The organism is Acidovorax sp. KNOB132 (assembly GCF_057541515.1).
In genome coordinates, this window is sequence record NZ_BAAJYT010000019.1 from 1 (window position 1) to 44,464 (window position 44,464).

Here is a 44,464-nt window from a genome sequence, read left to right on the forward strand (position 1 = left end):
CCTTGGCCAGCGCCACCGTGTCGTAGGCGTAGTGCACGGTGTAGGGGCTGCACTGCTCGTTGGTGAGCGCCGAGGAGCCCGCGCCATTGACGATGAACACGCGCTTCTTCTCCTGCGCCACCTTCGCCATCGCCAGGCCCGTGCCCGAATTGGTGCCGCCGAACAGCATCGTCAGGCCCTGCGTGTCGATCCACTCGCGCGCCTTCGATGCGGCGATGTCGGCCTTGTTCTGGTGGTCCGCGCTCAGCAGTTCGATGGGCTGGCCCAGTACCTTGCCGCCGAAGTCGTCGATGGCCATCTGGATCGCCACCGCGCCGTTCTTGCCTTCCACGTCGGCGTACAGGCTGGACATGTCGGTGATGAAGCCGATCTTCACCTTGTCCTGCGCCTGCGCGGAGAAGGTCGCGAGGCCCGCGGCCCCCAGCAGCACGGCGAGCGCCTTGAGGTTCATCTTTTTCATGTCGTTGTCTCCTTGGGTCTTCGATGGAAAGGGGGATCGGGGTGCTCTGGGCGAAGGCGGTGGTCGAAGCCGTCCCGCGCCGGGTCAGACGCCCAGCAGCTCGTTGAGCACGGGCATCTTGGCTTGCAGCTCGGCGGCGCCGAACTGCTCCACGATGCGGCCGTGCTCCATCACGTAGAAGCGGTCGGCCAGCGGCGCGGCGAAGTGGAAGTTCTGCTCCACCATCACCACGGTGTAGCCCTTCTGGCGCAGCGTGGTGATCATGCGGGCCAGGGCCTGCACGATCACCGGCGCCAGGCCTTCGGAGATTTCGTCGAGCAGCAGCAGCTTGGCCCCGGTGCGCAGGATGCGCGCCACCGCCAGCATCTGCTGCTCGCCGCCCGACAGGCGCGTGCCCTGGCTGTGGCGGCGCTCGGCCAGGTTGGGGAACATGGCGTAGATCTCATCGACCGACATGCCCTGCGTGCCGGTCTTGAGCACCGGGGGCAGCAGCAGGTTCTCTTCGCACGACAGGCTGGAAAAGATGCCGCGCTCTTCCGGGCAATAGCCCACGCCCAGGTGGGCGATGCGGTGCGTGGGCATCTGGATCGTCTCCTGCCCGTGGATGCGCACGGAGCCTTTGCGGGCGCCCGTCAGCCCCATCACGGCGCGCATGGTGGACGTGCGGCCGGCGCCGTTGCGGCCCAGCAGGGTCACCACCTCGCCGGGCTGCACCGTGATGTCCACGCCGTGCAGCACGTGCGACTCGCCGTACCAAGCCTGCAGGCCACTGATTTCGAGGGCCGGCGCGCTCATGCGTGGGCCCCCTGCAGCTGGCCATCGGTGGTGCCCATGTAGGCCTCCATCACCTGCGGGTTGCGCGAGACCTCTTCGTACGGCCCCTCGGCCAGCACGGCGCCGCGCTGCAGCACGGTGATGCGGTCGGCGATCGTGGAGATCACCTTCATGTTGTGCTCCACCATGAGGATGGTGCGGCCGGCCGAAACCTTCTTGATGAGCTGCGTGACGCGGTCCACGTCCTCGTGGCCCATGCCCTGCGTGGGCTCGTCCAGCAGCATCAGCTCGGGCTCCATGGCCAGCGTGGTGGCGATCTCCAGCGCGCGCTTGCGGCCGTAGGGCAGGTTCACGGTGGTCTCGTCGGCCAGGTCCTGCAGGCCCACTTCGGCCAGCAGCTCCATCGCGCGGCCGTCGAGCTGCTGCAGGCTGCGTTCGCTGCGCCAGAAGTGGAACGCCGTGCCCAGCTTGCGCTGCAGGCCGATGCGCACGTTCTCCAGCAGCGTGAGGTGGGGGAACACCGCGGAGATCTGGAACGAGCGGATCACGCCGCGCCGCGCGATCAGCGCGGGCCGCTCGCGGGTGATGTCCTCGCCGTTGAAGCGGATCACGCCGGAGGTGGGCTCCAGGAACTTGGTCAGCAGGTTGAAGCAGGTGGTCTTGCCAGCGCCGTTGGGGCCGATCAGCGCATGGATGGAGCCCCGGCGGACCGCGAGATTGACATCGCTGACCGCGGTGAAGCCTCTGAACTCTTTGGTCAGGCTGTGGGTTTCGAGAATGACGTCGCTCATTGCGCCTTGGCCGCTCCGTGGTGGTGCTGGGCGGGGCGCTTCGCCCGGGGGAGCGAGGCACCCTGGCCTGCGTTAGGTTGCACCGCATCCTAAGGCGCGCCCCCGCTGCGCAGATACTGGGACAAATGCCTATGTATAAACGCCTACCCGGCCGGCGGCCGGCACCGCCCCCTCTGGGACGCCCGGGCGCGGTCCGGCGCACGCCTTCCGCCCCAGGCATGGCTTTGGATGAAAACCGCTCCATGCCCTAGATTCGATTGCCCGGATAGCTATTAAATTAATAGCAAACCTGTGTCGTGACGGGCTTCACGGCAAGGCGCATGCCGATCCGGGCGCGGGCTCCTACACTGCCCCCATGCCCTCCTCCTCCCCCACCTCCGGCGCCCCGCGCTCGCTCGGCGGCCTGCTGCCGTTTCTCCGGCCCTACGCCGGGCGCATTGCGCTCGCGCTGGTCTTCCTGGTGCTGGCGGCGCTGGCCACACTGGCGTTTCCCCTGGCACTGCGCGAACTCATCGACGGCGGGCTCGTGGGCGCCACGCGCGGCGAGCAGGCCATGGCGCTGCGCGAGCATTTCGGGCTGCTGTTCGCCGTGGCCGTGGCGCTGGGGCTGTTCTCCGCCGCGCGTTTCTACACCGTGAGCTGGCTGGGCGAGCGGGTGACGGCCGACCTGCGCAACGCCGTCTATGCGCACGTGCTGGAACAAAGCCCGCAGTTCTACGAAACCACGCAGACCGGCGAAGTGCTGTCGCGCCTGACCGTGGACACCACGCTGGTGCAGACCGTGGTGGGCTCGTCGCTGTCGATGGGCCTGCGCAACGCGGTGATGGGCGTGGGGGCGCTGGGAATGCTGGTGTGGACCAACCCGTACATCATGTCGGTGGTGTTCGCCGCCATCGTGGTCGTGGTGCTGCCCACGCTGTGGATCGGCCGCTGGGTGCGACGCCTCTCCCGGGCCAGCCAGGACCGGGTGGCCGATTCCAGCGCCATCGCGGCCGAGGTGCTCAATGCCGTGCCCGCCGTGCAAAGCTACACGGCCGAATCGCGCGAGGCCCGCCGGTTCGAAGCCTCCACCGAGAACGTCTTCCAGACCGCCGTGCGCCGCAGCCGGGCCCGCGCGGCGCTGGTGGCCTTCATCGTGATCGCCAACGCGGCGTTGCTGCTGTGGGGCCTGTACCGAGGCACGCAGGCGGTGCTGGCGGGCGAGATGTCGGCCGGCCACCTGGGGCAGACGGTCATCTATGTCATGTTCCTCGCGGGGGCCGTGGCCGTGCTGGGCGAGGTGTACGGCGACCTGCTGCGCGCCGCCGGGGCCACCGAACGGCTCATGGAACTGCTCGCCAGCCGATCGCCCATCGCCAGCCCCGCGCAGCCCGCGGCGCTGCCGGACACCGGCGGCGGGCTGCGCGTGGACTTCGACCGGGTGGCTTTCCACTACCCCTCGCGGCCGCAGGCACCCGCCCTGCGCGGCTTCGACCTGCACCTGTCGGCCGGCGAAACCGTCGCGCTGGTGGGCGCCAGCGGCGCGGGCAAGACCACGGTGTTCCAGCTGCTGCAGCGCTTCTACGACGTGGATGCCGCAGGCGGCGGCATCGCGCTGAACGGCGTGGACATCCGCCGCCTGGCGCTCGGCGACCTGCGTGCCCACGTGGGCATCGTGCCGCAGGACGCGGTGATCTTCTCCGCCTCGGCCCTGGACAACATCCGCTACGGCCGCCCCGGCGCCACCGAGCAGGAAGTGCAGGAGGCCGCGCGCGCGGCCTTCGCACACGAGTTCATCGCGGCCTTGCCCGAAGGCTACGGCACCTTCCTGGGCGAGCGTGGCGTGCGCCTGTCCGGCGGGCAGCGCCAGCGCATCGCCATCGCCCGTGCCTTGCTCAAGAACCCACCGCTGCTGTTGCTGGACGAGGCCACGAGCGCGCTCGATGCGGAAAGTGAACGCATGGTGCAGGCCGCGCTGGACGCCGCCATGCAGCGCCACAGCGGCCAGCGGACCACGCTGGTCATCGCGCACCGGCTCGCCACGGTGCAGAACGCCGACCGCATCGTGGTGATGGACCAGGGGCAGATCGTGGAGGAAGGCCGCCATGCGGACCTGGTCCGGCAGGGCGGCGTGTACGCCCGGCTGGCGGCGCTGCAGTTCACGCAGTGAAGGCTGGCGGGCCAAGGCCTGCCATCCGGTCGGCGATGCCGACGCACCGGCAGGCGGCTACTGCAAGGTTTCCTTGGCCGCGTCCGGAAGCACCAGGGGCAGCACGGCGATCCCCTCTTCCAGCAGTTCGGCCGCTTCCTGGGCACTGGCCTGGCCGCGGATACCACGCTCTTCGGTTTCGCCGTGGTGCATGCGGCGCGCTTCCTGCGCGAAGCGCGGCCCCACGTCCTCGGTGTGGGCCACGATGTGCCGGGCCACCCGCAGCCACGCGGCCTGCAGGGCGGAATCGACCGGGGGCATGGAAGGGGATGGGTGGGCCACCGCAGTGCGGCCAGCACCGTCCTCGCGGGCGCGCGGGGCAGCCGGGTTGGGCATTGCGCCCAGGTTCAGGCGCGGGGCACTCAGGCCCTTGCGGATCTCGCTGCTGCCGCACAGGGGGCATTGAACGAGATCGCGCGCCAGCTGGCTCTGGAAATCGGCCTCGGACCCGAACCAGCCTTCGAAGGCATGGCCCTGTGCGCAATGGAGATCGAGCACTTTCATGGCAATGGGAATGGAGCAGGCAACGGAGGCAGCCAGCCGGTGATGCGCAGGGCCTCAGCCCTTGTTGCGCCGCAGCAGGTAGCGGTAGATGAACCCGGGAAACGCCAGCGTGATGAACAGCGTGGCGGTGATCGCGTAGAACTCCCACTGCTGGGGCGCGATCTGCCCCACGCGGCGCTCCAGCAGCAGCGCGACGCCACCGACCAGAAAGTACAGCAGGGCCATCTCACCCAGGCGCATCGCCATGGGCTTGGTGGGCGCCGCCTTCGGGCCCACCAGCAGCCAGCGCTGGCTGAAGAACGGCAGGTTGGCCCCGACGGCCGCCAGCACGATCACCAACCAGATGGACGCGGTGGCGGACACAGGAGGGGCAACGGCCTTGGAGAGAGAAACCCGGGCGCGCTCAGGTCGCCAGCGCGCGCACGACGGCGTCGGCACACAGCGCCATCAGGCCGCCGGGCAGCAGGCCCAGCACCAGCACCAGCGCGCCGTTGAGCGTGAGCACCATGCGCACGTCCAGCGGGGCCGACACGTTCGCGGCGGTGAGCGGCGCATCGAAGTACATCACCTTCACGACGCGCAGGTAGTAGAAGGCGCCGATCAGCGACATCACCACCGCGAAGACGGCCAGGGCGATGTACAGCGTCTGGCCCGAAGCCACCAGGGCCTGCAGCACCGACAGCTTGGCGTAGAAGCCCACCAGCGGCGGCAGACCGGCCAGCGAGAACAGGCACACGGCCATCACGCCGGCATACAGCGGGCTGCGCTGGTTCAGGCCCGCCAGGTCGGAGATCTCTTCGCTCTCGAAGCCTTCGCGGGCCAGCAGCAGGATCACGCCGAAGCTCGCCAGCGTGGTCAGCACATAGCTCACCACGTAGAACATGGAGGAGCTGTAGGCGTTCTCGACCGCGTTGGCATCCACGTTGCCGTTGACCACGCCCGACAGCAGGCCCAGCAGCACGAAGCCCATCTGCGAGATCGTGGAGTACGCCAGCATGCGCTTGAGGTTGGTCTGGGCGATGGCGGCCAGATTGCCCACCAGCAGCGAGCCGATGGCCAGCACCGCGAGCATCTGCTGCCAGTCGATGGCCAGCGGCAGCAGCCCGTCCACCAGCAGGCGGATGGTGATGGCGAAGGCCGCCAGCTTGGGCGCGCCGCCGATGATCAGCGTCACGGCCGTGGGAGCGCCCTGGTACACATCGGGAATCCACATGTGGAACGGCACCACGCCCAGCTTGAAGGCGAGGCCGGCCACCACGAACACCAGGCCGAACACCAGCACCTGGTGGCGGATCTGGCCAGAGTTGACCGCCTTGAACACCTGGCCGATGTCGAGCGAACCGGTCGCGCCGTAGATCATCGACAGGCCGTACAGCAGGAAGCCGCTGGCCATCGCGCCCAGCACGAAATACTTCATCGCGGCCTCGGTCGAGGTCGCATGGTCGCGGCGCAGGGCCACCAGCGCATAGCTGGACAGCGTGAGCAATTCCAGGCCCAGGTAGATCACCAGGAAGTTGTTGCCCGAGATCATGATGAACATGCCCAGCAGCGCGAACATCGACAGCGTGAAGAACTCGCCGCCGCGCAGCATGTCGCGGTCGCCGGCATAGGGGCGGCCATAGACCAGCGTGACCATCATGGCCACGGTGGCGAAGCACTTGAGCCAGTTGCCCATGGCATCGCTCACCACCATGTTGCCGAAGCCATAGAACGTGTTGCCGGTGTTGGCGTACAGGGCCTGCAGCACGGCCACCACGGTCAGGGTGAGCATGGTGAGCACGTAGGTGCCCGTGCGCCGTGGGCTGGTCACGCCCAGGTCCACGAGCGCGATCACGCAGGCCATGACCAGGAGCACGATCTCCGGATACACCGCCAGCCAGCTGATGTTGTCAATCATCTCGAGTCTCTCGTTTCAGTCTGGTCAGTTGAGCTTGGACAGCGCCACGTGCTTGAGCAGCTGCGCCACCGAAGCATCCATCACGTCGGTGAAGGGACGGGGGTACAGCCCCATGTACAGCACGGCAATCGCGAGCACGGCCATCACCAGGAACTCGCGGGCGCCGATGTCCTTGAGGTCCCTCACGTGGTCGTTGGCCACGGGGCCGAGGTAGACGCGCTTGTACATCCACAGCGTGTAGGCCGCGCCGAAGATCAGCGCCGTGGCCGCGGCCAGGCCGATCCAGAAGTTGGCCTTGACGGCACCCAGGATCACCATCCACTCGCCCACGAAACCGGCCGTGCCCGGCAGGCCGCAGTTGGCCATGGCGAACAGCAGGGCGAAAGCCGCAAACTTTGGCATGGTGTTGACCACGCCGCCGTAGGCCGCGATCTCACGGGAATGCACCCGGTCGTACAGCACGCCGATCGACAGGAACATCGCGCCCGACACGAAGCCGTGGGCGATCATCTGCACCAGCCCGCCCGACACGCCGAGGTCGTTGAAGATGAAGAAGCCCAGCGTCACGAAGCCCATGTGCGCCACCGACGAATACGCCACGAGCTTCTTCATGTCCTTTTGCACCATCGCCACCAGGCCCACGTAGATCACGGCCACCAGCGACAGCGCGATCATCAGCCAGGCCCATTCGCGCGCGGCGTCGGGGGCGATGGGCATGGAAAAGCGCAGGAAACCATAGGCACCCAGCTTCAGCATGATGGCGGCCAGCACGGCGGAGCCGCCGGTGGGGGCCTCCACGTGCACGTCGGGCAGCCAGGTGTGCACCGGCCACATCGGCACCTTCACCGCGAACGCGGCGAAGAAGGCGAAGAACAGCAGGGTCTGCGCACGGGCCGACAACGGCAGCTGGTGCCACGTGGCGATGTCGAAGCTGCCACCAGACTGGTTGTACAGGTAGATCAGCGCGATCAGCATCAGCAGCGAGCCGAGCAGCGTGTACAGGAAGAACTTGAACGCCGCGTAGATCTTGTTGGGGCCGCCCCAGATGCCGATGATCAGATACATCGGGATCAGCGTGGCTTCGAAGAACACGTAGAACAGCAGGCCATCGAGCGCGCTGAACACGCCGATCATCAGGCCCGAGAGGATCAGGAACGCGCCCATATACTGGTTCACGCGCTCGGTGATCGACTCCCACGACGCGATCACCACGATCACCGTGATGAACGCCGTGAGCGGTACGAACCAGAACGAGATGCCGTCCACACCCAGGTGGTAGTGGACGTTGAAGCGCTCGATCCACTGCACCTTCTCGACGAACTGCGCTGCGGCGGACGTGGCCTCGAAGCCGCCGTACAGCGGCAGCGTGACGGCCAGACCCACCAGCGACCCGATCAGGGCCAGCCAGCGCACGGCGCGTGCGTGCTCATCGCGGCCAAAGGCCAGCAGCAGGGCGCCAAACGCGATCGGCACCCAGATGGCAAGACTCAACAAACCCATTTTTGTTTTCCCTCTACTTGTTGAGCCACACGAAGTACGTCATGAGCGCGAAGATGCCCAGGATCATGACCAGCGCGTAGTGGTAGATGTAGCCCGTCTGGAACCAGCGCACTACCCCCGCCACGCGGCCCACCAGCTTCCACGAGCCGTTGACCAGCGCCCCGTCGATCACGGCCTGGTCGCCGCCCTTCCACAGGCCGGTACCCAGCGCCCGAGCGCCCCGCGCGATGATGTTTTCGTTGATCCAGTCGAGGTAGTACTTGTTCTCGAACAGCACGTAGATCGGATGGAAGATGCGCTTGATCGCGGCCGGCAGGGCCGGGTTGACCATGTACATGTAGTAGGACGCCGCCACGCCCGCCAGGGCCAGCCAGAACGGTGCGGTCTGCAGGCCGTGCAGCGCCATGCCTACGGGACCGTGGAAGATTTCCGCCAGTTCCGCCATCGCGGGGTGCTTGGCGGCGTCGACGAAGATCACGTCCTTGAAGAAGTCGCCGAACAGCATGGGCTGGATGAACAGGAAGCCGATGACCACCGAAGGAATGGCCAGCAGGATCAGCGGCACGGTGACGACCCAGGGCGACTCGTGCGGCTTGGCATCGTGGCCATGGCCGTGGTGGTCGTCATGGGCATGGTGGTCGTCGTGGTGCGCATCCGGGTTCTGGTCGTAGCGTTCCTTGCCGTGGAAGACCAGGAAGTACATGCGGAACGAATAGAACGCGGTGACGAACACGCCCGCCAGCACGGCGAAGTGGGCGAAGCCGGCGGCCGGCAGCGTGCTGGCATGCACGGCCTCAATGATGCTGTCCTTGGAATAGAAGCCCGAGAACAGCGGCGTGCCGATCAGTGCCAGCGAACCCAGCAGCGACGTGATCCAGGTGATGGGCATGTACTTGCGCACAGCGCCCATCCAGCGGATGTCCTGGTTGTGGTGCATGCCCATGATGACCGAGCCCGCGCCGAGGAACAGCAGCGCCTTGAAGAACGCGTGCGTCATCAGGTGGAACACTGCCACCGAGTAGGCGGAGGCACCGAGCGCCACCGTCATGTAGCCCAGCTGCGACAGCGTGGAATAGGCCACCACGCGCTTGATGTCGTTCTGGATGATGCCCAGAAAGCCCATGAACAGCGCCGTGATCGCACCGATCACGAGGATGAAGTTGAGCGCGGCGTCCGACAGTTCGAACAGCGGCGACATCCGCGACACCATGAAGATGCCGGCCGTCACCATGGTGGCGGCGTGGATCAGCGCGGAGATGGGCGTCGGGCCTTCCATCGAGTCCGGCAGCCAGACGTGCAGCGGAAACTGCGCGCTCTTGCCCATGGCACCGATGAACAGGCAGATGCAGATGACCGTGATCAGCATCCAGCTGGTCCCCGGGAACGACAGTGCGCCCAGCTCACCCGCCTTGCCGAAGATCTCGCTGTAGTTCAGCGTGTTGGTGTACGCCGCGATCAGGCCGATGCCCAGGATGAAACCGAAGTCGCCCACGCGGTTCACCAGGAACGCCTTCATGTTGGCGAAGATGGCGGTCGGCTTGTTGAACCAGAAGCCGATCAGCAGGTACGACACCAGGCCCACCGCTTCCCAGCCGAAGAACAGCTGCAGCAGGTTGTTGCTCATGACGAGCATCAGCATCGAGAAGGTGAACAGCGAGATGTAGGCGAAGAAACGGTTGTAGCCGTCGTCTTCTTCCATGTAGCCGATCGTGTAGATGTGCACCATCAGCGACACGAAGGTCACCACGCACATCATCATGGCCGTGAGGCTGTCCACGAGGAAGCCGACCTCCATCTTGAGGCCGCCGACCACCATCCAGGTGTAGAGCGTTTCGTTGAAGCGCGCGCCGTCCATGGCCACGCTCTTGAGCGTCATGGCGGACAGGACGAAGGCCGCCAGCACGCCGAGAATGGTCAGCGTGTGGCTCAGCCGCCGGCCGATCCGGTTGCCGCCGAAGGCGGTGCCGAAGATACCCGCCAGGGCGGATCCCACCAGCGGTGCCATGGGCACCGCCAGCAGTGTCGAAGCAGAAAGGGTTTGGCTCATTCTTGAAGACCTTGGCTAGTACCGGCGACTCAACCCTTGAGGGTGTTGAGGTCTTCCGCGTTGATGCTGGATTTGTTGCGGAACAGCAGCACCAGGATCGCGAGGCCGATGGCCGACTCTGCCGCGGCGACCGTCAGGATGAAGAACACGAACACCTGGCCGTGCATGTCGCCCAGGTAGTGCGAGAACGCGACGAAGTTCATGTTCACGGCCAACAGCATCAACTCGATCGCCATCAGCAGCACGATCAGGTTCTTGCGGTTCAGGAAGATGCCGATGACGGCGAGCGCGAACAGCATCGCGCCCAGCGACAGGAAATGGCCCAGGGTCAATGTCATGCCTTCTTCTCCTCGGCAGTGGGCGTCGCCGCTGCTTCCTCTGCAGGCTTTTGCGTCGCGGCGACCTTCACCAGCTCCACACGGTCGCTGGCGCGCACACGGATCTGCTGCGATGGGTTGATCGCCTTGCTGTCCTTGCGCTGGCGCAGGGTGAGCGCGATGGCCGCGATCATCGCCACCAGCAGGATGACCGCTGCGATCTCGACGGGGTACAGGTACTCGGTGTAGAGCAGCTTGCCCAGCGCCTTGGTGTTCGAATAAGGCAGCACATGGCCCGCCGCATCGACCACGGCCGCCACCGCCTTGGGCTCATCCATGCCGCGGAAGCCCCCCATCAGCACGGCCGCCATTTCCAGGGCGATCAGCGCGCCGATGAAAGCCGCCAGCGGAAAGTGCCGCCAGAAGCCCTGCCGGATGGAGTCGATGTGGATGTCCAGCATCATCACCACGAAGAGGAAGAGCACCATCACCGCGCCGAGGTACACCAGCACCAGGGCGATGGCGAGGAACTCCGCCTTCAGCAGCAGCCAGATGGCGGCCGCCTGCGAAAACGCGAGGATGAGATACAGCACCGCATGCACGGGGTTGCGCGCGGTGATGACCCGGAAGGCTGCAAAGAGCAGCACGACCGAGAACAGATAGAAGAAACCAGTCTTGGCGTCCATGAATCGGGTCTTTGTAGGGGTTCTGGAGCCGCGCTCAGCGGTACTTGGCGTCGGCCGCCTTGGCTGCAGCGATCTCGGCCTCGTAGCGGTCCCCCACGGCCAGGAGCATGTCCTTGGTGAAGTACAGGTCGCCGCGCTTTTCGCCGTGGTATTCCAGGATCTGCGTCTCGACGATGGAGTCCACCGGGCAGCTCTCTTCGCAAAAACCGCAGAAGATGCACTTGGTCAGGTCGATGTCATAGCGCGTGGTGCGGCGCGAACCGTCCGCACGCACATCGGACTCGATGGTGATCGCCAGTGCCGGGCACACGGCTTCGCAGAGCTTGCAGGCGATGCAGCGCTCTTCGCCGTTGTCGTAGCGACGCAGCGCGTGCAGGCCGCGGAACCGGGGCGACAGGGGCGTCTTCTCTTCGGGGAACTGAACGGTCACCTTGCGCCGAAACGCGTAGCGACCCGTCAGGGCCATGCCCTTGACCAGCTCCACCAGCATGAAGCTCTTGAAAAAATCCTTGATCGAAAAGGATGCAGTAGCAGCAACAGCAGTCATCGGTGTCCCCGCTCAATTCCAGATGTTCCATGGCGAGTGCAGCCACGCGCCAACGATAAGCAGCCACACCAGCGTGACCGGAATGAAGATCTTCCAGCCCAGCCGCATGATCTGGTCATAGCGAAAGCGCGGGAAGGTCGCGCGGATCCAGATGAACATGGACACCACGAGGAAGGTCTTGAGGCCCAGCCAGATCCATCCGGGGATGAAGTCCAGCGCCGCCACTGGCGACAGCCAGCCTCCCAGGAACATGAGCACGGCCAGGATGGACACGAGCCACATGCTGGCGTATTCGGCCAGGAAGAAGATGGCGAAGCCCATGCCCGAGTACTCGACCATGTGGCCAGCCACGATCTCGGCCTCGCCTTCGACCACATCGAAGGGGTGGCGGTTGGTTTCGGCCACGCCCGAGATGAGGTAGACGATGAAGATCGGCAGCAGCGGCAGCCAGTTCCACGACAGGAATCCAAAGCCCTTCGCGGCGGCCATGCCGGCGCCCTGTCCCATCACGACTTCGGTCAGGTTCATGCTGCCCGACACCATTATGACGACGAGGAAACAGAAGCCCATCGCGATTTCATAGCTCACCATCTGGGCGGAGGCGCGCAGCGCACCCAGGAAGGCGTACTTGGAGTTGGAAGCCCAGCCGGCGATGATCACGCCGTACACCTCGATGGAGGTGATGGCCATCACCAGCAGCAGACCGGCATTCACGTTGGCCAGGGCCACATCCGGACCGAACGGAATCGCCACCCAGGCCGCCAGCGCGGGCATGATGGCCATGACCGGGCCGAGCACGAACAGGCCCTTGCTGGCCGCCGTTGGCTGGATGATTTCCTTGGTCAACAGCTTGAGGCCGTCGGCCAGCGGCTGCAGCAGCCCGAACGGGCCAACCCGGTTGGGACCATGGCGCACCTGCATGAAGCCGAGCAGCTTGCGCTCCCACAGCGTGAGGTAGGCCACGGCGCCCATCAGGGGGGCCACGATGGCCACGATCTTGATCAGGTTCCAGATCACCGGCCACACCGCCGCCGTCCACCAGGACTGGGCGAACAGGTGCAGGCCGCCGTTGTACAGCGCGTCGATCATGCGGCAACTCCTTCAGCGGCGCGGCGTGCATCGGCCGTCAACTGCAGCGACGGCGCACGGCGAACCAGCCCGTCGAGCTGGTAGATGCTGGCCACGACCGGAGCGGCACCCGCATCGGCCGGCACGGCGATGGCGGCGCGCGTGCTGTTGCTCAGGCGTTCGGCAGGCAGCTGGGCCAGCGGAGAGGTCACCGTCGCACCCGTGGCTTTCGCCAGCACGTCCTGAGAGGTCTCGAAGTCGAGGCCCTGCACACCCAGCAGGTTGCCCAGCACCCGCAGCACCTTCCACGCGGGACGGGCATCGCCCAGCGGCTTGACCACGGCATGGAAGCTTTGCAGGCGGCCTTCGGCATTGACGAAGGTGCCCGAGGTTTCGGTGAACGGCGCGATGGGCAGCAGCACATCGCTGAATTCCATGTTGGCCTTGAAAGGGCTCATCGTCACGACCATCTCGGCACCTGACAGCGCAGCCGCTGCCTGTGCACCTGCGGCGGAGTCATGGACGGGTTCGGTGTTCAGCAGCAGCGCCGCCTTGAGGCCGCCCGCCAGCATCTGGCCGGCGTTCAGACCGCCCTTCTGCGGCTGTGCGCCGACGAACTGCGCGCCCACCGTGTTGGCGGCTTCGGTGAGGTAGCCCACCACCGCGCCCGTCTGGGCACCGATCCACTGGGCCAGCGCCAGCAGGCTCGAGGCCTGGGCATGGTGCGCAGCGGCGTTGCCCAGCAGGATGGCCCGGCCTTCGCCCGAAGCCAATGCACGGGCCATGCCGGAAGAGGCTTCGGTCACACGGCCGGTGGTCACGGGGGCAGCCACGCCGCGGTCCTGCGCCACGGCGGCGGCCACATCGGCCAGGACCGCAGCCCAGTCCTGGGCTGGCGCCACGATGGACTGCGCCACGGGCATGGCCCAGTCGTAGGCTGCGGCATTGAGGGCGCTCACGGTACAGCCCTTGCGTGCAGCCTGGCGGATGCGCTGGGCGAACAGCGGGTGGTCCTTGCGCAGGTTCGAGCCCACGACCAGCACCGACTGCAGCGAGGACAGCGAAGCGATGCTCGTGCCCAGCCAATGGATGCCATCGGCCTCGGTGAACTCGGAATTGCGCAGGCGGTGGTCGATGTTGTCGCTGCCGATGCCGCGCACGAGCGCGCCGGCGAGGAACAACTCTTCCAGCGTGCTGTGCGGGCTCACCAGAGCGCCGATGCCCTGGGCGCCATGGTCGGTGCGGATGCCCTGCAGCCCATTGGCCACGTATTCCAGCGCGGTCTGCCAGTCGACTTCCTTCCACTGGCCGCCCTGCTTGAGCATCGGGCGCGTCAGGCGCTCGTCTCCGTTGAGGGCTTCGTAGGAGAAGCGGTCACGGTCGGCGATCCAGCACTCGTTGACGTCTTCGTTCTCGAAGGGAACGACGCGCATCACCTTGTGATTCTTCACCTGGACGATGAGATTGGCGCCGGTGGAGTCGTGCGGGCTCACCGACTTGCGGCGCGACAGCTCCCAGGTCCGGGCACTGTAGCGGAAAGGCTTGCTGGTCAGCGCGCCCACAGGGCAGATGTCGATCATGTTGCCCGACAGCTCGGAGTCGACCGTATCGCCCAGCACCGTGGTGATCTCGGAATGCTCGCCGCGATGGATCATGCCCAGCTCCATCACGCCGGCCACTTCTTGGCCGAAGCGCACGCAGCGGGTGCAATGGATGCAGCGGGTCATCTCCTCCATGGAGATCAGAGGACCCACGTCCTTGTGGAACACCACACGCTTTTCCTCTTCGTAGCGCGAAGAAGAGCCGCCGTAGCCCACCGCCAGATCCTGCAGCTGGCACTCGCCGCCCTGATCGCAGATCGGGCAGTCCAGCGGGTGATTGATGAGCAGGAACTCCATGACCGACTGCTGGGCCTTGATGGCCTTGTCGCTCTTGGTGCGCACGATCATGCCTTGCGTCACGGGCGTGGCGCAGGCCGGCATCGGCTTGGGCGCCTTCTCCACGTCCACCAGGCACATGCGGCAATTGGCGGCGATGGAAAGCTTCTTGTGATAGCAGAAATGGGGAATGTAAGTACCCGCCTTCTCGGCTGCATGCATCACCATGCAGCCCTCGGCGACTTCTACCTTCTGCCCGTCCAGTTCGATTTCAACCATATGCTTTTCTCGCGATCAGGCAGAGGCAGACGCCTGAGGGGTCTTGTTGCGGATCAGCGCTTCGAATTCCGGGCGGAAGTGCTTGATCATGGCGCGCACCGGCATGGCGGCGGCATCGCCCAGGGCGCAGATGGTGCGGCCCTGGATGTTGTCGGCCACTGAATTGAGCAAGTCCAGATCGCCGTCGCGGCCTTCGCCGTGCTGGATGCGGTCGATCACGCGCCACATCCAGCCGGTGCCTTCGCGGCACGGTGTGCACTGTCCGCACGATTCATGCGAATAGAAATACGACAGGCGCAACAGGCTCTCCACCATGCTGCGCGAATCGTCCATCACGATCACGGCGCCCGAGCCCAGCATGGAGCCGGCCTTGGCGATGGAGTCGTAGTCCATCGTGCATTCCATGATGACGGACGCCGGCAGCACCGGAGCGGACGATCCGCCGGGAATCACGGCCTTGAGCTGGCGGCCCTTGCGCACGCCACCCGCCAGTTCCAGCAGCTTGGCGAACGGAGTGCCCATGGGCACTTCGTAGTTACCGGGCTTTTCCACGTCGCCGGAAACCGAGAAGATCTTGGTGCCGCCGTTGTTGGGCTTGCCGCAGGCCAGATAGGCCGCACCGCCGTTGCGAATGATCCAGGGCACCGCGGCAAACGTTTCGGTGTTGTTGATCGTGGTGGGCTTGCCGTAGAGGCCGAAGCTCGCAGGGAATGGCGGCTTGAAGCGCGGCTGGCCCTTCTTGCCTTCGAGCGACTCCAGCAATGCCGTTTCCTCGCCGCAGATGTAGGCACCGAATCCATGGGCGGCATGCAGCTGGAAGCTGAAGGCGCTACCCAGGATCCTGTCGCCCAGGTAGCCCGCCGCGCGTGCTTCTTCGAGCGCTTCTTCGAAGCGGTCGTAGGTCTGGAAGATTTCGCCGTGGATGTAGTTGTAACCCACGGAAATGCCCATCGCGTAAGCCGCGATGATCATGCCTTCGATGACGATGTGCGGGTTGAACTGCAGGATGTCGCGGTCCTTGCAGGTGCCCGGTTCGCCTTCGTCGGAATTGCAGACGAGGTACTTCTGGCCAGGGAACGAGCGGGGCATGAAGCTCCACTTGAGGCCGGTGGGAAAGCCCGCACCGCCACGGCCACGCAGGCCCGATTCCTTGACGGTCGCAATGACCTGGTCCTGGGTGAGGCCCACGCCTTCGCCCTGCTCCAGAATCTTGCGCAGGGCGGCATAGCCACCGCGTGCCTCGTAGTCCTTGAGGCTCCAGTTGGTGCCATCCAGGCCCGCATAAATCTGCGGATCGATGTGGCGGTCGTGGAAGCAGGTTTGAACGCCCGTCGCCTGAAATTGCGACAGGATCTGCGCAGCGGTGGTCATGCTTGCCCTTCCGCCCGGGCCGCGGATGCCACGCCTTCGGCTTGGCGCAGGCCATCCACGAGCTGATCGAGCTTGTCGTTGTCCATGAAACTGCACATGGTGCGGTCGTTGACCAGCATCACGGGCGCATCGGCGCAGGCACCGAGGCATTCGCACTGTTGCAGCGTGAACAGGCCATCGGCCGTGGTCTCGCCCATGGCCACGCCCAGTTTCTTTTCCAGGTGATGCAGCGCCTTCTGGCCATCGCGCAGCTGGCACGGCAGGTTGGTACAGACGTTGAGCTTGTACTTGCCCGTCGGCTGCTGGTTGTACATGTTGTAGAACGTGGTGACTTCGTGCACGGCGATCTGGGGCATGCCCAGGTAGCTGGCGATCACGGCCTCGTTCTCGGTGCTGACCCAGCCCAGTTCCTGCTGGACGATGGCCAGGCAGGCCATGACGGCCGACTGCTTCTGTTCCGCGGGGTACTTCGCCACTTCGCGCGCAAAGCGCGCCAGCGTCGCGTCGGTGATCTGGGACGCGGCGGGCACCACCGTCTTCGTTTCGGTATTCATCGGTCAATCTCCCCGAACACGATATCCATCGTGCCAATGATGGCCACAGCATCGGCAATCATGTGGCCACGGGCCATTTCGTCCAAGGTGGCCAGGTGGGCAAAGCCGGGCGCGCGGATCTTCAGGCGGTAGGGCTTGTTGGCGCCGTCGCTCACCAGGTAAATGCCGAACTCGCCCTTGGGATGCTCCACGGCCGCATACGCTTCGCCTTCGGGCACGCGGAAACCTTCGGTGAAGAGCTTGAAATGGTGGATCAGCTCCTCCATGTTCGACTTCATGGATTCGCGCGAAGGAGGCGCCACCTTGTGGTTGTCCGTGATCACCGGGCCGGGGTTGGCACGCAGCCAGTCCACGCACTGCTTGATGATGCGGTTGGATTGGCGCATCTCCTGCACACGCACCAGATAGCGGTCGTAGCAGTCGCCTGTCTTGCCCACCGGCACGTCGAAGTCCATGCGGTCATAGACGTCGTAGGGCTGCGTCTTGCGCAGATCCCATGCGATGCCCGAGCCGCGGATCATCGGGCCGGTCATGCCCAGATTGAGGGCGCGCTCCGGCGTCACGACGCCGATGCCGACCGTGCGCTGCTTCCAGATGCGGTTGTCGGTGAGCAGCGTTTCGTATTCATCCACACACTTCGGGAACCGCTGCGTGAAGTCGTCGATGAAGTCCAGCAGGGAGCCGCTGCGGTTCTGGTTCAGCGCCTCGATGGCCTTGGCGTTGCGGATCTTGTTGGCCTTGTACTGCGGCATCGAATCCGGCAGGTCGCGGTACACGCCGCCCGGACGGAAGTACGCCGCGTGCATGCGCGCACCGGAGACCGCCTCGTACATGTCGAACAGGTCTTCGCGCTCGCGGAAGGTATAGATCAGGATGGTGGAGCTGCCGCAGTCGTTGCCATGCGAACCCAGCCACATCAGGTGGTTCAGCAGGCGCGTGATCTCGGAGAACATCACCCGGATGTACTGCGCACGCACGGGCACGTCCAGCCCCAGCAGCTTCTCGATGGCCAGGCAGTAGGCGTGCTCGTTGCACATCATCGAGACGTAGTCCAGGCGGTCCATGTAGGGCAGCGACTGGATGAAGGTCTTGTGCTCGGCCAGCTTTTCGGTGGCGCGGTGCAGCAGGCCGATGTGGGGGTCGGCACGCTGCACAACTTCGCCGTCCAGCTCGAGCACAAGACGCAGCACACCGTGTGCGGCCGGATGCTGCGGCCCGAAGTTCAGGGAATAGTTCTTGATTTCAGCCATGGTGGATCACTTTTCGGCGCGAGCGCCTCAGTGCAGGCCTCCGTACTTTTCTTCGCGGATGATGCGGGGCGTGATCTCGCGCGGCTCGATCGTGACCGGCTCGTAGACAACGCGGCGCTGCTCGGCGTCGTAGCGCATTTCCACGTGCCCGGACAACGGAAAATCTTTGCGGAAGGGGTGCCCGATGAAGCCGTAGTCGGTGAGGATACGGCGCAGGTCGCTGTGCCCGTCGAACACGATGCCGTACAGGTCGAACGCCTCGCGCTCGTACCAGTTGGCAGAGTTCCAGAGGTCCGAGACCGACGGCACGACCGGAAAATCGTCATCCGGGCAGAACACCTTCACCCGCACGCGCTGGTTCATGCTGACCGACAGCAGGTGCGAGACCACGCAGTAGCGCGGCCCCTCCACGCCGACGTCGCCATACGAGGAGTAGTCCACGCCGCACAGGTCGACCAGCTGTTCGAAGCGGCAGCCCGGCGCATCACGCAGCAACTGCATGGCCGCCAGGTAGTCCGTCGCGGAAACTACCAGGGTCACCTCATCCAGCGCCACCGAAAGCTGGCGCACTTTGTCGCCAAGCGCAGCGGCAATCGCGTCCCGAAGTGCTTCGGGTCGAATAGCAAAGGCAGTCATCGTCAACCCTTCAGACGCGAGCGATGGTGTTGGTGCGGCGGATCTTCTGCTGCAGCTGGATGATCCCGTAGATCAGCGCCTCGGCCGTGGGCGGACAACCCGGCACGTACACATCCACCGGAACGATGCGATCGCAGCCGCGAACCACCGAATAGCTGTAGTGGTAGTAGCCACCGCCATTGGCGCACGAACCCATGGACAGCACCCAGCGCGGCTCGGACATCTGGTCGTACACCTTGCGCAGGGCCGGCGCCATCTTGTTGCACAGCGTGCCGGCCACGATCATCAGATCGGACTGGCGCGGACTGGCGCGAAACACCTCGGCACCGAAACGGCCGATGTCGTAACGCGCCGCCGCGGCGTGCATCATCTCCACCGCACAGCAGGCCAGACCAAAGGTCATGGGCCACAGCGAGCCGGTCTTGGCCCAATTCACCACCGAGTCGTAACTGGTGGTGATGAAGCCTTCCTTCATCACGCCTTCAATCATCGTGTCATTCCTTATGAAGACCGGTCATTCCCAATCCAGGGCACCCTTTTTCCACTCGTAGGCAAAGCCCACGACGAGGATGGCCAGGAAGATGACAACGGCAATGAAACCCGTCAGCCCCACCTCGTGGAGCGAAACCGCCCACGGAAACAGGAAGGCGATTTCCAGATCAAAAAGAATGAAGAGGATGGCAACGAGGTAGTAGCGCACATCGAACTTCATGCGCGCGTCTTCGAAGGCCTCGAAACCGCATTCGTAGGGGGAGTTTTTGGCCGCATCCGGGCGATTGGGGCCGAGGACATAGCCCAGCACCAGCGGGACGACGCCGACACCGATGCCGACCAAGATGAACAAAAGAACGGGGAGGTACTGATCGAGGTTCATCTGGAGGATGTGCTCACCGCTGAAGCTGCACCCAGACGCCCCAGGATGGGCGTGTTGGATGGGCTTTTGTTTTGGTGCCGTCGGCGAGACTCGAACTCGCACAGCTTTCGCCACTACCCCCTCAAGATAGCGTGTCTACCAATTTCACCACGACGGCTGATTTATGCATCTGGATGGCATGAGGAACCCGTTCGGTTTTTGGCTTTCCAGACAATCCGGGATTCTACTCCGGAAAAACCCTGCTCCGAGGAGCAGGATCAAATTTTGCGCTTTTCTTCTTACTTGGTAGGGATCTGCCCAGCGCCGGAGGCAGGCACCACGGGCACCGAAGGCACTTCGGAAGCCGCGCCGGAAGCAGGCTGAGCAGGCGCCACCACCCCAGGCACTTCCAGCACGCTGCCAACACCCGCGGGACGGACATTGCCAAAGTACGCCAGCGCCAGAGTCGCCACGAAGAACACCCCTGCCAGCACTGCGGTGCTGCGCGACAGGAAATTAGCACTGCCGCTGGCGCCGAACAGGCTGCCAGAACTTCCACTGCCGAAGGCTGCCCCCATGTCCGCACCCTTGCCATGCTGGATCAAGATCAAACCGATCATCCCCAGCGCAGCCAGGATCTGCACTGCCAAAATCACATTCACAAGCGCGTTCATTCTCTATTCACTCCTAATTTGATAGCTGTATGCCGGCGTCTTTATTGCGCCGAGGCGATGATTTGCAAAAAGTCCTGGGCCTTGAGCGACGCCCCACCCACCAGACCGCCGTCAATATCAGGCTGGGCCAGCAGCTGGGCGGCATTTGCCGCGTTCATGCTTCCGCCGTACAGCAAACGGATGCGATCCGCCTGAGGGCTTGCCGCCGCCAATTGGGCGCGAAGCACCGCATGGACCTCCTGCGCCTGCTCGGGCGTGGCGGTGCGGCCCGTACCGATCGCCCAAACGGGCTCATAAGCGACGACGATCTCGCTGATGCAGTGCCCGTTCGCGTGCACCACGGCCGCTAACTGGCGCTTGACGACGGCCTGCGTATGCCCCGCCTCACGCTCTGCCAGCGTTTCTCCGACGCAGACGATGGGTGTGATGCCCGCCGCCAGCGCACGCTGCGCCTTGGCCGCGACCACCTCGTCTGTTTCTCCGTGGTACTGGCGCCGCTCGGAATGCCCCACCAACACGTAGCGCACCCCGAACTCCAGCAGCATGGCGGCAGAGGCCTCCCCAGTGTAGGCGCCGGACTCGTGCGCCGACACATCCTGCGCGGCGACTGCAACAGCGGAGCCGTCGGCCAGGGCCTGCACTTGCGCCAGGTAAGGCGCAGGCACCGCCACCGCCACTTCGCAGCCGGGTTGCCCCATGCCTTCGCGCAACGCGTTCACCAAAGCCTGATTGGAAGCCAGGCTGCCATTCATCTTCCAGTTCCCGGCAATCAATTTCTTTTTCATGCGGTCCACGTCAAAACAATTTTCCCTGCATGCTGGCTGGACTCCATCAGCGCGTGCGCCTTGGAAGCCTCCGCCGCGGCAAACGTGCTGTGCACGATCGGGCGAACCTTGCGGGATGCCAGCAGCGGCCACACCTGCTCGCGCAGGGCACGGGCAATCGCGCCTTTGAACGCCACGGACCGAGGCCGCAGCGTGGAGCCGGTGACGGTGAGACGGCGGCGAAGCACGAGACCCGCGTTCAACTCGGCCTTGATGCCTCCCTGAACGGCAATGATCACCAGGCGCCCATCCTCGGCGAGACACTCGATCTCGCGGGCGACGTAATCGCCTGCGACCATGTCCAGCACCACATCCACCCCCTTGCCACCAGTGATGCGCTGCACCTCTGCGACGAAGTCCTGGGTCTTGTAGTTGATGGCGTGATGTGCACCGATTTCCAGGCAGGCCGCGCATTTTTCATCGCTGCCGGCCGTGACGATGACCGCGGCGCCGAATGCACGCCCCAATTGAATGGCCGTCACACCGATGCCGCTGCTTCCACCCTGCACCAACAGCGTTTCACCGGATTGCAGGCGGCCGCGGTCGAACACGTTGCTCCATACGGTGAAAAGCGTTTCCGGCAGCGAGGCCGCCTCGACGTCGGTGAAACCGTCCGGCACGGGCAAACATTGTTCAACGGGTGCTACGCAGTACTCGGCGTAACCACCGCCAGCGACCAGCGCGCAGACGCGATCCCCCACCTTGAGGCCGACCTTGTCCATCGCAGCCCGATCGCCCCGCTCGATCACCCCTGCCACCTCGAGCCCCGGCAAATCCGACGCACCCGGCGGCGGGGCGTAGTGCCCCTTGCGCTGCAGAACGTCGGGCCGGTTAATGCCGCTGGCCGCGACCCGAATGAGCAACTCCCCCCGGGTTGGCTCGGGCACCGGACGCTCTGCCAGACGCAGAACCTCGGGGCCGCCCGGGCTTTCGATTTCCACCACACGCATAGCCATCACCTTGCTACAAAAGTCGAGATGAATACCGCGCCGGCGCAGACAAAGCCCGCGCCGGCAGCGCTCATTTCAATCGTGCTGGGACTCAGGCGTCCATCTGACCCGACGACTCGCCGGAAGCCAGGGACTGTTGCTGTTGCTGCTGATCGGCACCTTCGCGGCGCTCACGGCGCTCGCCACGGTCCGAGCGCTCCCCCCGCTCTGCAGGTGCAGGACGGCCGCCGCTGTCGCCCATGGGGCGATCAGCCAAAGCCTTCATCGACAGCTTGACGCGGCCCTTCTCGTCCGTCTCCAGCACCTTGACCTTGACGATCTGGCCCTCGGTCAGATAGTCGGTCACCTTCTCGACACGCTCGTGAGCGATCTGGCTGATGTGCAACAGACCGTCCTTGCCGGGCAGCAAGTTGATCAATGCGCCGAAGTCCAGGATCTTGACGATGGGGCCTTCGTAGATCTTGCCGATCTCGACTTCCGCCGTGATCTGCTCGATGCGGCGCTTGGCCTCGTCTGCCTTGGCACTGTCGGTGGACGCGATCGTGATGGTGCCGTCTTCGTCGATGTTGATCTGCGTGCCGGTTTCTTCCGTCAGGGCACGGATCACCGCACCGCCCTTGCCGATCACGTCACGGATCTTCTCAGGGTTGATCTTCATCGTGAACAGCTTCGGTGCGAAGTTGCTGACCTCGGTCTTGGCCTCGCCCATGGCTTCCTGCATCTTGCCCAGGATGTGCAGGCGCGCTTCCTTGGCCTGGGCCAGCGCGACCTGCATGATTTCCTTGGTGATGCCCTGGATCTTGATGTCCATCTGCAGCGCAGTGATGCCACCCGTGGTGCCAGCCACCTTGAAGTCCATGTCGCCCAAATGATCCTCATCGCCCAGGATGTCGGTCAGCACGGCAAAACGGTTGTCTTCCTTGATCAGACCCATGGCGATACCCGCCACGTGCGCCTTCATCGGCACGCCGGCATCCATCAGCGACAGGCAGCCGCCGCACACCGAAGCCATCGAAGAGGAGCCATTCGACTCAGTGATCTCAGACACGACACGCATCGTGTAGGGAAACTCTTCCTTGGTCGGCAGCACCGCCACCAGCGCGCGCTTGGCCAGACGGCCGTGGCCGATTTCGCGGCGCTTGGTCGAACCCATGCGGCCCACTTCGCCCGTGGCGAAGGGAGGCATGTTGTAGTGCATCATGAAACGGTCTTCGTACTCGCCTGCCAGTGCGTCAATGCGCTGGGCGTCCCGCTCGGTGCCCAGCGTGGAAACCACCAGCGCCTGGGTTTCACCGCGCGTGAACAGGGCGGACCCGTGGGTGCGGGGAAGCACGCCATTGCGGATTTCGATGGGGCGGACCGTGCGGGTATCACGGCCGTCGATGCGGGGCTCGCCCGCCAGAATCTGGCTGCGAACGATCTTGGCTTCGATGTCAAACAACAAGCCTTCGACCTTGACCGCGTCAAACTCGGCGCCCTCTGACTTCAAAGCCGACAGCACCGAAGCCGTCGCTTCGCGCAAGGCCTGCGTGCGAGCCTGTTTGCTGCGGATCTGATAAGCCGCGCGCAGCTTTTCTTCCGCCAGGGCGTTGACCTTGCCGATGAAGGACTCATCCTTGGCTGGCGGCTGCCAGTCCCAGACGGCCTTGCCAGCATCGCGCACCAGTTCGTGGATCGCGTTGATCGCGATATTGCCTTGTTCATGGCCAAACACCACGGCGCCCAGCATGATCTCTTCGGACAACTGCTGCGCTTCCGATTCGACCATCAGCACGGCAGCTTCGGTGCCGGCCACCACGAGGTCCATCTGGGAATTCTTGCGGGCCGTCTGGCCGGGGTTCAGCACATATTCGCCATTGATGTAGCCCACGCGAGCCGCACCGATCGGGCCGTTGAACGGGATGCCGGAGATGGAAAGCGCAGCGCTCACGGCGATCATGGCGGCGATGTCCGCATCCACTTCAGGGTTCAGCGACACCGTATGGATGACCACGTGCACTTCGTTGAAGAAGCCTTCGGGGAACAGAGGGCGGATCGGGCGGTCGATCAGGCGGCTCGTGAGCGTTTCATGCTCGCTGGGCTTGGCTTCGCGCTTGAAGAAGCTGCCAGGGATCTTGCCGGCAGCGTACGTCTTCTCGATGTAATCCACCGTCAAGGGGAAAAAGTCCTGCCCAGGCTTGGCGGTTTTGGAGCCCACCACCGTGGCCAGAACGACGGTGTCATCGATGTTGACCAGCACGGCGCCGGAAGCCTGGCGGGCGATTTCGCCCGTTTCCATGACGACGGTCTTGTCGCCCCATTGGAAGGACTTGGTGACTTTGTTGAAAATGCTCATGTTTGCTCCATTTTTAATCGCTGGCTACACAGAACCAGCCTGCAAAGGAGTGCAATTCAGAACACGATGCCATTCCAGTGGCCCTGCCCTTTTCCTCGATGGAACAAGGCCATTGGAATGACACAGCTTCGCTCTGTTTTGCGGCTCCGAAGTAAAAAAACGCCTGAGCTAGCGTGCTAACCCAGGCGTTTCGGCATGCGAATGCGCTTACTTGCGCAGACCCAGCTTGGCGATCAATGCCGTGTAACGCTCAGCATCCTTCGCCTTCAGGTAGTCCAGCAGCTTGCGGCGGCGGCTCACCATGCGCAGCAGACCACGGCGACCGTGGTGATCCTTGGCATGGGTCTTGAAGTGAGGGGTCAGTTCGTTGATGCGGGCCGTCAGAAGCGCCACTTGAACTTCCGGGCTACCGGTATCGTTGGCAGCACGGGCGTTGGCCTTGACGACTTCGGCCTTGATAGAGGATGCGATCATTGGTTTTCCTTGAATTGCGGGGCCGGAGATTGCAGCGCGTGGCTGCCCTGCCCCTGTCTTACTTGCGCAAGCGGCTGGAATGGCCACAAGCGTGCGTCTTGCACCATGCAAAACTCTGCGATTATACCCCGAGCCATGTTTTGAGCCGTTGCACCCCTTGCACCAACCGCTCAGGATCGCGGGAAGCGAAGCACCAACGCAACCATCCTTGCGCCTCCAGACCGAACGCGTTGCCCGGTGCCAACCCCAAACCGGCTTCCCGCACCAACTGCTTGGCCAAATCCAGAGAGTCGCCCTGGCCGGGCAGCCGAAAGAACGCATACATACCGCCACGCGGACTGGCGACCTCAATGCCCGGCAGCGCCTGCAGCAAGGGAACCAACGCATCCCTGCACACCTGAAGATGAGAGACGACACGGGGCGTGATTTCTGACGCATGCTGCAAAGCCGCAATGCCCGCCTGCTGGGTGAAGACACTCGTGCATGAGGTATTGAACTCGATGAGTTTGCCCATGTGATGAGTCATTTCCGCCGGCATGACCAGCCAGCCCAGACGCCAGCCAGTCATGAGGAAGCTTTTGGAAAAGCTCTGCACCACGACCAATCGGTCCTCAGCCTCTGCCAGATCCAGAAAGCTGGGCGCGCACACCGAGTTGGACGGATCGTCGTAATAGAGCCGCTCGTACACCTCGTCGGCCAGTATCCACGTGCCCGTCGTACGGCAGTGCTGAATGATTTGACGCTGCTCGTCGCGCGTGAGCGTCCAGCCCGTGGGATTGTTGGGTGCATTCACGATCACCAACCGCGTGGAGGGAGTGATGGCAGCCAGCAGCGCATCCATGTCCAACACCCATGCGCCCCCCGGCTGGGGACGCAACGGAATGCATCTCAGCCGGGCGCCCATGATCTGGGGCTGCGCCGTCAGGTTGGGCCACACCGGCGTCACCGCCACCACCTCGTCACCAGGATCGAGCAACGCTTGCATGGACAGCATCAGCCCGCTCACCCCGCCGGAGGTCACGGCCACCCGGTCTGCAGCGATCGGCCCATGCAATGCGCTCGTGTACGAGGCGATCGCGCTGCGCAGCTCGGGCAGCCCCAGGTTATGAGAGTAGAAGGTTTCTCCCCGCCCAAGAGACTCCATGGCCGCCCGCCGCACAGGCTCAGGGGTGACCTCATCGCTTTCGCCAAACCAGAAAGCGAGCACATCGCTGCGGCCCATTCCCGCGTTGGCCACTTCACGGATTTTGGATTCTTCAAGGTGGATGACGGTAGCGCGCATCGAAACTTCCAGAGCAAAAGATCAGCGGGCATCGTAGCGGCTTCCACCATGCTCTTGCGCCACAATATCCTGAAATCAAAATCCCAGGGAGGAACCCATGCCCACTCGAACCGCCAAACACCTTGCAGGATTTGCCTTCCTGCTTTGCGCCGGAGTCTCACTCGGCATGAATACGCTTGCGGCCCATGCAGCGACAACGACCGATGCCTCGAATTCAGCGCAGGACAACAAAAGAAAGAATACGGTCAAGTTGAAAACGACCACTCCACGAAGCACCTCCGAAGAGTCGACTGCCGAACGCGATCGCAGGCTGTACAGAGAATGCAAAGGGCGACCGAACGCCGGAGCGTGTCTTGGATATGCCAAGCCATGAGCCTTCAAAAAGCCAAAGCGAAAATCGGGTCTTAAAAATCAGCGTGGCCGGACAGCCGCGCGACCACGCGCAGGTCCGGGCCGACCATCTCGACCGATTGGAATGCCATGTCGGTTCCGTCGGATAGCTTGGACAATGCCACCCGGTGCGCAATGCCCAATCCAGGCCCCAACAATTTGGGGGCCAGATAAAGCAGCACATCGTCCACCAACCCCGCTTGCAGTAGCGCGCCATTCAACTGGCTGCCCGCTTCCACATGCACTTCATTCATTTGCAGGCGACCCAGATCCAACATCAGGGCAGCCAGGTCGATGTGCCCTTCCGCATTGGGCAAATGCAGCACGGTGACACCGCGCGAGGCGAGTAACGCCTCCTTTTCAGGGTTTTGGATGGCCGTGTAAATAAAAACCCGGCGCTCGGCTTTGAAAATGGCCGCGTGCAATGGCACCCTCAACTGACTGTCCAACAAAATCAGGTCAGGTTGGCGAGGAGTCTCGACCTCCCGGACATCCAGCCGTGGATCATCCGCCAGAACGGTGCCGATGCCAGTCAACACCGCACACGCCCGCGCACGCCAGGCATGGCCATCGGAGCGCGCCAAGGGCGACGTGATCCATTGGCTTTCACCTCCATGCAAGGCCGTCAAGCCATCCAGAGAGGCAGCTGCCTTCATGCGAACCCAGGGGCGTCGGCGGATCATGCGGCTGAAAAAGCCCAGGTTTAACTCGCGGGATGCTTGCGATTCAAGGCCCACGTCTACTTCCACGCCACGCTCGCGCAATCTGCTCACCCCTTGCCCCGCCACCATGGGATTGGGATCGGTGATAGAGGCAAACACCTTGCTCAATCCCGCGTCAGCCAAAGCATCGCAGCACGGACCGGTTCTCCCATGATGCGAACAGGGCTCCAAAGTGACATAGGCAGTGGCCCCTTCTACCGACAACCCACGCCCATGGGCATCGCGCAGCGCCATGATTTCAGCGTGCGCCTGACCTGCCGGCTGTGTAGATCCTTCGCCCAGCACCGTGCCAGAAGCATTGACGATCACGCAGCCGACTCGTGGATTGGGCGAGGTTCGAAAGAGGCCTTGCTGCGCCAGCTCCAATGCCCTCCTCATGAAATTTGACTCTGCTGACTTGTTCATACGGCCTGAGAAAACTCCAGTCTTGGATGCCACGGTTGGCGGGCAGCCGCCCATTCTGCCGCCAAACGGTCAGCCTTATGGAGCCAACGGCACAGGAGGGGCGGGCGAACTGAAGGAGACCTCCGTAACATTCGCACATGACATTCTCTGCCCTGTTACCACCGTCCAGGCTGGCCGCCAAAACCCTTTCCTGTCCACGACCTATCAGGCAATCCCGGGGCTTCACCTTGGTTGAAGTCTTGGTCGCGATCATGGTGCTGTCTTTCGGCATGCTGGGCTTGGTTGGCATGCAGGCTTTCGCCCTTCAATCCAATAGAGAGGCTCGACTGCAAGCACAAGCAGCGATGTTGGCAAGAGAGTTGGCGGAGATGATGCGGGGCAATAAAGAAATCGGTGTAAAGACAACAACTGCCGATAACCCGTATCTTGTTTCACTGTCGAGCGGGTCCATGGTGCCAGCCACTCCATCGTATTGCTTGAGCGTGGGCAATGCTTCCACGGGTTGCACATCAGCGACTGATATTGCCAATGCCGAGATGACGGATTGGCTCGCCCGGGTAGACAACACCCTGCCAGGAGCTCGCGTAGTTATCTGTTTTGACAGTGCCCCGTACAACAGCAATGGAATACCCCAGTGGGCCTGTACCTCATCAGGAGCCACTGCGAATGAGATCGCCGTGATAAAAATTGGATGGACTCGCAATTCCACTGATAGAAGTAAAACTGGAAACGACGTATTGGAGCAGGCCAGTAGCTCAGGAAGCGTTCCCTACATTATTTTCCCAGTCACTAGTGGCAACGCCAGTTCAATATGAAAAAAAACAACTACACGCCACATTATTTGGCAACCAAGGGGCAGCAAAGGGGCTTAACCCTTATCGAACTGATGGTGGCAATGGTCATCAGCTTACTGATTGTGCTGGTCGCAGTAGCAGCATTGGTCGTTTCGAGGCAGGGCTTCAGCAGCGTGGATGCAGCGTCACAACTTCGAGACAACAGCAGATTTGCCGTCGATCTGATTCAACGCTTGGGCGTACAGGCGGGATATAAGGATGTGAGAGACGCGGCCACTCCAGTACCCAATAGTACTGCTGGCATTGAATCGAATCCACCGCCAAACATCTACGGTATCAATAACCAAAAACGCAGTGAAACTGACGCATGGGATGAAAGCTCAAATTGGGGCTCAGGCGTAGGTGCAGGCAGTGATATTCTGGTGTTGAGAAATCAAACCAGCCAACTGGTGCCGACAGCCACGACTTCCGATCAAACCATGATTGATTGCATGGGGGTGGCACCGTCAACGGTACCCGTTGATCGATATGATCGCATATTGAGCATATTGCACGTTGGTATCGGACAAGACGGCGATCCGTCTCTCATGTGCACCCATATTGGTTCAACCGGTTCTCTGGAAGCGGAGCCCCTGATCAGGGGCGTGGAAAACTTTCAGGTGCTTTACGGGGTTGATGGTATCGGCCCGAACAACGCCACTTTACCGGCAAGTGCAGCAAGTTCACCAGAAAATGGGCCTGAGCGTTATTTAAGGGCCGACCAGATCACCAACACGTCAAATGCGGCCGTCAGCTATTCCAATTGGCGACGCGTCAGGAGCCTGCGCATCGGCATGGTTATCAGAGGCCCCAGCGGCTCGGCTATTGACAAGAGCTCTCAAACCCTCTATCCGCTGGGCATTGCCAAAGGTTCCAATTCTGGCGCGATAGGCAGCGGCCTGGCAGACGCCACCAATGATCCAGGCACCGTTTTCACGTCATCCGATGGAAGATTGCGACAAACCGTTACATTCACGGTACACCTGCGCAACTATCAACAAGACAATTAGCATGCTGAAATTCCAAGATTTATCTGTGAAATTCGCAGTTTTACCCCGGGCTTCAAAAGAACAAGGAGCGTCATTAATTGTAGTGATGCTGTTGCTGGTGATTGTTTCCATATTGGGAATATCAGGAGTGCAGATTTCGATGATGGCGGAGCGCGGCACCCGAAATGACCGAGATACTCAAATTGCTTGGCAATCCACCGAAGCTGCATTGATGGATGCGGAATTTGACATCTTGGGACAACCTGCGAGCTCTTCCACCAAGAGAAATAGCATCTTCAAACGAGGCAGTACAGATATTGCGCAGTTTGTTCAGGACTGCGGTACATCTGGCAACACGATTGGGTTATGTGCCCTCAATGCCACGGGTAAGCCGGCTTGGTTGGCCGTGGACTTCACGAATACATCAAACAGTGCGCCTACCACTGTATTCGGAACCTATACAGGACGGACATTTCCATCTGGAAATGCAGGAATTCAGCCCGCTCAACCTCCGCGCTATGTGATAGAGCCAATTCCCGATCCCTCCATGTCTCGCACAAAAGATCCAAAAGACGTCAAGTATATTTACAGAATCACTGCCATGGGCTTTGGTCCGAATGCGGATACTCAAACAGTATCGCAAGTAATTTTCAGAAATTAAAGAGGACTATATGAACAACTCTGATACCTCCAGGACTGCGGCAGCAATAAAAATAATTGCAGGCTGCAAAGAGAGCATTCAAAAATCGTCTTCTACGAAGTGGATTGCATTGGCAGCCGTGCCAATCATGGCAACCATTTCATTTGTTGCATTCAGCGCGGGCACTGCGCCCTCCATACCTGCAATCAATATTTCCGCAGATCCACTCTACGCAGCAGCGGCAGTGGACAAGCCCACTTTGGCTCTGGCTTTATCCGTTGAATATCCCACAGTAGGCTCACAATACCCCTCAGGAGGCGCCACAGACAATACTTATTCTAATTTAAATGAGTATTTGGGATATTATGACGCGGAAAGTTGCTATGTATATAACGATTCTCCATCGGAAACACCTGCAAGCGGCTTGACAACGGCAGACTACAAGCGTTTCGATCGCAGCGGTGCTGCAACCGCACGGAAGTGCACCAATGCCTTCAGCGGCAATTTTTTGAACTGGGCCAGCAGTTCAGCCATTGATATGCTCCGCTTGGCATTGTCAGGCGGTGATCGATACATTGATACAGCCACTACCAACTCTTCCCTGACCATACTTCAACGGGCAGTCATTCCTAATGGTGACCCGGTCTGCATGTGGAATACCAGCAATTTTCCGGCCAAACAACTGCAAAAAAATGGTGGAAGTGCAGGGACTTATTGGGGAGCTGTCCCTACAGCAATGATCACAGCTGCCAATGGAAACGATATATGGGTAGCCAATACCCTGAATAGAATCTATTTTGGCACTTCCAATACCGGAAACTGTTCGACAGGCCCGGCATCATATAAATTGGGCGCGCCAACCACTAATTCATCCGTGGGACCGGTCAGCGATGCATCAACAGATCGACCCGGCGGTACAACTCAATGCGCCACTGAAAATAATACCTGCAGTTTTACAGGAACGAAAGAGGTTTGGTATGGAGTCAAAGTCAATGGTGTGAATTACTGGAAGGTGGCTCCCGCATCGAATGGCGTGGCTTGTACCAATGACATCTTTGGCGACCCGAAGAGCGGCACTGCTAAACAGTGTTACTACCGAAACTACAGCGGATCGTGGACACCGCCTGTGAACGCAAACTTGAATAGCGATGGCTTTTTCTATGCACGCGTTCAAGTCTGCGATACCACCTCTGGCGTTTTGCAAGACGTGCGTGCTGCATACAATTTGTGCAGGCAGTACCCCAATGGCAATTACAAGCCAACCGGTGTTATTCAGAAATACAGTGATCAGATGCGATTGGCTGCCTTTGGTTATCTTATGGACCAGACGGCAAGCTATAACAACGGCCGCTATGGCGGGGTGCTTCGAGCACCGATGAAATATGTCGGCAGCAAAACTTTCAGCACCACGGGACAGGACAACACCCCCAGCGGCGGGAATCCCAATGCAGAATGGAATGCCAACAACGGAGTATTCCTATCCAATCCCGACAACAATACCAGTCAAACGCCGAACATTAGCGGCGTCATCAACTATCTGAACAAATTTGGCAGAACCGGACCTGTACCTGGTCGCTACAAAATGTATGACCCTGTCGGTGAACTCCATTACGAGACGATCAGATACCTGCAAGGCTTGCAGCCAAGCACCGCTGCGACGAGCAATATTTCATCTGATATGTATGATGGTTATCCGGCTTACTCGACCTGGACCGACCCATATGACAACAGAAGCAATGCATCGGATTATTCTTGCTTGAAAAGCAACGTGGTTGTCATTGGAGACGTGAACACCCATGACGGAAACAGACTGCCAACGCCTGATTTGGCAAATAATATTCCAAACATTAATGCATGGCGTAGTACGGTTCAAGCTTTTGAGCGAAATCAAGCAACGACCTATCAAGATGGTCAAAATGTGACCCGAACCACTGGCAATCCCAATGGGGCCAACGGTAGCGTGCCGAGTGGTACCCAAACCAGCCAGATCATGGGGTCGGCATATTGGTCTCACACGCACGACATTCGTGGAACCGATTGGACCGCAGCCCCTGCAAAACAGCGTCCAGGACTCCGAGTCAAAACGTTCCTTTTCGACGTCAATGAGTACGGGGACCAAAACAACGTCTCAACACGCCGTTTTGCCAATCAGTTTTTCATGGCCTCCAAGTATGGCGGCTTCGAATCGGATCCCAGCAACGCTGCAGCCAGGCCGTATAACACCTATGGCAATCCTTTCAAGCGCCAAGACGGCACCAATGACAACAATGTCTGGCAAAAGCAAAATGATCCTGGCGAGGCTGGCACCTACTACCTTCAAAGTAGTGCACGTGGCGTCCTTTCAGCCTTTGACGATATTTTCAGCAGGGCGTCGACCCAAGCCAGAAGCATCGCAGGCAGTTCAGCCTCTACCACGACCATCAGCAGCACGTCGGGAAGCGTCGTGTATTCTGCCAAGTTTGATACGAGTAACTGGAGCGGAGACGTTGTCGCCGAACCTCTGACAGCCTCCGGCACCAGCCTCAACGTGGGTTCTCAGAACTGGAGCGCAGCAGACCGTTTGTCGGTGATGGCTTCGCCCGCTGCCAATCGCAAGATTTTTGTGGGAAATACCGCCGGAAATGCGAATCCAGTGGCGGCGTCATTTACTTGGGCAACGATTGAAAGCGCCTTGCAAGGCTATCTCAATAAAGCAGAACCTACCGCATCTTCAGATGGGCAAGGTTCAGCGCGTGTCAGCTTTTTGAGGGGAGACCGAACCAAGGAAGGCAATCCTTTCCGGGTGCGCAGTTCGTTGCTCGGAGACATCGTCAACTCCAGCGTTGTGTATTCAGGTGCACCTACCGCGGCCTATTCCGGTGCCGGGTATGCTGCCTTCCGGAGTAGCTATAACAATCGCACGCCAGCTGTTTTTGTTGGAGCAAATGACGGCATGCTGCATTCATTCAACGCGGGTACTGGCGACGAATTGTTTGCCTATATTCCCAGCTGGATGGGCCCCAAACTCTCAGCACTGACAAACACGAGCTATGTGACTAACCATCAAAGCTATGTCGATGCGCCACCAGTTGTGGGAGAGGCGCAAGTGGCATTCAATGGCACGGCATCCGATTGGAAAACTGTCCTGGTCTCGGGAACAGGCGGAGGAGGTTCCGGGGTTTTTGCATTGGATGTGTCTGACCCGTCCAATTTTGCTGCCTCCAACGTGATGTGGGAATTCAAGCGTTCCGACGATGCAGATATGGGCCAGGTAATCGGGAAACCGCAGATTCTAAAGCTGAAAACCAGCGGGAGCGCCAGCACCAGCACCTATCGTTGGTTTGCAGTCGTGGCAAGCGGTGCGAACAATTACGTGCCCGATGTCAATGGGGTATTTAGTACGACCGGACAGCCCGCCCTTTTCCTGCTGGCATTGGACAAGCAGCCTGGAACCTCGTGGACCTTGGGAACCAATTATTTCAAGATATCCTTGCCCATCGATAGCACGCTGAGCTCCACCAAAGCGACGGGGCTTGCCAATTTTCAGCCGCTCTGGGGCAGTGCTGGCGAGGTCACGCAGATCTACATGGGAGACTTTCATGGCAACCTCTGGAAACTTGATTTTTCAAAAAATCTGCCTACCAGCGATTGGAATATGAATAAATTGACGGCATTCAACAAAGGCACTGCAGGGTCGCCTGTGCCCTACCCCTTGTATATTGCCAAAGATTCGAGCAATACCATCCAACCGATTACTGCAGCACCAGCCATATTCTCGGGACCAACAGTATCCGGCTTGGAAACTTTTTATGTCACCTTCGGCACAGGAAAATATCTGGAGACGACAGACAACACGTCGACTGCAACCAACAGTTTCTATGCCGTTTACGACAATGGTCTTACGGCTGCAGACAGTTCCCCTGCGGCGGCAAGTGTCATCAGCGGACGGGCGCGGCTGAAACAAGGCGCCATCAATACCGGCACAAGGGTCATCACGGTGGGTGCATTCAAATGGGGCCGGGCCATGTCGGATACCGATGCAACACAACGTTCTGGGTGGTATTTTGATATGCCGGTTTCTGGAGAAAAATTGGTCAGTGCCATTGGTGACCAAGGCAGCCTTTATGCCACCTTTAATACGATCATTCCTGGCGCCACTGGTGCTACCGGAACTTGCACCAACACGCCCGGAACCAGCAATGCCTATGTGGTCAACATTGGCGATGGCTCAGGGAAATACAACCTTTCGACCGTGGGTCTGTTGGGACCGAGCATGTTCTTCGTGAATGAATCCGAAACGCCGCCCACTCCACTGGACAGCACCGGTCGGGGATGGAGAACCACGACGTTGAGGAGCACAACGATCGGGCAATCCGGCGCCAGCACAAGCACGCAGGTCGTCAGCATCACCGAGGCCGTGGGTCGTCTAAGCTGGCGCCAGATCAACAACTACCAAGACATGAAAAACAAGTGAGTCAAGCTATGAACGCGCAAGCAAACCGGGGGTTCACCCTGATAGAACTCATGATCGTGGTGGCAGTGATTGGCATTCTGGCAGCAGTTGCTTATCCTGCTTACAACGACTCCATTCTGAAAGGCCGGCGAGCGCAAGGGCGGGCCGCCTTGGCAGAGCTTCTTCAGCAGCAGGAGCGATACATGACACAAAATAATTGCTACTTGGCATTCAGCAACAGCAGCGGGACTGTTGCTGCCTTAGCCCCCTCTCCATCCACTGCCTGCGGGGGTGTCACGGCCTCCACGGTTCCCTTTAAAACATTTTCTGGCGATGGAGGCTTGTCTGCGGCGGCTTACCTCCTGTCTGCCAGTACATGCCCTGCAACTGGCACCGGGACGTTGCCCATTTCACAATGCGTGAGAGTGATCGCGACTCCAGTAAAGTCAGATCCTGTCGTCGGCAATCTGGAATTAATGAGCAATGGCACAAAAAAAATGCAGCGGCAATACAAGCAATCCCAGGCTTTGCTGGCCATGAGTAAAACATCAAAATCGCAGAATGGCTTTACCCTGATTGAACTGGTAATAACAATGGCCATTGCTGCAATACTGCTTTTGGTGGCCGTGCCAGGGTTCCAGGCCTTTCAGCGGAATTCTCAGCTATCTTCGCTTGCCAACTCTCTTCTGGTAGCCATCAATACTGCAAAAGCAGAGGCAATGAAGCAAAATGCCAGTGCCTATGTCATTCCAGCCAGTGGTGCCGATTGGGGTACTGGTTGGATCGTTTTCGTTGATAAGGATCGCAGCCAGACCTATAGCGAAAGCGGGGATGGAACTGTCATGAAGCAAGAGGCCCCAGCAAGTTATTTCACCATATCGGGAAACGGTACGGCCACTGGCGCCGATCCTTATTTAACATTTGACAGTTCCGGATTTTCTCGAAAAAAAGATGGAAGTTATCCAGAAAATCTCACCTTGACCATCAAGCGGAATGATGTATCGACGGCCACTCAAAATGAAGAGATGCGAAGAATCATTATTTCAAAGACAGGCAGAGCACGATCTTGCAAACCATCGACCGACTCAAGCTGTACCGCAACGGCTTCGAACTGACCAACTAACCATCCAGCCCACAGCACCGGCACATCCATAAAAACCTCACGAGTGAGACATCCCAGTTTGTATATTTCGCGCGGTATTTCAGCACTCGTCGCATTGCTCTTCATTTCAGGTTGTGCCGGTCTGCCAGATAGAGTCGACCGTCCTGTCTCACGAGCAGAGTTACCTGCCAGCAATACAGTCTTGTCCAAGGTGCTGGAGGATCGCCGCCGCGCTGACCAAGCACGCCACGACTCCGGTTTTCTCCTGCTCAGCGGCCCCCAGGAAGCCTATGGCAGCCGCCTCGCCCTGGTGGAGAACGCACAGAAAACACTGGACCTGCAGTACTACGCCATCCATGCGGATGCCAGCAGCGAGCGGTTGCTGCGCGGCATTGCAGCGGCGGCACGGCGCGGGGTACGTGTTCGCATTCTCCTGGACGACTTTCACAGCACGGGGCGCAATGCCTTGGTCATGGGCATGGCGTTCCAGCCCAATGTGGAAATGCGGATGTTCAACCCGGTCGCTGGGCCGCGTGGTTCGATGCTGGGGCGCTTGTGGGGCTCTGTCACCGATTTTTCCCGGGTGCAGCAACGCATGCACAACAAGCTGTTCATCGCGGACAACGTGATGGGCGTAACGGGCGGGCGCAATCTGGGCGATGCCTATTTCGGCAATGCCGATTCGGGCAATTTCGTGGATCTGGACGTGCTCGCCGTGGGCCCCATCGTCCAGGATCTGTCTCGCAGCTTCGACAGCTACTGGAACAACCAGCGCGCCTACCCCGTGCAGTCGCTCATCACCCAGCAGGAACTGGCAAGGTTGCGCGAACAGACCTCGAAGGCGCCAGCGTCCGAACAGCAGCGACAGGGTGATGGTGACAACAGCAACGCCCCCCCTTCAGGGACGCGCACTGCGGCCTCCGACCGGCGGGACGGGCCCAAGCCGCCGGACGGCGAGCCCCGCCCATCCAGCGATGGACCCACGCAGGCGCAACGTGAGCGCGTCTGGAACGAACAAGCCATGGACCTCGGTGCGGCAGCCTTCGTCTGGGCGCCGGCCGCCATGCTGGCGGACCAACCCGCGAAGATTCCCGCCGAAGGCGAGCGCGGCATTCCCGTAGGCGACATGAAGCCAGGGGCAGCCGTCGAGGTGAGCGCATCCGGTTCCCATTCCGACAACAACGCGCCCTCACCCACGACACCGCGGACGCAGGCGCTCCAAGCCTCTGCAGAACATGCAGCGCAAGGAGAAACCGTGGTGGACGGCCTTCTGCAGTTGCTGGCCCAGGCACGGCAGGACCTGCTCATCATTTCGCCTTATTTCGTGCCCGGCGAGGACATGAAGAAGGCGTTTGCCGATGCCGTGGCACGGGGAGTCCGAGTGCGGGTGCTCACCAATTCGCTGGCGTCCAACGATGCGCCGGTTGCCCATGTGGGCTACGCGCGGCACCGCGATGAATTGCTGGCCATGGGCGTGCAGCTGTATGAACTGCGCAGCGAGCAGGCAGGCCTCAAGTCGACGTTCGGTTCATCGGGGGCCGCCGCCACGGGCGAGTCCCGGTCGATGCTGCATTCCAAGGTGCTGGTGCTGGACGGCCGGCTGCTGGTGGTGGGTTCGATGAACCTGGATCTGCGCTCCCAGTTGCAGAACACCGAGATTGCCCTGCTGATCCAAAGCCGGGCCCTCTCCCGCATGGCGTCAGAGCAGATCGAAACCGCCATGCGCGAAGGCGCCTGGCGACTGGAGAAGACCGAACAGGGATTGGTTTGGCGAGCCCCCCAGGGCAGCGGCCTCGAAGACGCCACGACGGACCCCGATACCGGTCTGGGACTGCGTTTGCTGCTGAAGCTCCTGGGGCCATTGGCACCGGATCACCTTTTGTAGCGCGAAACAGGCGGCCTGCTTCGCGGGCCCATGTCCTCAGGTGCGACCTGACGGAACCGTCTGGTCCGCACTCAGCCGAGGCAGGGCCGCCCTACCCTCAGGGCAAGTTGGTTTCAAGCCGGATCGGGCATCGGCTGCCGGTGCAACCATTGCGTGATGTCTTGTTGATCCGTCATGGTGCGCACCTGTTGGTACGCCGCCTCCCCTTCCGGAAACCGCCGGCGCAGCAGATTGAGCCATTGCTTGAGCCGGCCCGCGCGCTGGCGGGGCTCCAGGTCTTCGCAAACCAGACGCCAGAAATCGGACAGATGCGGCTGCAGCGCCGACCAAGGCAATGCAGGCACGTCGGCGTCACCAGCGTCCGCCGAGCGGATCGCAAGGGCCAGGCCGGGATCGGCCACCATGCCCCGCCCGAGCATCAGGGCGCTGCATCCCGACACCTCGCGGCAGCGCTGCGCATCGGCCACGGTCCAGATCTCGCCATTGGCCACCACCGGGATGGAGACGGCATCGCGCACAGCGGGGATCTGCTCCCAATAGGCCGGCGGCCGGTAGCCGTCGGCTTTGGTCCGCGCATGCACCACCAATTCGCACGCGCCGCCGGCCTGCATGGCCTGTGCGCATTCGCGGGCCAGGGAGGCATCGTGGTAGCCCAGCCGCATCTTGGCGGACACCGGCAGGTGCGGCGGCACGGCGCGGCGCACCGCCTCGACCACGGCAGCGATGCGCTCCGGCTCCTTGAGCAGTGCCGCACCGCCCCCATGGCGGTTGACCACGTTGGCCGGGCAGCCAAAGTTCAGATCGATCCCCTCGGGTCCCAGTGCCGCCAGGCGCGCCGCGTTCTCGGCCATGCTGACGGGATCGGAGCCCAGCAACTGCGCCCGCACCGGCACGCCCGCCAGCGTCCTGCCGCCATGGCGCAGTTCCGGGAGGTAGCGAAGAAACACCTTGTCGGGCAGCAAGGTGCCGGTGATGCGAATGAACTCCGACACACAGCGGTCCACCCCACCCACGCGGGTGAGCACGTCGCGCAGCACGAAGTCGAGTAGCCCTTCCATGGGCGCGAGCAGCAAGGTCATGGCAGCGTGAATGGGCCTTTGCGCCACCGGCGCCGAGCGCCCATGGCCGTGAATCCGGAATTTCCGATGAAGGTAACGACAAGGAAAAGGACTGCCTGCAGCCCCACGAACGGCCCGGCGCCCGGAAAAACAAAAAGGGCCCGAAGGGCCCTGGCGAGCAGCCGACCGATGGCCGAAGCCACCGAAGCACGCTATTTTAGAAAGTCCCCTTTGGCAGGTCGATGCTCTTGCCGTTGAGCTTGACCTGGCCGGCTTCCATTTTCACCACGCTGGTGAGATTGTCGCCCTCCTGCCGCAGGAACCCGGCCGCCTGGGCCATGCCGATCATGGCGTCCATGTCTTCGCTCTTCATGTCTTTCTTGCCCGCGGCCTCGGCGATGGGCGCAATCCACGCCTTGGGCAAACGCGCGCTGGCATTCAGCATCGAGCCCTTGATCAACGCGGCCTTCCAGCCCGTCTGCGCAACCTCTTCGGCCGAGGGAGCGCGCTGCACTTCGCCACCGTATTCGATCTGCCCCTGCTGGCCTTGGTAGGTGGCCATGAGTTTCATCGAGTAAGCCGGAAGGGCTGCCACCAGGCGGGGAGCGCTCTCTTCCAGCAAAGCCAGAATGCGCTCTTCCGTTTGGGAGGCCGCGCTCGCCAGGCCCTGTGTGCGGTAGGCCTCGATCAGTGCCTGCTGAAAGCGCTTGATCGTTTCCAGGTCGATGCGCTGGAACTTTTCTTCGAAGCCCACCGATTCGAAATTCAGCGGGCCCATGCTGCCCTTGCCGTTGAGCGCAGTAGCGATGCTGATCGTGGCGCCATTGCTTTCGATCGTGGACGACCCGGCCACTTCTTTCAGAGAGAACAGGGACGTTGCCGCGCCGCCTGCGGCCGGGGTGCTGCTGGCGTCCATCTCCGCGAGCCGCACCGTGCCGGTGCCGGGCCCGAAAAGCCACATGCCTTCAATCACCTCGTTTTCAAACGTGCCGTCCATGCCCTTCATGGCCATGGTGATGCGGGCCGCCGGCCTGGCCTCTTCGTCTTCCTCGTCCGGGGTACCGCCGGGCACTCCAACCATCGCGAATTCGGGCCACTGGAAGCTGCCTTTGACGTGCTTGCGGTCCCCGCTGAGGGTCATGTCGGTGACCATGGCTTGCCAACGCAACGTCATCTCCTCGTTGCCGACTTCACCCGCGGGCAACTGGAAATGGAGGTCGTGCAGGCCCGTCAGGTGGTGCACGGTGGTCAGGGTGGGAGCGGTCACCTTGGCCAGGTCCTTGGTGGCCTGCGCGTCCAGCCCATCCAGCGCAAAGCGCGAATCCACCACGGCGGCCGCCAGGCGGCGGCCCGCCAACGGGCCATGGTGCACGGTGCTGTTCACGGCCAGGCGCAACGGCGGCGATGGCGGCACATTGGCCTCCACCTGCTCGGCCGTGCGGGGCGGGGTCCACTGCAGCACCAGCTTGGCCTGCGATGAGAAGAAGCCCTTGTGGTATTCCTCGGAAACGATGGCCTCCGGGCCCAGGGCCTGGCGCAGATCGACCAGCGCCTCCTGGTAGCTCGACTGGGCCCGTTGGCCCAGATACCAGGTCGCGCCACCATAGGCCACGACAGCCAGCGCCACGGCGGCGCCTGCAATTGTTTTCTTGTTCATTGGGTGTTCCGTCAGCATGCTTCTCCCCCCTGGGCGAAGCCCGCGAGAATACCACCGGCCTTCGCGGCAAGTTCCGCACCCGGCATCAGAACCGTGGGCATTGGCCGCACGCAGCCGCGTGGCCCTGCTGGCGTCATCGCCACGTCACGGGAGTGCGGTGCAATCAGGCTCCCGCCTGATCTTTGCCCCTTCCATGCTGCTCCTGAGAACCGACAAGGCCCGCCTGGAACTGTCCCCCGGCGTGCGAACACTGAGCCTGCGAGAACGCTCCCTGCTGCTGCTGGCCGATGGCCGGCCGATGAAGGACCTGCAGGCCATGTACAACGGCATCGGCGCCCAGATCGTCGAGCAACTGATGCGCCAGGGTTACCTGGCCAGCCCCAACACAACGCCCGCGCCTTCCACTGCGCCGGCCGCCACGAACGAAGCCCCGGCACCGTCGAACGCCCTGCGTTCGCTGGCCGGCGCCCGCATGTACCTGTTCGACATTTGCGAGCGCATGTTCGCGCGGCGCAATGCCGACCTGGCCCGCAATTTCCATGAAGCGCTGCGCGGTGCGCGCGACCGGGACAGCATGCTGGACGTGAGCGAGGCGCTGCTGGATGAAATCACCTTGCTGGCCGGCCCCGAACGCGCTGCCGCCGTGCGCGAGCGCATGGAGCAACTGCTGCCGGTGTGAAAAGGAAACCGGTGGCGCTTGGCGCAGTGCCTACAGCGCAGCCAGCCGCCAGAGCGAGGTGCGCTCGGCCGAACGTGCGGCATGCAGCGGATCGGTAGCGTCCGCGGCTTTGGGATGGCGGGGCTGCACCTCGTGCCGATCGACCACCCGCAGGCCTGCGCCGGCCACCCATTCGAGCAGTTGGTCACGCGAGCGCAAGCCCAGGTGCTCCGCCAGATCGGACAGGATCAGCCATCCTTCGCCGGCTGGCGCCAGGTGCGCCTTGAGGCCCGACAGAAAGCCGCGCAGCATGCGGCTGTCTTCATCATAGACCGCATGCTCGATGGACGAACTGGCACGCCCCGGCAGCCAGGGCGGGTTGCACACCACCAGCGGCGCCTGGCCCTCGGGAAAGAGATCGGCCTGCACCACCTCGACCTGGGCCGACAGGCCCAGCCGATGGATGTTGTCGCGGGCGCAGGCCAAAGCGCGGGGGTCCTGGTCGGTGGCCACGACGCGGTGCACGCCGCGCCGGGCCAGCACCGCCGCGAGCACGCCCGTTCCGGTGCCGATGTCGAAGGCCAGATCCCTGGCCGGTAGCGGCGCCTGGGCCACCAGGTCCACATACTCCCCGCGCACGGGCGAGAACACGCCGTAGTGCGGATGGATGCGGCGCGGGGCCTGGGGCGTGCCCAGGGCGGGAATCTCCACACCCTTCTTTCGCCACTCGTGTGCCCCGACCAGCCCCAGCATTTCGCGCAGCGACACCACGCAGGCGGTGCCGTCGGCCGGCCCCCAGGCCTCGGCGAATGCCTCTCGCCAATCGGGCGCACGGCGCAACGCGATGGTGCGGTCCCCCTCCACGGGCACGAGCAGCATGCCCAGCGTGCGCGCACGTTGCGCCTGGGCCTGCCGGTGCAGATGGAAGGCCTGCGCAGGGATCGTGCTCTCGGCTGCAGAGCCACCGGCGTGGGCCTTGCGACCGCCCTTGGCCCCTTTGGCCTTGGGCTTCTTGTCCGCGCGGCGCATGAGCGCCTGGAGCAGGTGCCGCGCGTTCTGGAAATCGCCGTGCCACAACAGGCCCGTGCCCTCGCACGCCAGCCGATAGGCGGTGTCGGCCGCGAGCGTGTCGTCGGCCAGCACCACGCGCCGGGGCGCCGCAGCGTTGCTCTCGCTGCGCCAGGGCGCTGAGCGCTCCTCGCCGTGCTCGGTCCAGTGGATCATGAAGGGTGTGCGAAAAGGAAAGTCAGGGGAGGCGGCGGATCAGTTCAAGGGGCGCTTGAGGCGCACTTCCTCGATCTTCACACCGCCGACGACAGCGGTCTTGGCCGTGGACATTTCGCGCTTGAAGCCGGCCAGTTCATGGAAGCGCAGCGCGCGTTCGTTGCGCAGCGGCACCCAGGCGGTGACGTTGGTGCAGCCCTCTTCCTGCAGGCCGTCGCGTGCGGCGTCCCAAAGGGCCACGCCCACGCCCTGGCTCCAGTGGGTGGGGGCGGCGTAGATGGCCCAGATTTCACCGGTGGTGGGGCGCGATTTTTCATCGCGCGAGCGGTCGAAGCCGACGAAGCCGACGATCTTGTCGCCGTCCACGGCCACCTGGACCTGGGGCTCGCAGTACTCGATGGCCTCGCGCCAGTAGGCTTGGCGCTTCTCGACCGAAGAGAGGGATTTCAATTGGTCGTCAGGCAACAAGCCACGGTATACCTCGGCTGCGGAGACGGTATGGATCTGTGCAATGGCTTTGGCATCGCGAAGCGTGGCGGGACGGACCTGGATACTGGACATGGAAAAAACGGGACGAAAACAGGGGATGAAAAAACGAAAGGAGCGGCATTGTCGCCGCAAATGGTTTTTCCACTCCAGCCCCCGGCTGTCCCGGGCCCTGTGCGAGGGCCCCGCGGCGGCTAAAGCCAGCGGCGCAGCAGGCCCATGACGCGGTCGAAACGCGCGCCATACGGCGGGTAGAGCGCCGAGCCCATGGACCAGCGCGATTGCACCAGCACCGACTTCTGGTGGCAAAAGCGCAGAAAGCCCGCCTCGCCGTGGTAGGCGCCCCAGCCACTGTCGCCGACCCCGCCGAACGGCAGGTTGTCGTGCGTGATGTGCATGAGCGTGTCGTTCACCGTGACGCCGCCGCTCACCGTGCGGCGCAGCACATCGTCGCGCACGGCTTCGTTGCGGCCGAACCAGTACAGCGCCAGCGGCCGCGGCCCGGCGTTGATGTGCGCGATGGCGTCGTCCAGCCGCTCGTAGCCCAGCACGGGCAGCACGGGGCCGAAGATCTCTTCCTGCATCACCTGCATGTTCAGGCTGGCGTTGAAGACCAGCACCGGCGGCATCTGCCGCCCCACCCCGTCTCCGATGCCCTGCGCGGGCGGTGGCGGGGAGCCGGGCACGGGTTCGAGCACCTGCACGTCGGCGCCTTGCGTCTGCGCCTGCTGCAGCATGGTGCGCAGGCGAGCCAGCTGCCGGGGGTTGATGACGGAGGCGTAGTCGGGGTTGCCCTCGAAATACGGAAAGAGCCGTGCCACGGCGGCGCGGTAGGCCTCGCCGAACGCGGCTTCGCGCCCGCGCGGCAGCAGCACATAGTCCGGGGCGATGCAGGTCTGGCCCGCGTTCAGCAGCTTGCCGTGCGCGATCTTGAGCGCGGCGTCCTGCAGGTCGCAGTCCGCATCGAGGATGCACGGGGACTTGCCCCCGAGCTCCAGCGTAGTGGGTGTCAGGTGCACGGCGGCGGCCTGCGCCACCTTGCGCCCCACCGCCGTGGAGCCGGTGAACACGAGGTGATCGAACGGCAGCGAGGCGACCAGCGCCGCCACCGCGGCATCGCCCTGCACCACGCAGAACTCGTCGGGCGAAAAGAACTGCGAGACCAGCGAGGCCAGTTGCGCAGAGGTGTGGGGCGTGAGTTCGCTGGGCTTGAGCATCACCCGGTTGCCTGCAGCGAGGGCGCCGATGGCCGGCGCCAGCGCCAGCTGCACGGGATAGTTCCATGGTGCGATCACGCCCACCACGCCGAGCGGCTGCCGCTGCACCCAGGCATGCGCCGGCTGCAGGAACATCGGGGTGAAGACCTTGCGGGGCTTGGCCCAGCGGGCCAGGTGCCGCAGCGTGTGCGACAGCTGCGCGCGCAGCACGAACAGATCGGCCACCTCGGTCAGGCGCGGCGATCGCATGCCGAAATCGGCCTGCACCGCCGCCGCGAGCACCGGGCCATGTTCGTCCAGCATCTTGCGCACCCGCAGCAGGCGTTCTCGGCGCACCAGCAGGGGCACGTCGGCATGGTCCCGGCTGGCACGCCGCTGGATTTCGAACTGGTGGCGGATATCGGCAGGGGTCATTGCACGCATCATAGGCAGCGCCCTTGCAACCGCCTGTAAATCCAGGTCTCCAAGTGCCTCATTCAGAAAAATAAGCGGGGAAACGCTTGCCCGATGGCCGCTGGCCCAGGCCGAGCCGGGCGCGGTGCGATCCCGGGCGCGGCCCGGCACCGGTGTCCCAGCACAGAGGCAGGCGAGCGGGCCACCGCTCTGCCGCGCCGCCGGCTCAGGACAC

Annotated in this window: 40 protein-coding genes and 1 tRNA gene; 9 read left to right on the forward strand and 32 right to left on the reverse strand. The window is 62.4% G+C overall.

Annotation, left to right across the window (positions count from 1 at the left end; all coding sequences use genetic code 11):
• From AC27IO_RS05235 to AC27IO_RS05245, 3 genes are all read right to left on the reverse strand, one after another.
• Positions 1-460: ABC transporter substrate-binding protein (locus AC27IO_RS05235; protein WP_498737679.1), on the reverse strand; the 460-nt coding region annotated here is incomplete at its 3' end.
• Between the two features lie 84 nt (positions 461-544).
• Entirely contained in the window at positions 545-1,255 is a 711-nt protein-coding gene (locus AC27IO_RS05240; protein ID WP_284395527.1) for an ABC transporter ATP-binding protein, read from the reverse strand.
• On the reverse strand, positions 1,252-2,025 hold the full coding sequence (locus AC27IO_RS05245; RefSeq protein WP_272551665.1) for an ABC transporter ATP-binding protein: 774 nt from the start codon (positions 2,023-2,025) through the stop codon (positions 1,252-1,254). The genes AC27IO_RS05240 and AC27IO_RS05245 overlap by 4 nt, the downstream gene beginning before the upstream one ends.
• 355 nt (positions 2,026-2,380) lie before the next feature.
• Here AC27IO_RS05245 and AC27IO_RS05250 point away from each other — a divergent pair, with 355 nt between their 5' ends.
• Positions 2,381-4,174: an ABC transporter transmembrane domain-containing protein gene (locus tag AC27IO_RS05250; protein ID WP_498737682.1), complete on the forward strand. Its 1,794-nt coding sequence runs from the start codon at positions 2,381-2,383 to the stop codon at positions 4,172-4,174.
• Between the two features lie 57 nt (positions 4,175-4,231).
• Here the strand turns inward: AC27IO_RS05250 and AC27IO_RS05255 are convergent, their stop codons facing one another.
• The 23 genes from AC27IO_RS05255 to AC27IO_RS05365 all read right to left on the reverse strand — a co-directional run bounded on the left by AC27IO_RS05255 (position 4,232) and on the right by AC27IO_RS05365 (position 26,138).
• Positions 4,232-4,717, reverse strand: coding sequence for a DUF1178 family protein (locus AC27IO_RS05255; protein WP_317359405.1), 486 nt, complete (start codon positions 4,715-4,717; stop codon positions 4,232-4,234).
• Between the two features lie 54 nt (positions 4,718-4,771).
• Entirely contained in the window at positions 4,772-5,080 is a 309-nt protein-coding gene (locus AC27IO_RS05260) for a DUF2818 family protein (RefSeq protein WP_498737684.1), read from the reverse strand.
• A 40-nt stretch (positions 5,081-5,120) separates the two neighbouring features.
• Positions 5,121-6,614, reverse strand: a complete 1,494-nt coding sequence (nuoN, locus tag AC27IO_RS05265; protein ID WP_272551660.1) for an NADH-quinone oxidoreductase subunit NuoN — start codon at positions 6,612-6,614, stop codon at positions 5,121-5,123.
• A gap of 24 nt (positions 6,615-6,638) precedes the next feature.
• Positions 6,639-8,114 (reverse strand): NADH-quinone oxidoreductase subunit M, encoded by a 1,476-nt coding sequence (locus AC27IO_RS05270; RefSeq protein ID WP_284395542.1) that lies wholly within the window; start codon positions 8,112-8,114, stop codon positions 6,639-6,641.
• A 13-nt stretch (positions 8,115-8,127) separates the two neighbouring features.
• Entirely contained in the window at positions 8,128-10,161 is a 2,034-nt protein-coding gene (gene nuoL / locus AC27IO_RS05275; RefSeq protein WP_498737687.1) for an NADH-quinone oxidoreductase subunit L, read from the reverse strand.
• A gap of 29 nt (positions 10,162-10,190) precedes the next feature.
• On the reverse strand, positions 10,191-10,499 hold the full coding sequence (nuoK, locus tag AC27IO_RS05280) for an NADH-quinone oxidoreductase subunit NuoK (RefSeq protein ID WP_005793248.1): 309 nt from the start codon (positions 10,497-10,499) through the stop codon (positions 10,191-10,193).
• A complete protein-coding gene (locus AC27IO_RS05285; protein ID WP_498737689.1) occupies positions 10,496-11,164 on the reverse strand; it encodes an NADH-quinone oxidoreductase subunit J in 669 nt (222 codons plus the stop codon). Before AC27IO_RS05285 ends, nuoK begins: the two co-directional genes overlap by 4 nt.
• Before the next feature lie 34 nt (positions 11,165-11,198).
• Positions 11,199-11,711 (reverse strand): NADH-quinone oxidoreductase subunit NuoI, encoded by a 513-nt coding sequence (nuoI, locus tag AC27IO_RS05290; protein ID WP_092744422.1) that lies wholly within the window; start codon positions 11,709-11,711, stop codon positions 11,199-11,201.
• Between the two features lie 12 nt (positions 11,712-11,723).
• A complete protein-coding gene (gene nuoH / locus AC27IO_RS05295) occupies positions 11,724-12,800 on the reverse strand; it encodes an NADH-quinone oxidoreductase subunit NuoH (RefSeq protein WP_272567990.1) in 1,077 nt (358 codons plus the stop codon).
• Entirely contained in the window at positions 12,797-14,935 is a 2,139-nt protein-coding gene (gene nuoG, locus AC27IO_RS05300) for an NADH-quinone oxidoreductase subunit NuoG (protein ID WP_498737692.1), read from the reverse strand. The genes nuoH and nuoG overlap by 4 nt, the downstream gene beginning before the upstream one ends.
• Before the next feature lie 15 nt (positions 14,936-14,950).
• Positions 14,951-16,306, reverse strand: coding sequence for an NADH-quinone oxidoreductase subunit NuoF (gene nuoF / locus AC27IO_RS05305; RefSeq protein ID WP_487088102.1), 1,356 nt, complete (start codon positions 16,304-16,306; stop codon positions 14,951-14,953).
• A complete protein-coding gene (gene nuoE / locus AC27IO_RS05310) occupies positions 16,303-16,860 on the reverse strand; it encodes an NADH-quinone oxidoreductase subunit NuoE (RefSeq protein ID WP_317359387.1) in 558 nt (185 codons plus the stop codon). The genes nuoF and nuoE overlap by 4 nt, the downstream gene beginning before the upstream one ends.
• The gene (locus AC27IO_RS05315) at positions 16,857-18,110 is read right to left on the reverse strand and encodes an NADH-quinone oxidoreductase subunit D (protein ID WP_317359385.1); all 1,254 of its coding nucleotides are present in this window, start codon (positions 18,108-18,110) and stop codon (positions 16,857-16,859) included. Before AC27IO_RS05315 ends, nuoE begins: the two co-directional genes overlap by 4 nt.
• A gap of 27 nt (positions 18,111-18,137) precedes the next feature.
• Positions 18,138-18,746 carry an NADH-quinone oxidoreductase subunit C gene (locus AC27IO_RS05320; RefSeq protein WP_487088098.1) on the reverse strand — a complete coding sequence of 203 codons (609 nt, stop codon included), beginning with the start codon at positions 18,744-18,746 and terminating at the stop codon, positions 18,138-18,140.
• Positions 18,747-18,756: 10 nt separating this feature from the next.
• Positions 18,757-19,236 (reverse strand): NuoB/complex I 20 kDa subunit family protein, encoded by a 480-nt coding sequence (locus AC27IO_RS05325; RefSeq protein ID WP_007849129.1) that lies wholly within the window; start codon positions 19,234-19,236, stop codon positions 18,757-18,759.
• A 24-nt stretch (positions 19,237-19,260) separates the two neighbouring features.
• Complete coding sequence (locus AC27IO_RS05330) at positions 19,261-19,620, reverse strand: NADH-quinone oxidoreductase subunit A (RefSeq protein ID WP_092744429.1); 360 nt, start codon at positions 19,618-19,620, stop codon at positions 19,261-19,263.
• Positions 19,621-19,692: 72 nt separating this feature from the next.
• Positions 19,693-19,777 (reverse strand) — tRNA-Leu (locus AC27IO_RS05335).
• Between the two features lie 121 nt (positions 19,778-19,898).
• Positions 19,899-20,273: a preprotein translocase subunit SecG gene (gene secG, locus AC27IO_RS05340; RefSeq protein WP_284395671.1), complete on the reverse strand. Its 375-nt coding sequence runs from the start codon at positions 20,271-20,273 to the stop codon at positions 19,899-19,901.
• Positions 20,274-20,314: 41 nt separating this feature from the next.
• Positions 20,315-21,058: a triose-phosphate isomerase gene (gene tpiA, locus AC27IO_RS05345; RefSeq protein WP_498737696.1), complete on the reverse strand. Its 744-nt coding sequence runs from the start codon at positions 21,056-21,058 to the stop codon at positions 20,315-20,317.
• Positions 21,055-22,047 (reverse strand): NAD(P)H-quinone oxidoreductase, encoded by a 993-nt coding sequence (locus AC27IO_RS05350; RefSeq protein WP_498737698.1) that lies wholly within the window; start codon positions 22,045-22,047, stop codon positions 21,055-21,057. The genes tpiA and AC27IO_RS05350 overlap by 4 nt, the downstream gene beginning before the upstream one ends.
• A gap of 91 nt (positions 22,048-22,138) precedes the next feature.
• Complete coding sequence (gene pnp, locus AC27IO_RS05355) at positions 22,139-24,382, reverse strand: polyribonucleotide nucleotidyltransferase (protein ID WP_498737700.1); 2,244 nt, start codon at positions 24,380-24,382, stop codon at positions 22,139-22,141.
• 207 nt (positions 24,383-24,589) lie between these two features.
• Complete coding sequence (gene rpsO / locus AC27IO_RS05360; protein ID WP_007849123.1) at positions 24,590-24,856, reverse strand: 30S ribosomal protein S15; 267 nt, start codon at positions 24,854-24,856, stop codon at positions 24,590-24,592.
• A 121-nt stretch (positions 24,857-24,977) separates the two neighbouring features.
• On the reverse strand, positions 24,978-26,138 hold the full coding sequence (locus AC27IO_RS05365; protein ID WP_498737702.1) for a pyridoxal phosphate-dependent aminotransferase: 1,161 nt from the start codon (positions 26,136-26,138) through the stop codon (positions 24,978-24,980).
• A 97-nt stretch (positions 26,139-26,235) separates the two neighbouring features.
• On the opposite strand from AC27IO_RS05365, the gene AC27IO_RS05370 reads away from it, so the two are divergent.
• A complete protein-coding gene (locus tag AC27IO_RS05370; protein ID WP_284405983.1) occupies positions 26,236-26,511 on the forward strand; it encodes a hypothetical protein in 276 nt (91 codons plus the stop codon).
• Between the two features lie 31 nt (positions 26,512-26,542).
• Here AC27IO_RS05370 and ribD read toward each other — a convergent pair whose 3' ends face one another.
• Positions 26,543-27,655 (reverse strand): bifunctional diaminohydroxyphosphoribosylaminopyrimidine deaminase/5-amino-6-(5-phosphoribosylamino)uracil reductase RibD, encoded by a 1,113-nt coding sequence (ribD, locus tag AC27IO_RS05375; protein WP_498737704.1) that lies wholly within the window; start codon positions 27,653-27,655, stop codon positions 26,543-26,545.
• 137 nt (positions 27,656-27,792) lie between these two features.
• Between ribD and pilV the strand changes: the two genes are divergently transcribed.
• The 6 genes from pilV (at position 27,793) to AC27IO_RS05405 (ending at position 37,536) form a co-directional block, all read left to right on the forward strand.
• Positions 27,793-28,470 carry a type IV pilus modification protein PilV gene (gene pilV / locus AC27IO_RS05380; protein ID WP_284430095.1) on the forward strand — a complete coding sequence of 226 codons (678 nt, stop codon included), beginning with the start codon at positions 27,793-27,795 and terminating at the stop codon, positions 28,468-28,470.
• The gene (locus AC27IO_RS05385) at positions 28,467-29,498 is read left to right on the forward strand and encodes a PilW family protein (protein WP_498737707.1); all 1,032 of its coding nucleotides are present in this window, start codon (positions 28,467-28,469) and stop codon (positions 29,496-29,498) included. Before pilV ends, AC27IO_RS05385 begins: the two co-directional genes overlap by 4 nt.
• 1 nt (position 29,499) lies before the next feature.
• On the forward strand, positions 29,500-30,138 hold the full coding sequence (locus AC27IO_RS05390) for a pilus assembly PilX family protein (protein WP_284405979.1): 639 nt from the start codon (positions 29,500-29,502) through the stop codon (positions 30,136-30,138).
• Between the two features lie 10 nt (positions 30,139-30,148).
• Positions 30,149-34,570, forward strand: coding sequence for a pilus assembly protein (locus tag AC27IO_RS05395; RefSeq protein WP_498737709.1), 4,422 nt, complete (start codon positions 30,149-30,151; stop codon positions 34,568-34,570).
• A gap of 50 nt (positions 34,571-34,620) precedes the next feature.
• A complete protein-coding gene (locus tag AC27IO_RS05400; RefSeq protein WP_498737711.1) occupies positions 34,621-35,664 on the forward strand; it encodes a GspH/FimT family pseudopilin in 1,044 nt (347 codons plus the stop codon).
• Between the two features lie 66 nt (positions 35,665-35,730).
• The gene (locus tag AC27IO_RS05405) at positions 35,731-37,536 is read left to right on the forward strand and encodes a phospholipase D family protein (protein ID WP_498737717.1); all 1,806 of its coding nucleotides are present in this window, start codon (positions 35,731-35,733) and stop codon (positions 37,534-37,536) included.
• Between the two features lie 113 nt (positions 37,537-37,649).
• Here the strand turns inward: AC27IO_RS05405 and AC27IO_RS05410 are convergent, their stop codons facing one another.
• Together AC27IO_RS05410 and AC27IO_RS05415 are read right to left on the reverse strand one after the other, a co-directional pair.
• Positions 37,650-38,615, reverse strand: coding sequence for a tRNA dihydrouridine synthase (locus AC27IO_RS05410; RefSeq protein WP_284430090.1), 966 nt, complete (start codon positions 38,613-38,615; stop codon positions 37,650-37,652).
• Between the two features lie 196 nt (positions 38,616-38,811).
• Positions 38,812-40,251 carry a YdgA family protein gene (locus tag AC27IO_RS05415; RefSeq protein WP_498737713.1) on the reverse strand — a complete coding sequence of 480 codons (1,440 nt, stop codon included), beginning with the start codon at positions 40,249-40,251 and terminating at the stop codon, positions 38,812-38,814.
• 193 nt (positions 40,252-40,444) lie between these two features.
• Here AC27IO_RS05415 and AC27IO_RS05420 point away from each other — a divergent pair, with 193 nt between their 5' ends.
• A complete protein-coding gene (locus AC27IO_RS05420) occupies positions 40,445-40,930 on the forward strand; it encodes a hypothetical protein (RefSeq protein ID WP_284430088.1) in 486 nt (161 codons plus the stop codon).
• A 30-nt stretch (positions 40,931-40,960) separates the two neighbouring features.
• Here AC27IO_RS05420 and AC27IO_RS05425 read toward each other — a convergent pair whose 3' ends face one another.
• The 3 genes from AC27IO_RS05425 to AC27IO_RS05435 form a co-directional block, all read right to left on the reverse strand.
• On the reverse strand, positions 40,961-42,133 hold the full coding sequence (locus tag AC27IO_RS05425) for a methyltransferase (protein WP_487088077.1): 1,173 nt from the start codon (positions 42,131-42,133) through the stop codon (positions 40,961-40,963).
• Between the two features lie 39 nt (positions 42,134-42,172).
• Positions 42,173-42,694, reverse strand: a complete 522-nt coding sequence (locus AC27IO_RS05430) for a GNAT family N-acetyltransferase (protein WP_092744242.1) — start codon at positions 42,692-42,694, stop codon at positions 42,173-42,175.
• A gap of 119 nt (positions 42,695-42,813) precedes the next feature.
• The gene (locus tag AC27IO_RS05435) at positions 42,814-44,250 is read right to left on the reverse strand and encodes a coniferyl aldehyde dehydrogenase (protein ID WP_284395718.1); all 1,437 of its coding nucleotides are present in this window, start codon (positions 44,248-44,250) and stop codon (positions 42,814-42,816) included.
• Between the last annotated feature and the right edge of the window lie 214 nt (positions 44,251-44,464).

Coding starts and splice junctions, on each gene's coding strand:
- nuoN (WP_272551660.1), bottom strand. CDS start 6,614: ATGATTGACAACATCAGCTGGCTGGCGGTGTATCCGGAGATCGTGCTC.
- AC27IO_RS05415 (WP_498737713.1), bottom strand. CDS start 40,251: ATGAACAAGAAAACAATTGCAGGCGCCGCCGTGGCGCTGGCTGTCGTG.
- rpsO (WP_007849123.1), bottom strand. CDS start 24,856: ATGATCGCATCCTCTATCAAGGCCGAAGTCGTCAAGGCCAACGCCCGT.
- AC27IO_RS05435 (WP_284395718.1), bottom strand. CDS start 44,250: ATGACCCCTGCCGATATCCGCCACCAGTTCGAAATCCAGCGGCGTGCC.
- pnp (WP_498737700.1), bottom strand. CDS start 24,382: ATGAGCATTTTCAACAAAGTCACCAAGTCCTTCCAATGGGGCGACAAG.
- AC27IO_RS05395 (WP_498737709.1), top strand. CDS start 30,149: ATGAACAACTCTGATACCTCCAGGACTGCGGCAGCAATAAAAATAATT.
- AC27IO_RS05250 (WP_498737682.1), top strand. CDS start 2,381: ATGCCCTCCTCCTCCCCCACCTCCGGCGCCCCGCGCTCGCTCGGCGGC.
- AC27IO_RS05245 (WP_272551665.1), bottom strand. CDS start 2,025: ATGAGCGACGTCATTCTCGAAACCCACAGCCTGACCAAAGAGTTCAGA.
- nuoG (WP_498737692.1), bottom strand. CDS start 14,935: ATGGTTGAAATCGAACTGGACGGGCAGAAGGTAGAAGTCGCCGAGGGC.
- AC27IO_RS05240 (WP_284395527.1), bottom strand. CDS start 1,255: ATGAGCGCGCCGGCCCTCGAAATCAGTGGCCTGCAGGCTTGGTACGGC.
- AC27IO_RS05385 (WP_498737707.1), top strand. CDS start 28,467: ATGAAAAAAAACAACTACACGCCACATTATTTGGCAACCAAGGGGCAG.
- AC27IO_RS05390 (WP_284405979.1), top strand. CDS start 29,500: ATGCTGAAATTCCAAGATTTATCTGTGAAATTCGCAGTTTTACCCCGG.
- AC27IO_RS05255 (WP_317359405.1), bottom strand. CDS start 4,717: ATGAAAGTGCTCGATCTCCATTGCGCACAGGGCCATGCCTTCGAAGGC.
- AC27IO_RS05425 (WP_487088077.1), bottom strand. CDS start 42,133: ATGATCCACTGGACCGAGCACGGCGAGGAGCGCTCAGCGCCCTGGCGC.
- AC27IO_RS05285 (WP_498737689.1), bottom strand. CDS start 11,164: ATGGACGCCAAGACTGGTTTCTTCTATCTGTTCTCGGTCGTGCTGCTC.
- AC27IO_RS05430 (WP_092744242.1), bottom strand. CDS start 42,694: ATGTCCAGTATCCAGGTCCGTCCCGCCACGCTTCGCGATGCCAAAGCC.
- AC27IO_RS05350 (WP_498737698.1), bottom strand. CDS start 22,047: ATGCGTGTGGTGGAAATCGAAAGCCCGGGCGGCCCCGAGGTTCTGCGT.
- AC27IO_RS05400 (WP_498737711.1), top strand. CDS start 34,621: ATGATCGTGGTGGCAGTGATTGGCATTCTGGCAGCAGTTGCTTATCCT.
- AC27IO_RS05420 (WP_284430088.1), top strand. CDS start 40,445: ATGCTGCTCCTGAGAACCGACAAGGCCCGCCTGGAACTGTCCCCCGGC.
- AC27IO_RS05330 (WP_092744429.1), bottom strand. CDS start 19,620: ATGAACCTCGATCAGTACCTCCCCGTTCTTTTGTTCATCTTGGTCGGC.
- AC27IO_RS05315 (WP_317359385.1), bottom strand. CDS start 18,110: ATGGCTGAAATCAAGAACTATTCCCTGAACTTCGGGCCGCAGCATCCG.
- tpiA (WP_498737696.1), bottom strand. CDS start 21,058: ATGAAAAAGAAATTGATTGCCGGGAACTGGAAGATGAATGGCAGCCTG.
- nuoI (WP_092744422.1), bottom strand. CDS start 11,711: ATGACTGCTGTTGCTGCTACTGCATCCTTTTCGATCAAGGATTTTTTC.
- AC27IO_RS05410 (WP_284430090.1), bottom strand. CDS start 38,615: ATGACCTTGCTGCTCGCGCCCATGGAAGGGCTACTCGACTTCGTGCTG.
- nuoE (WP_317359387.1), bottom strand. CDS start 16,860: ATGAATACCGAAACGAAGACGGTGGTGCCCGCCGCGTCCCAGATCACC.
- AC27IO_RS05370 (WP_284405983.1), top strand. CDS start 26,236: ATGCCCACTCGAACCGCCAAACACCTTGCAGGATTTGCCTTCCTGCTT.
- nuoF (WP_487088102.1), bottom strand. CDS start 16,306: ATGACCACCGCTGCGCAGATCCTGTCGCAATTTCAGGCGACGGGCGTT.
- AC27IO_RS05325 (WP_007849129.1), bottom strand. CDS start 19,236: ATGATTGAAGGCGTGATGAAGGAAGGCTTCATCACCACCAGTTACGAC.
- nuoL (WP_498737687.1), bottom strand. CDS start 10,161: ATGAGCCAAACCCTTTCTGCTTCGACACTGCTGGCGGTGCCCATGGCA.
- ribD (WP_498737704.1), bottom strand. CDS start 27,655: ATGAACAAGTCAGCAGAGTCAAATTTCATGAGGAGGGCATTGGAGCTG.
- AC27IO_RS05270 (WP_284395542.1), bottom strand. CDS start 8,114: ATGGGTTTGTTGAGTCTTGCCATCTGGGTGCCGATCGCGTTTGGCGCC.
- pilV (WP_284430095.1), top strand. CDS start 27,793: ATGACATTCTCTGCCCTGTTACCACCGTCCAGGCTGGCCGCCAAAACC.
- nuoH (WP_272567990.1), bottom strand. CDS start 12,800: ATGATCGACGCGCTGTACAACGGCGGCCTGCACCTGTTCGCCCAGTCC.
- AC27IO_RS05320 (WP_487088098.1), bottom strand. CDS start 18,746: ATGACTGCCTTTGCTATTCGACCCGAAGCACTTCGGGACGCGATTGCC.
- nuoK (WP_005793248.1), bottom strand. CDS start 10,499: ATGACATTGACCCTGGGCCATTTCCTGTCGCTGGGCGCGATGCTGTTC.
- AC27IO_RS05365 (WP_498737702.1), bottom strand. CDS start 26,138: ATGCGCGCTACCGTCATCCACCTTGAAGAATCCAAAATCCGTGAAGTG.
- secG (WP_284395671.1), bottom strand. CDS start 20,273: ATGAACGCGCTTGTGAATGTGATTTTGGCAGTGCAGATCCTGGCTGCG.